We start from the raw sequence: 57,425 nt of genomic DNA on the forward strand, positions 1-57,425 counted from the left end.
GTCTTCTTCTTGCTCTCGGCTCGCCGGAAACTGGATCGCTATCCGCTGCTGCTGAGGATCGCGGTCTTCGCCATTCCGCTGCCCTGGGTCGCCATCGAGCTTGGCTGGGTCGTTGCGGAATTCGGCCGTCAGCCATGGATCATCGAAGGCGTGCTGCCGACGGCGGCGGCCGTCTCCAATCTTGGCGCCGGCACCGTGCTTCTCACCATCCTCGGTTTTGCCGCGCTCTACACCATCCTCATCGTCATCGAGATGATGCTGATGATCAAGGCGATCCGCAATGGCCCCGAAGCGGATGACGAGCCGGAGGCCAAGCTGATTTCCGAAAACCTCGTTCCGGCTGCGGAGTGACCTGCCATGATCCTGCATGAATTGATCGATTATGAGACCCTGCGCATCATCTGGTGGCTGCTTCTCGGCGTGCTTTTGATCGGTTTTGCCGTCACCGACGGCTTCGACCTCGGCGTCGGCACGCTCCTTCCCTTCGTCGCAAAGACGGATACGGAGCGACGCATCGCCATCAATTCGATCGGCGCGACTTGGGAGGGAAATCAGGTCTGGCTGATCCTTGGCGGCGGCGCCATCTTCGCCGCCTGGCCACCGCTCTATGCCGTGTCCTTCTCCGGCTTCTACCTCGCCATGTTCGCCATCCTGTTGGCGCTGATCCTGCGGCCGGTTGCGTTCAAATACCGTTCCAAGCGCGATAGCGCCGGCTGGAAGGCGGGCTGGGACTGGGCCTTGTTCGTTGGCGGTTTCGTTCCATCGCTGATCTTCGGCGTAGCGGTCGGTAACGTGCTGCAGGGCGTGCCGTTCCGGTTCGACGACGATATGCGCATCTTCTACGAAGGCTCCTTCTTCGCGCTTCTGAATCCATATGCACTCCTCTGTGGTCTGCTGTCGGTTGCCATGCTCGTCATGCACGGCGCCGCCTGGCTTCTCGTCAAGACAGATGGAGTTGTCGCCGAACGCGCGCGTCGGTTCGGCACGGTGGCGGCTCTGGTTGTGATCGTGCTCTTCGCGCTCGGCGGCCTGTTCCTTTGGATCGGCATAGACGGCTATCGCATCGCCAGTGCAATCGATGTCGAAGGCCCATCCAATCCGCTTCTGAAGACGGTCGAACACAGCGCGGGCGCATGGCTTGCCAATTATGGCAGCCATCCATGGATGATGATCGCGCCGGCTCTCGGTTTCCTGGGTGCGGCAGTGGCCTTGCTTGCCATGCTCGGGCGGCGTGAAGTGACCGTGCTGCTGTTCAGCAAGCTTGCCATCTTCGGCATCATCTCAACCGTCGGCGTCTCGATGTTTCCCTTCATCTTGCCGTCCTCACTTGATCCGCGCTCCAGCCTCACGGTCTGGGACGCTTCGTCCAGTCATCTGACGCTCTTCATCATGCTCGTCGTCGCCGTCATCTTTCTGCCGAGCGTGCTTGCCTACACCGCATGGGTTTATCGCGTGCTGTGGGGCAAGGTTGACGAGGCGACGGTGAACGATAAGGGCGGCCACGCCTACTGATCTGCAAGGAGATTTCGCATGTGGTATTTTGCCTGGCTTCTCGGCTTCCCTCTGGCCGCAGCATTCGCTGTCCTCAACGCCATGTGGTACGAACTGGTGGATGATCAAGCGAAAGCGAAAGCCGCGCTCACTCAGGAAAAATGAGCGAGCGTCCCATCCTTGATGGAACTTTGCCATATGATCGGCACGCCGGACCAAAACCGGCGTGCCGCGCTCGCAAGAGCGAATGGCGATAACCGGGATATAGGTTCCTGGGTTTATGACTGCCGAGTTGGTCAAACAGCTTTGTCATGCCGTCAATTACGGGAGTATCGGCTGGTTCAAGGCATTCATGGCTCGAAAATATTGGGATATTTGGTTTTCTTAGAGATGAAAAATGCGGTAGATAGCTCCACATAGCGGGAATTGTATGCAATGATATGCCATCAATGCCGGCCGGAGTTTCAGCTCAGGTCTGGTCTCGTGCGGAGCATGAAATGAAAGACTGGCATCCCGATCTCAGCCGCTCCTCCAGCCCCCGCTACATTGCCATAGCCGACTTGATCGAGATGGATTTGCGCAGCGGCGTTCTTGCCGCCGGGGACAGGTTGCCGCCGCAACGCGCGCTTGCCAAGCGTCTCAGCATCGATTTTACGACCGTTGCGCGCGGCTATGTCGAGGCGCAGAAGCGTGGGCTTGTGGATTCCCATGTCGGACGCGGGACGTTCGTGACTGGCAGGCAGGAGAGGGAGCGCCGAAGTTTTGCTCTCGACGCCGCTTCCGATCCGCGTCGTGCCTCCGCGATCGATTTTTCGATGAATCTCCCGCCGGAACCGAGCGATCCGGATCTTCTGGCCCGCATGCAGGAGGGCATGTCGGCCGTAGCGGTCGATCTTATTCCCTTGCTGCGGTATCAGGGATTTGGCGGCCTGGCTGTGGACAAGGAGGCCGCCGCAATCTGGCTCAGCCGCCGGGGCCTCACCCCGACACAGGAGCGCATCTTCATAACACCCGGCGCGCACCCGGCCTTGCTGGCGATCTTTGGCCTCTTGGCCAAGCCAGGCGAAACCGTTCTCTCGGAAAATATTACCTATCCCGGCATGCGTTCGATTGCGGCGCAGCTCCGGCTCAATCTCTCGGGCCTGGCGATGGATGAGGAAGGTGTCTTGCCGGAAGCTTTTGAAGACAGCTGCGAGCGCCTGCGACCGAAGGCGCTTTACCTCAACCCGACACTGCAAAATCCGACGACGCTGACGATTCCGCAGGCGCGGCGCGAAGCGATTGCCGCAATTGCCCGCAAATATCGTGTGCCGATCATCGAGGACGATGCCTATGGCTTCATTCCGCTGGATGCGCCAGCGCCAATGGCTGCAATCGCCCCGGATCTGACCTGGCATATCGGTGGATTGGCAAAGTGCATCGGTGCGGGGTTGCGTTTGGCCTTCGTCGTGGCGCCGGATACCCGGTCGATATGGCCCTTCGTGAGTGCGATGCGAAGCAACAATGTCATGGCGTCGCCGCTCAACATGGCGCTTGCGACGCGCTGGATCGAAGATGGCACTGCCGATGGTATTCTGCGTTTCATTCGTACGGAGGCCGCCGCCCGCCAGGAGATGGTCGCTGACACATTGCCATCAGGCAGCTATCGGGCTGACCCCATCAGCTTTAACATCTGGCTGCCGCTGGGTAACGGCTGGACGCGTGCCACCTTCGGCAGCCATATGCGCAATGCAGGTATCGGCGTTGTTGCAAGCGACGCATTCACGGTAGACGGCGTGGCACCTGAGGCCGTGCGCGTTTGTCTCGGTGGCCCAATAGGCCGCGAGGCCTTGAAGGGTGCCTTGAGTTTCATGGCGCATGCGCTGCAGGGGCCGCCGGAATTGGCCGCCTCCTTTTTCTAGTCTTCTGGCGCAACATCGCTATTGATGGGAGCGGCGCAGGCTCCTTACCGCGCCTATTCTCTTCATTTGCCGAAATTGCCACTGCGTCATTCTGCCGAATGGACGTATAGAATGCATTCATTATATTTAGAATGAATGCATGCAATATGATTATTGATTGCCTTCCCTTGGAAGATTGATTCAGGAGTGATGCTGTCATGGATGCCGATTATCCCCCGCTGAGCCCGCTGCAGGCCGGCCTTCGTTGTCGTTGCCCGCGTTGCGGGCAAGGGCGTTTGTTCGATGGATTCTTGACCCTTCGCAAGCAATGCGAAGCGTGTGGTCTCGACTATTCCTTCGCAGATCCCGCCGATGGGCCGGCTTTCTTTGTCATCTGCTTTGCCTGCATCCCGAGCGTCCTTCTCGGTGTCTGGCTGGAGGTGGCGTTCTCGGCGCCAGTGTGGGTGCAGTTTCTGGTGACTGGCCCCTTCATGCTGGCGACCTGCATTCCGCCATTGCGACCGTTGAAGGGATGGCTGATTGCGAGTCAGTACTTCTACAAGGCCGAGGAAGGCAAGCTTGTTCGTCTGCCGCAGGCGGACGGGCCTCACGCAACAAATTGAGGCCTGCTGTCGCTAGAGAACCAGAGCAAAGTTTGCAACGGATGGCTACGAGGCGATCAGAAGAAGATCGCCAAACCGACTTTCTCGGACTGATTTTCTCGGCATGGCATGGCTCGACCCTTTTCGTCGCCTGCGTTTCCGAAGCCTCCGGATATCAAATTGGACGACGATGGATGTTGCTTGATTTCAATTTTCCTGTCCACTTGACGGATATCCTACAAGTCAATAAGTTGCACGCCATGTCCCGAGGAGCTTGGGTGTCATGGTGGGAAAAGTCATTCAGCCTTTGACGCGCGCACCCTTGCTGCATGTCTCCGTGCAGGAGAGTTTGCGCAGCTATATTGCCGATAACGGTCTCGAGGCGGGCACGATGCTGCCGGCGGAGGGCGAGCTCGCGGCGCAATTGGGTGTCAGCCGCAACTCTCTACGCGAAGGCATAAAGGCGCTGGAATCTCTCGGTGTATTGGAAACGCGCCGCGGCATCGGCATATTCGTCAAGGCATTCTCCTTCGCGCCGCTGCTCGACAATCTCGCCTACGGGCTCGGCGATGCGCTGCGGCATATGGAGGAAGTGCTGGAAATCCGCCGCACGCTCGAAGTGGGCCTGATCGGCAAGACGCTCGACATGATCGGGCCGGAGGACCTGGTGGAACTGCGTGCCACGACCGACCGCATGCGCGCTCACGCCGAACGCGGCGAACCTTTTGCCGAAGACGATCAGCTCTTTCATCGCCTGCTGTTTCGCTGCCAGGGCAACGAGACCTTCGTTCGGCTGATCGATGTCTTCTGGCTTGCCTTCTACAAAGCGTCCCGCTTCTTCGATCTGGACGATGTCGATCCCATGGCCACCTGGCGTGACCATGAGGCAATCGTCGATGCGCTGGAATCCAGAAATCTCAAGGAGGTGCGCATGCGCCTCGACCGTCATTACGAGGGAATTTCGCAGGTGATCGCCAACAACAAGAAGAAGTAGCGATCGCAACCACGAGAGGAGGATCATCATGAGGAAAGCTTTTCATCTGCCTGCAATCGCGTTGGCAGCTTTGCTATCGGCCACTGCGATGCCCGTCTTGGGTGGCCTAGCAGTACCTGCCGCCGCCGCTACCATGTCCGGGGGCTTCGATGTCGGCCCAGGCGGCTTCCAGGGCAACTTCAATCCGCTGGCGGCAACCGCCGGTCTCACCTGGCTCAGCACCTACTTTGAGCCGCTGGTCAGCTACGATGAAAAGCTGCAGAAGATCGTCGGTGTGCTTGCGTCCTCCTATGAGGTGAGCCCGGATCAGTTGACCTATACGTTCAAGCTTGCCGATACCAAGTGGCATGACGGCAAGCCTTTTACGGCCAAGGACGCCAAATTCACCGTCGATCTTGCGGCCAATGCCAAGACCGGCTCGATCTTTGCCGCCCGTTTTAAACTCCTGTCATTCGTCGAGACGCCGGACGACCATACGCTTGTCATCAAGCTTTTCGCGCCTTCCGCGAGCCTGCTTGATACGCTGGCCAAGATCATGGTGCTGCCTGAGCATGCGCTTGCCGCCGTGCCCGTCGATCAGCTTGCGAAGAGCACTTGGTGGTCGACCTCGCCGATTGGGACGGGGCCGTTCAAGTTCGTCAAATATGTGCAGGATCAATATGTCGAGCTGACAGCCAATCCCGACTATCGCGGCGGCAAACCCGTTCTCGATCGGCTGATCAACCGCTATTTCGCCAATCCGGCGGCAGCGATCTCGGCGCTGCGGGCAGGCGAGATCCAGTTCACCTATGTCGATTCCAACGATGTGCCGACCTTCAAGGACGACAAGTCCTTCAAGATCATCGAGGGCGATTCCTTCGTCGTCAATTATCTTGGTTTCAACCAGGATTCGCCACTGTGGAAGGATCTTCGCGTCCGGCAGGCCGTCATGTACGCCATCAATCGCGATGCGATCATCAAGAGCCTCTATGACGGAGCGGCAAAGCCCGCCAATTGCGCTTATGTCGCCAATCAGTTGGTTCCGGACGGCATCGAAGCCTATCCCTACGATCCGGCCAAAGCCAAACAATTGCTCGACGAGGCCGGCTGGGACAAGATCAACGGCAGCAAACCGATCACCTTGCTGACCTATTATAACACGCCGCTTGCAACGAACGTATTGGCGGCCATGCAGGCCATGCTGGCGCAGGTCGGCATCAATGTCGTGCCGCGCGCCGTCGACGCGCCGACGTATAATGGCATCGTGCTGAACCCAAATGCCGACGCATCGCAATTCCAGCTTGTCTATGCGGGCCTTCAGAACGGACCCGATCCGAGCAACATCAACACCGGGCTCAACGAAAAGCAGATCCCGCCGGCGGGCGCCAATGTGGTGCGCGCACGCATGCCCGATCTGACCAAGGCGCTAGATGCGGCGATTGCCGAGACGGACGCCGGCAAGCGTGATCAGCGCTACCAGGATGTCTGCAAGGTCATGAACAAGGATCTGCCCTGGGCGACCATGTGGGTGGCGAACCGCTATGGCGTGGTTTCGTCCAAGGTGAAGGATTTCATCTGGACACCGGCGCCGGGCGGCGGGCCATACATCGCGCATCCGGAAGCGTGGAAGCTCTCAAACTAGGTTTTGAGCCGGCTGCAGGCTCGGTGGCTGGCGCATTCCGCGAAACGCAGGTTCGATATGCTGCACTATGGTCTCAGGCGTCTTGTAATCGGCATCGGCATGCTCGTCGCCTTGAGCATACTGGTCTTTGTGTTGCTGCGGTTGACGCCGGGCGATCCGATCGATGCCTATATCGACCCGAGCACGCCTTTATCTCCCGCTGCGATGGCCGATTTGCGTGAGCGCCTCGGGCTGGATCGGCCGCTGCCGCTGCAATATGTCGGCTGGTTGCAGCAGGCTCTGCAAGGCAATCTCGGCTATTCCGTCAAGCGGCTGGATCAGCCTGTTCTGACGCTGGTTCTGTCTCGCATCGGTCCGACGGTGCTGCTGATGGGCTCGGCCCTGATCATGGCGATCGTCGCCGGCATTGCTGCAGGCGTCATCGGTGCCGTCAGGCGCAATTCAGTCACGGATATCTCGCTCTCCGTGCTGGCGCTTGCCGGCATATCGAGCCCTGCCTTTCTGAGCGCGCTTCTTGGTCTTTATATTTTTGCGGTGCGTCTCGGCTGGCTGCCCTCGGGCGGCATGCTGACGCCCGGCGAGGACTTTTCCATCGGCGACCTGCTTTGGCATCTTATCCTGCCGGCTTCGCTTCTGGCGATCGCGCAAGCCGCGCTCATCATGCGCTATATGCGCGCTTCGCTGCTGGAGGTCCTCAATCAGGATTATGTGCGCACCGCGCGGGCCAAGGGCGTGTTCGAATTCTGGGTTATCGTCAAGCATGCCCTGCGCAATGCGCTCCTGCCTGTCGTAACCGTCATCGGCTCGACCATAGGTCTTGCCATCGGCGGTGCGATCTTCGTCGAAAGTGTCTTCAACTGGCCGGGCATGGGCCTGCTTCTCGTCGATGCGGTCACGTCGCGCGATTATCCCGTCATCATGGGGGCGACGCTCGTCATCGGCGCCTGCGTCATCATCGTCAACCTGCTGACCGATCTCGCCTACGCAGTGATCGATCCCCGCATCAAGGTGGGCTGAGCGATGCTGGCGCGAACCGAACGACCAAGCCATGGGCCACTTGCCCGAGCATTCGATCGCTTCCGGCTGAACGGGGCGGCCCTTTTCGGCGTCTGCGTTGCCGTACCGCTGCTGCTGCTGATCGTCACCTATCCGCTATGGTGGCGATTCCAGCCCAACGACATCGATCTCCTGGCCATGAACGCGCCGCCCAGTGCGACGCACTGGTTTGGAACGGACGGCGTCGGGCGCGATGTCTTTGCCAGAGCGCTCGAAGGCGGCCGTATATCGCTGATGGTCGCGGCAGGTTCCACCGTCATTTCGGCCATCATCGGTTTTCTGTTCGGCTTCGTGTCTGCCTTTGCCGGCCGCTGGGCGGATGCGCTCAGCATGCGCTTCGTCGATCTGGTCATGACCTTGCCGCCGGTGATCTTCCTGCTGGTGCTGGCCTCCATCACCGGCACGGGCATCTTGCCGACGATAGCAGTCATATCGCTGCTCTCCTGGCCGCTGCTGGCCCGTATGGTGCGTTCCAGGCTGCTGGAACTGCGCGAACGCGATTTCGTCACCGCTGCGCGCGGCATGGGGGCAGGGCTGCCGCACCTGCTGCTGCGCCACGGCATGCCGAACTGCATCGATATTCTGGTTGTCTACGCCACGACGCAGGTCGCCAATGCAATCCTCTTGGAGGCTGGGCTTTCCTTTCTCGGTCTCGGCATTGCGCCGCCCGCGGCGAGCTGGGGCAATATGCTGAATGCGGCCCGCTCCACAGCCGTTCTCGAACAATATCCGTGGCAATGGCTGTTTCCCGGCGCAGCTCTGGTGCTTGCCGTCCTTGCCATCAATTTCATCGGCGACGGGCTGAGGGATGCCTTCGATCCGCGCGCCGAGCTTCATTGAACCCAGGAAAGAAAGAGACGATGAGTAAATTCAAGGGTGTGGTGCCTCCCGTTGTAACGCCGCTGAACGACGATTTCACTGTGGATTACGCATCCTATACTAGGGTGCTGGAGCATCTGATCGATGGCGGCTGCCACGGCGTCTTCGTGCTGGGCTCCACCAGCGAGGTCGTCTTCCACGACGAAAAGACACGGCGGGAGATCATCGAGCATTCCGCCAAGGTCGTGAACGGGCGGGTGCCGCTGCTGGTCGGTGTCATCGACCCCACGACAGACCGCGTGATCGCTCATTCGAAAATCGCCAAGGCGGCCGGCGCCGACGCCGTCGTCGTCACCGCTCCGTTCTATACGGTGACCAGCCAGTCAGAGATATTGGATCACTTCCGCTGCATAAGAGATTCTGTCGATGTACCGCTCGTCGCCTATGACATCCCGGTCTGCGTGCATGTGAAGCTGCAGCGCCAGACGGTGGTGACACTCGCCAAGGAAGGGACCATCATCGGGCTAAAGGATTCCAGCGGCGACGACGGCAATTTCCGCTATGCGCTGCTCGATCTTGCCGATCACAAGGATATCTTCCTGATGACCGGCTCCGAAATCGTCGTCGACAATGCGCTTCTGATGGGCGCGCATGGCGTGGTGCCCGGTATCGCCAATGTCGATCCACATGGCTATGTGCGGCTATGGGATGCCGCGCAGCGCGGCGACTGGGCCGCGGCGCGGCGCGAGCAGGAAAGGCTTTGCCGCCTGTTCGAGATCGTCTGGGTCGCGCAGGGCCGCGTCAGCGGCGGTGCCGCCGGCATCGGGGCCTTCAAGGCAGCGATGAAAAGCCTCGGCATCATCGATACCGCTGTCATGCCCCGCCCGCGCGCGGCACTGAATGCGGAGGAAACGGCCAGGATCGATGCGATCCTGAAGAATACGGGGCTGCTGTAGGTATGATAGCGCCGGCTGCCCAACCCGTTCTCGATATCAGAGGGCTCAGGACCGTCTTCCGCACCCGCGGCGGCGAGTTGACCGCTGTCAGAGATATCGACCTGACCATCGACGCGGGCGAGACGCTGGCGCTGGTCGGCGAGTCCGGTTCGGGCAAGTCGGTGACGAGCCTTTCCGTGATGCGGCTTCTGACGCGCAATGTCGGGAAGGTCGCAGCTGGCAGCATTCGGTTGCGGGACAGGCAAGGCGTCGTCAGCGATCTCGCCACGCTGGACGACAGCCATATGCGTGAGATCCGCGGCGGCGCTATCGGCATGGTATTCCAGGAGCCGATGTCGAGCCTCAATCCAGTGCTGACAATCGGCGATCAGATTGCCGAGCCGATCCGCATTCATCGGCGGGCAGATCGTGCTACCGCGATGCGTGAGGCGATCGCGCTGTTGGAAAGCGTCGGAATTCCCGATGCGCAACGCCGCGTCAGGCAATATCCGCATGAACTATCCGGCGGCATGCGGCAGCGCGCGACCATTGCCATGGCGCTTGCCTGCGATCCGGTGCTGCTGATCGCTGACGAGCCGACGACGGCGCTCGACGTCACAATACAGGCGCAGATCCTCGATCTCCTGCAGCGGCTGCAGCGGGAGCGCGGCATGGCGATCCTCTTCGTCACGCATAATCTCGGCGTGGTGGCAGAGATCGCCGATCGCGTCGCCGTCATGTATGCCGGCCGGATTGTCGAGGAAGGGCCGACGGAAACAGTGTTCCGCAATCCGAGGCATCCCTATACGCGCGGCCTTTTGGCCTCCATGCCGCGGCTCGGCGAGGCGACACGGATGCGGCAGGCAGGCGAGCCGCTATACGCTATTCCCGGTGTCGTGCCGAGCCTGACGCGAATGCCATCCGGCTGCGCTTTCGCGCCGCGTTGCGCCCACGCGATCCAGGCTTGCGGCGCGGCGGTGCCGCCTCTCGATGCTGTCGATGCAAGCCATGCGAGCCGCTGCATCCGCTGGCGGGAGATTTAGATGACCGAAGCGCTTGTCTCCGTTCGCGATCTTGCCAAGAATTATGTGTCCCGCGGCGCAAGGCTTTCCATACTTCGCGATATCTCCTTCGATATCGGAAAAGGCGAAGTGGTGGGGCTCGTGGGAGAGTCCGGCAGCGGCAAGACGACGATCGGCAGGTCCATCCTGCGATTGATCGAGCCATCGGCCGGCAGCGTGCGCTTCGACGGCACGGAAATGACCATGCTCGGCGCCGGCGATCTGAGGCGCATGCGACCGCGCATGCAGTATATTTTTCAGGATCCCTTCGCCAGCCTGTCGCCGCGCATGACCATCGGCGAGATCCTGATCGAGGGGCTGAAGATCCAGCGTATCGGCAGCCGTATGGATCGGCTGGATCGGGCACGCGCGGCGCTCGAACAGGTGGATTTGCCGGCGGACGCGATCAATCGCTATGCCCATGAATTCTCAGGCGGCCAGCGCCAGCGGATCGGTATTGCGCGCGCACTTGCGCTCGGGCCGGAATTTCTGGTCGCCGACGAACCCGTTTCGGCACTGGATGTCTCCATTCAGGCGCAGGTCATCAATCTGCTGCGCGGCCTACAGCAGCGTCTCGCGCTTACCATGCTGTTCATCTCTCATGATCTTGCGGTGGTCGAATATCTCTGTGATCGCGTCATTGTGCTTTATCTCGGGCGGATCATGGAGATTGCTGCAAGCGCTGATCTGTATGCCCGGCCACGCCACCCCTATACCCGCGCGCTGCTCTCGGCCATTCCCTCACCGGACCCGGACAGTAGACGCGACCGGCAAATCCTGAAGGGCGATATTCCGAGCCCGGCAAATCCGCCGAGTGGCTGCGTCTTCCGCACGCGCTGTCCCTTCGTGCTCGAGGCCTGCGCGACGACGGTTCCGCAATTGCGGGAGATTGCGCCGGGGCAGTTCAAGGCATGTATTCGCGACGATCTCGATTGATCCCGCTTTCAGGCTGATACGGATCTCGCGACGCGGCTTGCTATGTCGCACTGCACATTTGACCAAACGGGCCACCCTTGATGTCAAAAAAGTATCGGTTGGGCGTACAAGGCGTAGTAGCGGCAGGCGCCTATGAGAGGTAGATTTACCACATAGAAGACGCGATGGCCTCTGGGAGGAGGCGCCGTAGCCGTAACGAATGCGGACGGACGAAAGGAGGTTTGCCGATGAATCCCGATTTGGAAGTGGTCGCGATCGGCAGCGGAGAATCCTTCAAAGCGTGGGAGCACGGCTATCCCTACCGCACGGTGCGTTGGCATTTCCATCCCGAATACGAAATCCATCATGTCGTCGCGACAACGGGTCAATATTTTATCGGCGACTTTATCGGCGAGTTCGAGCCCGGCAATCTAGTGCTGACAGGACCGAACCTCCCGCATAATTGGGTGAGCGACGTGCCTGCCGGTGTCACCCTGCCGCTGCGCTGCCGCGTCCTGCAATTTTCCGAATCCTTCTTCGCCGATGCCAGCAAGGTTTTTCCGGAACTGTCGGCCTGCGCCGGTATTCTTGAGACGAGCCGCCGCGGTGCGCTCTTTACGCCTGAAACGGCGGCCATCGTCGGTCCGATCCTCGGCGAACTGGTGGAAGCAACCGGTATCCGCCGCATCGAACTCTTCATGAATATTCTCGATGCGATGAGCTGTGCCGAGGGCACGCGTACGCTCGCCAGCGCCGGCTATCAGCCGGACCCATCCGGCTTCATGTCGGCGGGCGTCAATCAGGCGCTGGCTTACATCAATGCGCACCTCACCGAGCCGTTCAGCGAGTGTGATCTGGCCGAATTGACCGGCCAGAGCCCGAGCGCCTTTTCGCGCAGCTTTCGCCGCCATACCGGCATGGCGCTGGTTCAGTACGTCAATCGTCTGCGTATCAACTTCGCCTGCCATCTGCTCATGAGCAAGGCCGAGATGACGATCACCGATATCTGCTTTGCGGCAGGCTTCAACAATATCTCGAACTTCAATCGGCGTTTTCTGGATCAGAAGGGCATGGCGCCCTCCCGGTTCAGGTCGCTCTTGGCACAGCACGCACGCGCGGTGGAGGCCGCCTAACACAAGGGAGGACAGGGAGGAGAGACAAATTCAGGGCGAGCGAACGGGTTGGCATCTCTGCCGTCTGAAGGAGAAGGCTTGTCCAAAATTACCGCCGCGTCGGTCTGAGATCGCCTTCGGCGACGCATCAACAAGAGCATCGCGTGCGGACAGCCGCGATGATCGAGGGAAACCATTACCATTTGGAACGGAGAAATTCCAATGAACCATTTCGCACTGAAAATCGCCGGCATAACCGCGCTTGCGGTCGGTCTTCTGGCCGGCACTTCCGCCTTCGCGCAGTCGGCCAAAGTCACGGACGCGACCGTCGCCTTCCTGATGCCCGACCAGAGCTCGACGCGCTATGAAGAGCATGATTTCCCTGGTTTCCAGGCCGAGATGAAGAAGCTCTGCGCCGGCTGCAAGGTCATCTACCAGAACGCCAATGGCGATGCCTCGCGTCAGCAGCAGCAGTTCAATTCGGCGATCTCGCAGGGTGCGAAGGCTATCGTGCTCGACCCGGTGGACTCGACGGCCGCCGCCTCATTGGTGAAGCTCGCGCAGAGCCAGGGCGTGCGCGTCATCGCCTATGACCGGCCCATCCCGTCGGCGGCCGCCGACTACTACGTGTCCTTCAACAACGAAGAGATCGGCAAGATGATCGCCAAATCGCTGGTCGATCATCTGAAGGCGAAGGGCGTGAAGGCGGGCGATGGCGGCCTTCTCGAGATCAACGGCTCGCCGACCGATGCTGCTGCCGGCCTGATCAAGAAGGGCATCCATGCCGGTCTGGCCGACGGCGGCTATCCGGTGCTGGCCGAATTCGACACGCCGGAATGGGCACCGCCGAAGGCGCAGCAATGGGCAAGTGGCCAAATCACCCGCTTCGGCAAGAAGATCCTCGGTGTCGTCGCCGCCAATGACGGCACCGGTGGCGCAGCCGTCGCTGCCTTCAAGGCCGCCGGCTACGATCCAGTGCCGCCGGTCACAGGCAATGATGCGACCATCGCTGGCCTGCAGCTCATCATTTCGGGCGATCAGTATAATACGATCTCCAAGCCGAGCGAGATCGTGGCGGCTGCTGCCGCCAATGTTGCGATCGAGCTGCTCTCCGGCGAGACGCCGAAGGCCGACACGAAGCTCTTCGACACACCGACCAAGCTCTTCACGCCGGCCCTGGTCACGTCCGAAAATCTGAAGGCCGAGATCATCGACAAGACGGTCAACGGCAAGCCGATCCAGACGCCGGAACAGCTCTGCAACGACCGCTATGCCGATGGCTGCAAGAAGCTCGGTATCGGCAGCTGAGATCTGCTCCTCCCAGTCTCCGGCTGCTTCGGCGGCCGGAGGCAAAACGCATCCGATAGCATTTCAACCCGAGAAGGTGGCGAGTCATGAGTGACGCTTCCGATCATAGAGCCCCGGACGGCGAGCTGGTGCTCAGCCTCAAAGGGATCTCCAAACACTTCGGCGCCGTCTCGGCACTGACGGATATCAACCTCGATGTGCATGCCGGCGAAGTCGTGGCGCTGGTCGGCGACAACGGCGCGGGCAAATCGACGCTCGTTAAGGTTCTGGCCGGCGTCCATCAGCCGAGTTCAGGCACGATTACATTCCGCGGCAAGCAGGTCACGCTCAGTGACCCCGCAACCGCGCTCGATCTCGGCATCGCCACGGTCTTTCAGGATCTCGCCCTTTGCGAAAACCTCGATGTCGTCGCCAACATCTTTCTCGGCCGGGAACTGAGCCCGATGAAGCTCGACGAAACCGCCATGGAGGTTCGCGCCTGGACGCTGCTGAATGAGCTCGCGGCGCGCATCCCGAGCGTGCGCATCCCCATCGCCTCGCTTTCCGGCGGTCAGCGGCAGACGGTGGCGATCGCCCGTTCGCTGCTGCTTGAGCCGAAACTCATCATGCTCGACGAGCCCACCGCAGCACTCGGCGTCGCACAAACCGCCGAAGTGCTGAACCTCATCGAACGCGTCCGCGACAAGGGGCTCGGCGTCATCATGATCAGTCACAATATGGAGGATGTGCGCGCCGTTGCCGACCGAATCGTCGTGCTACGCCTCGGGCGCAACAACGGCATCTTCTATCCAGATGCCTCGAACCAGGAACTCGTCAGCGCCATCACCGGAGCCACGGAAAACGCCGTGTCGCGACGCGCAGGGCGGCGTCAGGCCCAGCAGGAATTGAGGGAAGGGGGCCAGCCATGAGCCAGGACAGCAAGCAATCGACCATGCTGCTCGACCGCAGCGATGTCCGCGTCAACCATGATACCGGGCTTGGCGCGACTATTCGCTCCTCCATCGACAAGGTGCGCTCCGGCGACTTGGGCTCGTTGCCCGTCGTCGTCGGCCTCGTCATCATCTGGACGGTGTTCGGCACGCTCAACCCGACCTTCCTTTCCAGCAACAACCTCGCCAATTTGCTGTTCGATGCTTCGACCGTCGGCATCATTTCGCTGGGCATCGTCTGTGTGCTGATGGTTGGCGAGATCGACCTTTCGGTCGGCTCGATCAGCGGCTTCGCCTCGGCCATGGTCGGCATGCTCTGGGTCAATGAGGGCTGGCCGGTGGCGTTGGCGATCCTGGCGGCGCTGGTCGTCGGCGGTGTGATTGGCGTGATCTATGCCGTACTGTTCAACCGCTTGGGCATGCCGAGCTTCGTTGCCACATTGGCAGGTCTTCTCGCCGTACTCGGCATGCAGCTCTATCTGCTTGGCGCCACCGGCTCGATCAATCTGCCCTATGGCTCGGCGATCGTAAATTTCGGCCAGCTCCTCGTCATTCCTCGACCGCTTGCGTATCTCTTCGCGCTTATTCCGGGTGTGGTTCTGCTGGCGACCGGCTTGGGCACTGTGCGGCGACGCAGGCAGGCGAACCTCTCCGCGCCCTCCGTCGGCGGCCTGCTGGCGAAGGCGGCTGTCATCACCGTGGCCCTAGAGTTCGTCGCCTTCTACCTCAATCAGGATCGTGGCGTTCCCTGGATGTTTGCCTTGTTCGTGGTGCTTGTTATCGTCATGGACTACGCGTTGACGCGCACGCAATGGGGCCGGTCGATGTCCGCCGTCGGCGGCAATCGCGAGGCAGCGCGCCGCGCCGGTATCAACGTACGCAGGATCTATACCAGCGCCTTCGTGCTTTGCGCCATGTTTGCGGCGCTTGGCGGCGTGCTAGCGGCGGCACGTCTCGCCTCGGCCAGCCAGCAGGCGGGTACAGGCGACGTCAATCTGAATGCGATTGCGGCGGCCGTCATCGGCGGCACCAGCCTCTTCGGCGGCCGCGGCAGCGCCTATTCGGCCCTGCTCGGCATCATCGTCATCCAGTCGATCGCCAGCGGCCTCACCATGCTCGATCTGTCGTCGGCGCTTCGCTACATGATCACAGGCGCAGTTCTTGCCATTGCCGTCATCGTCGACTCGCTCGCCCGTCGTTCCCGCGCCTCGCATGGGCGCGGCTGATTTCTTCAAGAAGGTAAGGATTGTTATGAGACAGGATTTTGCCGGCAAGGTCGCCGCCATCACCGGGGCTGCCTCTGGAATTGGCCTGGAATGCGCCAAATCGCTATTGAAAGAGGGCGCCAGCGTCGCCCTCGTCGACCGGGCCGAAGACAGCCTGAAAAGCCTTTGCGCCGAATTGGGGCCGAACGCCTTTCCCGTCGTCGTCGATCTTCTGAACCCCGAGAGCGTAGCGGCGATGATGCCGCAGATTCTTGGCAAGTTCGGTAAGCTTGATATCTTCCATGCCAATGCCGGCGCCTATATCGGCGGCGAGGTGGCGGAAGGCGATCCCGATTCCTGGGACCGGATGCTGGATCTGAATATCAACGCGGCGTTCCGCTCGGTTCGCATGGTGTTGCCGCATATGATCGAGCGCAAGACCGGCGATATCATGATGACGAGCTCGATCGCCGGTCTGGTGCCGGTGGTCTGGGAGCCGATCTACACTGCCTCCAAACATGCCATCCAGGCTTTCACCCACACGGTTCGGCGCCAGGTCGCCAAGCATGGTATCCGCGTCGGCGCCGTGGCGCCGGGGCCGGTGGTAACGGCGCTGATCAGCGATTGGCCACAGGCAAAGCTTGACGAAGCGATTGCCGCGGGCGGCCTCATGGAGGCGACGGAAGTGGCGGAAGCGGTGCTCTTCATGCTATCGAGGCCGCGGAACATCGTAATCCGGGATCTGGTGATCCTGCCTTTGAGTACGGATCTCTGATGACAGCACCCTATTTCATCGGCATCGATGTCGGCACCGGCAGCGCCCGGGCCGGGGTTTTCGATGCGCATGGCCATCTGCTCGCCGCCGCCAAGCGGCCGATTACCATCTGGCACGAGGCCGGCAGCATCGTCGAGCAGTCGAGCGAGCAGATATGGAGAGCCGTCTGCGACAGCGTCAAAGAGGCTGTTGCAACGGCAAAGATAGCGGCCGGTGACGTTTCGGGCATCGGCTTCGATGCAACCTGTTCACTGGTCGCCGTCAAGGCGGATGGCCAACCCGTGGCTGTCGGACCATCGGGCTATGCCAATCGCAATATCATCGTCTGGATGGATCATCGTGCGGCCGGCGAGGCGGCGGAGATCAATTCAGGCAATCATGCCGTGCTGCGTTATGTCGGCGGCCGGATCTCGCCCGAGATGGAGACGCCGAAGCTCCTGTGGCTGAAGCGAAACCTGCCGCAATCCTTCGCGGCAACGGATCATTTCTTCGATCTTGCCGACTATCTGACCTGGCGCGCGACCGGCTCGCTGCAGAGATCCGTGTGCACGGTGACATGCAAATGGACCTATCTCGCCCACGAGAAGCGCTGGGATGCGCAATATTTCAAGGATATCGGCCTTGGTGAGTTGGCCGACGAAGGCTTTGTGCGGATCGGCACCGAGATCGTCGAGCCGGGTACGGCACTCGGTGGCGGCTTGAACGACGCTGCCGCCGGCGATCTTGGCCTCATCGTTGGTACGCCGGTCGGCGCGTCGCTGATCGATGCCCATGCGGGCGGCGTCGGGACGCTCGGCGGGCAGGGAGCGGACGGCAAAGCCAATGTCCGGCACAGGCTCGCCTATATCTTCGGCACCTCCGCCTGTTCGATGGCGTCGAGTGATGACGCTGTCTTCGTCGATGGCGTTTGGGGACCTTATTATTCTGCCATGGTGCCTGGCCTCTGGTTGACCGAAGGCGGGCAATCTGCGGCAGGGGCGGCGATCGATCATCTCGTTACCATGCATCCGGCAAGTGGTGAGGCGCGTGCCAGGGCCGAAGCGGAAGACTTGTCGCTCGTCGCCTGGCTTGACCGGCAGGCCATGAAGGCGGTCAAGAATGCGTCCGACGCCGTGAAGCTCGCGCTGTCCATTCAAGTCGTGCCGGAATTCCTCGGCAATCGTTCGCCCTATGCCGATCCCGACGCTCGCGCCGTCATCTCCGGCCTCGGACTGGAAACCGGTATCGATGATCTTGTCGCGCTCTATGTCGCCGGCCTTTGCGGCATCGGCTATGGCCTCAAGCAGCTGCTCGAAAAGCTGGCTCAGGACGGCATTGCCTGCGATCTCATCATCGCCAGCGGCGGGGCTGCCCAGAGCGGATTGGTACGTCAGCTTTTGGCGGATACGACCGGCAGGCCGGTCGCTGTCGCCGATACGGAGGAGCCTGTTCTTCTCGGTGCGGCCATGCTCGGCGCCACGGCCGGCGGGCATTGCGGTTCGCTCGTGGACGCGATGGCTGCCATGTCACGGCTGGCGAAGAGGTTCGAGCCGGCGGATGGCACCATCAGGGCGTTGCATGAACGGCGTTACGAAGCTTTCGCGCTGCTGCAATCGGCAGATCGCAGCATCCGCACCTTGATGGCGTCGTAAGTCTGGCGGGAACGACATTTATCGCTCCAATTCATAAGTCTATACGACGATGGCCCTCTACCGCTTTGTCAATTGCAGGCTAGATTGCCCTCATGCAGCGGAGCCGTCACGGCTCATCGCAGGAAAGGATGGTCATCATGGATATCACGAGGAACGGTGCGCAGCCCTCCGGCAAAGGCCCTTCGGATTGGTTCACCGGTACTGTCCGGATAGACCCGGTCTTTGTGGCTAATGATGCGCGGCGCGCCGCAGCGAGCAGCGTCACGTTTGAACCTGGTGCGAGGACGGCATGGCATACCCATCCGCGCGGCCAGACCTTGATCGTCACCGTCGGCCTGGGTCTCGTTCAGCGCGAAGGGGGGCCGGTCGAAGAGATCCGGCCCGGAGATGTCGTCTGGTTCGAACCGAATGAGAAGCACTGGCACGGTGCTTCGCCGACGACAGCCATGACCCATATCGCCATCCAGGAACACCTTGACGGCAAGGTGGTGGACTGGCTGGAGCATGTGACGGACGAGCAATATCACGCGAGGTGAAGGTCCAACCCGTGGTCGGCCAGCACCGAGCGGATCGCTTGCAGGCAATCAACTCTTGCCATAAGTCAGCCTCACGAGGTCAATATAGATGGAACCCTGTCGCTTCCACGGCACGTCCTAACGATCGAATGCCCCGCGACGTAACTGGCCTCGCGATGGCAGCAATATGGATGGGGAAATATCATGCTTCGGCTTGTGATTGGCGCGGCTCTTGCGCTTGCAGCGCTCACCTGGTCCAACGCGCAATGTATGTAAATGCCGACGGGTTTTCCCCTACTGTCGGGCAGCGTATTTGCCGCCGATTGAACTCGGCGTAATCAGGCAGATGTCGCCATAGCGGCGGTGCTGGCCGTAGGCAGATAAGTGTTCGGTTGCATCGCCGCGTAGTGTCGATGCACTGGCACGAATCGAGGATATCCGATGACCTCTGTTGAGCGTCCCATGCCGAGCGAAGCCGGCATCCTGCAGTTCATGGAGATTTGCGATTCCTTCTATCCGCCGGATGCGGTAACGGCCTCCATCGCGCAACAGCGCCAATGGTATGACGCACTATGCGCTCGTTTCGATCGCCCTTTACCGGAGGGCATGCAGACCGCGGATGATCTTGTATCCGGAACGATTCCCGTCAGGCGTTACAAGCCCGCCAATATCCGTACGACAACGAAGCTTCTCTATCTCCATGGTGGCGGCTTCGTTGTCGGTTCGCTCGAGAGCCATCATGCGATCTGCGCCGAGATTGCCGATCATGCCGGCGCCGAACTGGTCTCGGTCGATTACCGGCTGGCGCCGGAATATCGCTGGCCCGCCCAGACGGATGATTGTTTCAACGTTCTCAAGCAGCTGCTCGCCGAGAAGAGGCCGGTCGTGCTGATCGGCGATAGCGCCGGCGGCAATCTCGCGGCAGGGCTGGCGGTGCGCGCGCAGGCCGAGGGGCTTTCGGGCATTGTTGGCCAGATCCTGATCTATCCCGCACTCGGCGGCGATCTCGTCTCCGGCTCCTATGAGGAGATGGCCGAGGCGCCGGGCCTGACGACGGCTGATGTCGCCTATTACCGCACCGTTCTGCAGGCGCCAGAAGGCGATCCGGTCGCAGGACCGCTTGCCTTAGCCACCATGGCCGGCCTTCCGCCAACCTTCATTACCGTTGCGCATTACGATCCGCTGCGCGACGATGGCCGCAACTATGCGGCGCGTCTCGCACAGGCGGGCGTCGAAGTCTGGTTCCGCGAGGAGCCGCAGATGGTGCATGCCTGGCTGCGGGCACGGCATATGAGCGAAGGTGCGCGGGCCGGCTTTGCCGCCATCTGCGCAGCGGCAAGCCGGTTTGCGGGGTCGCGCTGAACTACATCAGGTCGCGGGCGATACGTTTCTCCTCGAAGGTCTTCCGGAAGATTTCGGTCTCGCCCTCATAGGCAACGACGGAGGCGCTGATGATCCAGTCCTTTGCCGCGCAGGATATGGACGATGTCGCCACCGTGCGAACGAACCAGCTGGGGCGGCTCATGTCACAGGTCCATGTCGAGATGCCTGTCATCGATAGCGGATCGTCCGGCGCGATCGACCAGACCTCTTCGCGCAGCTGCCGTGTGGAAAGTCCGGTGCCGGGATGTTCGGAGAGGCCGGTGTCCTCATGAATTTCATAGCGGGTGACGCCGGCCGAGAGATCGCGCATCACCTGCCGCTTCGTCGAGCCTGGTGCGTGTTCGATATATTTCGGCAGCGGATCGGGATTGTCAGGCTGCTTGATGTCGATGATCTCATGCGCACCGAGCTTCGGCAAAGCAAGGCCGATGGAGGCGATGTCGATCGCCAGGCCCGGATCTTCCGGTGGCGGCAGGACCATCGGCCAATAGGCTGTCGACAGCGACAAGCGGATGCGGTGCCCCTTGCGGAAACGATAGCCGCAGGCATCGAGCGTCACAGTCACTCTGACCTGCTGACCCTTGATCAGCGGCTCCGGCGCGGCATCGCCGTTGCGGTGGGCGAGGTTGAGCACGCCGAAGGAAACGCGCGTTGCCGTGCCGTCCGGATGGATATCGACGAGCCTTGCGCAGAGATTGGCGGTTTCGGCGTCGCATCTGAGCGTCAAGGTGACGACGGGGCGGCCGAGATAGTCGTGATCCTCGATCAGCGGCGCGGTTTGGAAGGTCAGCGAGCCGGCATCGTCGACGCGTTGATCGATCGCCATTTCCGCATCCGGCTTCAGGGTGAACCATTCGCCCGAGGCCGTACCCGTGTCGAGCGGCGAGCGCAGATAGACGGGATGTTCCGGTGCGTGCGGGATTGGCATGCCTTCCATCAGCGTGCCGAATTGCTCGACATAGAAACACTGCATCTCTGGCTGCTGCCATTCTTGCTTCGCGATCCAGAAACCGGGGTCGAAGTCGCGGCGTTTGGCGGGCTTTATGGCGTCAAGAATATAGGCACGCACCGATGGCATGGCCTCCGCGCCGTTACGTTCGCCACGCAGCCAGTGGTTCCACCAGGCGATGGCTTCTCCGTGGAAATCGACCCGCGGCTTCGGCCAGGCGAAATGCGGATATTTGTGAACCCACGGGCCGATCAGCGCCTTCGCCTTATCCCCGAGGCCTTCGACCGCCAACAGCGGCGTATTGCGGTAACCGTCAGCCCAGCCGGCGATGACGATGGCGGGGATATCGAAGCCTGCAAAATCTTCGCAGATCGAGCCATGCCGCCAGAAATCGTCACGACGCTGGTGCTGGAGCCATTCTTCCATGAAGAAGGGTTCCTTTTCCAGGCGCTCCAGCCACATATCGCGCCAGTCGTCGCCAACGATGGCCGGGTCGGGTGAGCGCGATTGATAGCCGAGCATGGTCGCCGCCCAGGAGAGTTGGGCGGAGAGATGGCAGCCGTTCTTGTAGTGGATATCGTCGTTATATCGATCGACCGTGGAGGCGATCGAAATCACCGCTTTCAACGCGGGCGGCTTCAGCGCTGCGACCTGCAGGCAGTTGAAACCGCCCCAGGAAATGCCCATCATGCCGACCGACCCATTCGACCACGGCTGTGCTGCGATCCAGGCAATCAGCTCGCAGGCATTCGCAAGCTCGAGCTCTGTATATTCGCCATCGATGACGCCGCTGGATTCGCCGGAGCCTCTGATATCGACACGAACGCCGGCAATGCCTGCTGCAGCGAAGACCGGGTAGGTGGATTCGTCACGCGGACTTGTCCCGTCGCGCTTGCGGTACGGCAGGAACTCGAAAACGGCAGGCACGGGATCGCTCTCCGCCCCTTCCGGCATCCATATGCGCGCGGCAAGCCGCGTTCCGTCCTTCAGGGTGATCCATTGATTTTCGATGGTGGTGAAGCTGCGCTCGGCCATGATCATATATCCAGAAGAGGTTTAGGCATTAAACCATACACGGCTGCCGATGTAGCCATTCGACATATCGTTGCCGATATCGTCCACGTATCCCTTCAGCGTCTTCGAAGAGGCCATGATGTAGTCGTTGAAGACGGGCAAAATCAGGCCACCATCGTCTCGCACCATCACTGCCAGCTGTCGATAAAGCACCTTGCGTTTGGCTTCATCGAGCTCGGATCGCGCCTGCAACACCAACTTGTCGAAGTCGGGGCGCTTGAAGCGCGTATCGTTCCACTCGGCGGTTGACAGGTAGGAGGTGGAGTAGCGCGAATCCTGCGTAGGACGGCCGCCCCAGAAGGATGCGCAGAAAGGCTGCTTGTTCCAGACATTGGTCCAGTAGCCGTCTTCCGGTTCGCGCTTCACGTCGATCGCAATGCCGGCCTTGCGTGCGCTTTGCTGGAACAGGATCGCCGCATCCACCGCGCCTGGAAACGCTGCGTCTGACGTCAGCAGCTGAACGGGGCGATCGAGACCCGATTTCTTGAAGTGGAAGGCGGCCTTGTCTGGATCATAGGGGCGCTGTTCGATATCGGTCGGCGCGAGCGCGTAGTTGGAATTGACCGGATAGTCATTGCCGATCGTCCCGTAGCCGCCCAGAACCTTGTCGAGGATCGACTGGCGATCGATCGCATATTTCAGCGCGAGCCGAAGATCGGCGTTGTCGAAGGGCGCCGTGTCGCAATGCATCAGGAAGCAGTAGAAGCCCTTGCCGGCATTGCGGACGATCTCGACGGTCGGTGCCCGCTGCAGCATCGGCACGGTTTTCGGGTCGACATTGTTGACGAAATGAACCTGACCGGAGGCGAGCGCTGCAATGCGGGCGGTGTTGTCGTTGATGACGAGGATTTCGACGCTGTCGACGAAGCCCCGGTCAGAGCGCCAATCCCTAGGGTTCTTCTCGAAGGTGGCACGAACACCCGGCTCGAAGCTCTTCAGAATGTAAGGGCCGGTGCCGATAGCTGCCGCCGGCTTGTCGACGCCGCCCTTCGGCTGGATGATCAGGTGGTAATCGGTCAAAAGCAGAGGCAGATCCGCATTGCCCTCGGAAAGCGTGAGGACGAGATCGCCCGCCTTTTCTTCGATGCCGGTGATCGAGGCCATAAGCCCAAGAGCACCCGACTGCGAATTCTTGTCCGCATGCCGCTTCAATGTCGCGACAATGTCGGCGACCGTCATCTTGCTGCCGTCGTGAAACTGCACATCGTTGCGGATCTTGAAGGTCCAGACGGAAGCGCCAGCCGAGGGCGTCCAGGAGGATGCTAGCGACGGCAAGGGAGCGCCGGTCTTCGGATCGGATTCGAGGAGCGTATCGCCCCAGAGGCGGCCAATGACGAACAAGACGGAGGCACTATAGGTTGCCGGGTCGAGCGCATCGCTGGTGGCGCCGCCCTTGAGGCCGAGTTTCAGATGACCACCGCGCTTCGCTTCCTGTGCTTGAGCATCGCGGGGCATTAGGAGGCCGGAGGTGAGTGCCGGCAGTGCACCCAGCGCGGCTGCCCCGCCGAGGAAGTGGCGGCGGCCCATATTCAGCTGAGAAGATTGATCTTTTTGTTGCGTCATGACAGTTCCCTCGTTTCCATTTTGTAGGTGAGAACGTAGAGGCCGGCTCAGCCCACGCAATTTCGCGACTTGACGCATCTTTAAGCAAGTTTACGCTAGTCGTCGTCAATGCGGAGCTACCGATGCCTCACTTGGTCGAGAACCTCAAAATTGCCTGCGCAACGCAACGCTCCATTTCGCATCTGTGCCGCGCAATCGATATCAACCGGCAACAATTCAACCGGTACATCAACGGCCAGACGAGACCGTCTGCCCACAATCTGGCGCGCATCGCCAACTATTTCGATCTTGATGCAGCCGACTTTAGCCTCGCTCCGAAGCTGTTTCGTGAACGTCTTCGAAAACCTGCCCTCGGCGTCAATGAAGGTTCCGATCTCCTCAAAGCGTTTCCCGGAAACCTGATCGCGCTCAGGCGTCACATCGGCTATTTCCAGACCTATCATCGTTCGCCGTCCTGGCCCGGAATGGTTGTGTGTTCGTGCAGTCGTCTGATCGAGCAGGGTGGGTTGGTGCACGTCAAGTCGATGGAACGTCTGCGCGATCCTGGAAACGGCATTCAGCAATTCTCGAAATATGTGGGTTTGGCGGCGTTTTATCGAAACCGCATCTTCATCACGGAGCGTGTGGTAGGCCCGAATTCCATGTTGTCGCAGACGATCCTCCTGCCCTTCGACGAGCACCAGCGCGTCTATCTGCGCGGGACGACAATGGGCGTCTCCTGGCGAAGGGAAAACCTCCCCTACGCCTCGCGGATGATCTGGCGGCATGTGGGTGCCGAGCCTGATCTGCGAGAACTTCTGTCGCGCTGCGGACCGCTGCCGCTGTCATCGCGGCAACTGCCGCCGACGGTACGCTCGTTTCTTGCGGATCCCTCGGCCGAAGTGTATGCGGTGCCAGCCGAGTATTGACGACACCGATTGCCGAAGGGCTTTGTTAGTCTTCGCGGGGGCTCAACAGCGAAAAACCCAAAATGCAAGAAAAAGTTGTGCTTCTACGGAATATATTAAGGATCGCTTTATAAGAATGGCGGTCATCATATCGTTTAGTGACGCATACTTCGACATTTTGGGGATGCCTAGATGCTTTTCTCTGCGAGAATGGATGCAGATCCCAGTGCGTGTGCCTATATCAACGATCTGCTTCGCCAAGAAGCAAAGGTTAATTTGGACCGCGACGCCGACATTCCCGATGCCGTTTCAGTCAACCGGATCTTGAATTTCATCAAGCGCTTGTGGAGCGAAACCGGGGAGGAGCTGGATGTCAATGTCTTCTATCGCCATCGCACCCTCGATGTCCTCGGCCTTGCAATTTCCAATCACGAAGACCTCTCAGTCTCTCCGAAAATCATAGAGCTCCGTGGCGGGGAGGGCGCGGCGCCGTTGCTGCTATTTGCCGGCGGAGCAAGCTGCTTCCTGGAAATGCAGCAATTGATCAAGGAAATTCGCTTTCCAGGACCGATCCTTGGCGTTGCATTGACGGCCTTCAATCGCGATCGTCGACATCCGGCCACGGTGGAAGACGAGATCCAAAGCACGCTGAGAGCGCTGCAGGCCGCAGGGATCAGCGAGCCATATCGATTGCTCGGTTATTCGTTTGGTGGTGTTTTTGCCTTGGAGCTTGCCCGCGTCCTGAGAGCGCAGGGGCAAAAGATTGCATTCCTTGGCATGCTTGATACCCCGTTTGGCGAGCAGGAGTGGCCGCTGACGACGTGGGGCAGGTTCATGTGGCAACGCTGGAGGCGCGCCCGAACCAGAAAGAAGAACCTACGGAAAACCGATTCTCAGCCACGCCGTCAAGTATCGGCTCAGGCCAGCAGGTCGGTTATCGAGCGACGAGAACTCCTCGCAAAAAAACTGAAGCCCCTTTCTTTCCGTTACGCCGATCCGCATTCGGCCTATTATCCGGAGCTGGCGCCGCAATGGATGGGCGATTATCCGCCGCTCTATGATGCAGCTGCCAGACAACTCCTGCGTATGAAGGGTCTTTATAAACCGAGCTGTTATGACGGCGAGCTGACCTTCTACCGCAGCCTGCAAGGCTCACCGGTCGATTGCGATCCCAAGACCATATGGAGGCGTTTTCTTGCGCATGCGGATTGGGTCGATGTTGCCGGCAACCACCAGAGCATGATTGTCGGTCGCAATGCCGGCACGCTTGCTCGCGAACTCAGCGCGCGCCTGCTGCGCTGAGCTTTCAATTTCCGGCGCTCTCCATCTTTCGGGTCGTCAGTACGCGCTCCAGCCAGCCGATCTCCATTTCGGGAACGGATTTCAGCAGCAAGTCGGTGTAATCGTCGAAGGGCGGCGACAGTGCTTGCGATTTCGGGCCGAAGCGAACGAGCTTGCCGCGATGCATCACCGCGACGCTATCGGCGATGGCGCGCACGATAGCGATGTCATGCGTGATGAAGACGTAGGAGAGATGCGACTCTTCCTGCAGCTTCAGGAGCAGTTTCAGAATGCCTTCGGCAACCAGCGGATCGAGCGCCGAGGTCGGCTCGTCGCACAGTATGAGTTCCGGCTTGGCTGCGAGCGCGCGCGCGATGGCGACACGCTGTTTCTGGCCGCCCGATAGCTCGGCCGGATAGCGGTCGATGAAACCGTTGCTCATCTCGATCTGATCGAGCAGTTCTTTCACACGTGCGGTCTTTGCTGCACCATGCAGGCCATCATAAAAGGTCAGTGGACGGCCGATGATATCGCGCACGGTCTGACGCGGGTTCATGGCGGTATCCGCCATCTGGTAGATCAGCTGGATACGTCGCAGTTCCTGCCGCGAGCGGTCTTTCAAGGCAGGCGTCAGCGGCTTGCCGTCGAAAGAAATCCGCCCGTCGCTCGGCGGCAGCAGGCCGGTGATGACGCGGGCAAGCGTCGATTTTCCGGAACCGGACTCGCCGACCACTGCCAAAGTCTGGCCTTTAGGAACGTGTAGAGAAACATCATGTAATACTCTGAAACCATTGGAGTATTGCGCGCTGATATTTTCGATTTTCAAAAGCGCGCTCGTCTGATCGGCGGCTTCTGCACGTATCTCCTGGCGGACGTTGACGAGAGCGTGGGTATAGTCCTGTTGCGGCTCCTCGATGATCTGCTGGACGCTGCCATATTCCACCGTCTTGCCGTGCCTCAGCACCATGATGTCGTCGGAAATCTGGGCAACGACGGCAAGGTCATGGGTGATGTAGAGCGCAGCGGTATGCGTCTCCTCAATGGCGTGCTTGATCGCTGCAAGCACATCGATCTGCGTGGTGACATCGAGCGCGGTCGTCGGTTCGTCGAAGACGATCAGTTCCGGATTGGAGCAGAGCGCCATGGCGGTCATGGCGCGCTGCAGCTGGCCGCCGGAAACCTGATGCGGATAGCGGTCCCCGAAAGTTTCCGGATTGGGAAGGCCAAGCACGCGGAAGAGATAGAGCGCCCGCTTCCTTGCCTCCTCCTTCGTCATCAGGCCATGCTTCACCGTTGCTTCGATGACCTGATCGCCCAGCCGATGCGCCGGATTGAAGGCGGCCGCTGCCGATTGCGCGACGTAGCAGACCCGTGCCCCGCGGATCCGGCGGATGCCGGACTTGCCGAGCGGCAGGATGTCGGTGCCGTCGAGCAGCACCTGGCCGCCGGTAATCTCGGCGCCGCCACGGCCGTAGGCGAGGGCGGAAAGGCCGATGGTGGACTTGCCGGCGCCGGACTCGCCGATCAGCCCGAGCACCTTGCCTTTCTGCAAGTCGAAGGAAACGCCATCGACGATGGTGACGCGTTTCGGCGGCTCGCCCGGCGGATAGCTGGTTGCCTCTATCTTGAGATTACGGACGGAAAGAAGCTCAGGCATCGCCACGCCCTCCCTTGAGGCTGGAGGTGCGCCTTAGGAGCCAGTCGACCACCAGATTGACACAGATTGCGAGTGCCGCAATGGCGGAGCCCGGCACGAGCGCGGCTGAAATCCCGAAGATGATGCCGTCCTTATTGTCCTTGACCATGCCGCCCCAGTCGGCTGCCGGCGGCTGGATGCCCAAGCCGAGGAAGGACAGGGTGGAGAGAAACAGGATCGAGAAGGCAAAGCGCAGTCCGAATTCCGCTAGCAGCGGCGACAGCGTATTCGGCAGGATCTCGCGGAAGATGATCCAGATCTTGCCTTCGCCGCGCAGCTTAGCGGCTTCGACGAATTCCATGACCGCGACATCCAGCGCTACGGCGCGGCCGAGGCGATAGACGCGGGTGGAATCGAGAATGGCCATGACGAGGATCAGCACGATCAGGTTCTGCGGCAGGACTGCGAGCACCACGAGCGCGAAGATCAGCGTCGGGATCGACATCATCAAGTCGTTAAAGCGCGAAAAGACCGTGTCGATCCATCCGCGCGAGACGGCGGCGGTAAAGCTGAGGATGATGCCGAGCGAGAAGGAGATGATCGTTGCCGCCAGTGCGACGAAGAGCGTCGTGCGGGTGCCATAGATCAGACGCGAGAGGATATCGCGGCCGAGATTGTCGAGACCGAAAAAATATTGCGCATCGGCCGGCTGCCAGACGTTGCCGACGACTTCCGTCTCGCCGAAAGGGGCGATCCAGGGCGCGAAGATCGCGCAGATAAAGGCGATCAGAATACCTGTCATGCCGACCCAGGCGGTGATGGGAATGTCTCTCAATCTCATCGCGGATGCCTCAGACGCGGGTTGGCGATGATGGCGAGAATATCGGCCGTCATGTTGAGGAAGATGTAGACGGCGGCAAAGATCAGGCCGCAGGCCTGGACGACAGGCATATCCCGCACCGTCACCGCATCGACCATGTACTGGCCCATGCCCGGATAGACGAAGACAACTTCGACGACGACGACGCCGACGATGAGATAGGCGAGGTTCAGCGCGATGACGTTGATGATCGGCGCCAGCGCATTGGGGGCGGCGTGCTTGACGATGGCGCGGAAGGCGGAGAGCCCCTTCAGTTCCGCCGTTTCCATATAGGCCGAAGACATGACGGAGAGAATGGCCGCCCGCGTCATGCGCATCATGTGAGCGAGTACGACAAGGACCAGAGTTGCGGTCGGAAGCGCGATTGCCTTCAGCCGATCGACGAAGCCCATGCCGTCGAAAACTGTGGCCGGAAAAGTCGCGATACCGAATTTGACCGAGAAGAACATGATGAGGAGATAGCCGATGAAGAATTCCGGCAGAGAGATTGCCGCCAGCGAGATGACATTGATGATCTTATCAGGCATTCGGTTCCTGAAATGGACGGCGAGCATGCCTAGGCAAACCGCCAGCGGCACCGAAATCAACGCCGCAAAGCCGGCTAGAAACAGCGAATTGCCGAGCCGCTTGCCTATTTGCTCGCCAACTGAATTCTTGCTGGCCCAGGAGGTGCCGAAATCGCCCTTGACGGCATTGCCGAGCCATTCGACATAGCGGGTGACAACCGGCCGATTGAGGCCAAGCTCTTCGCGGATATTCGCGACCGCCTGTGGCGTTGCCGACTGGCCGAGATAAGTGGTGGCGAAATCGCCGGGCAGGGCTTCGAGCCCGCCGAAGATCAGGACCGAGACGGCAAACAGCAAAATGATGCTGAGCACGCAACGCTCGATAATGAGGGATAGCAGCGGAAAACGCTGCTTGAACCTCAGCCCGGGCAGAACGGTGCCGGGAGGTGAATTGGACATGGCCGATGCCTCGCACTGAGAGCGGTTCCATGTTTTACAGGAATCGCTGTGCCGCTCTCTCTTGTTGTTTTACGCAATTCCGAATGGAAAACAGCTGCGCATTTTCCTGAAATTGCCTGAAACGTCGGGAGGACCGCGAAAGGCTTTCGCGGTCCCGGCTGCGTTGGAGATCAGGGCGTTCTCGCCCGCTTCAGGCATCAAGCGTCCAGCCAGACGCGGGTCGCGACATAGCCGTTCGACATGTCATTGCCGATATCGTGGACATAGCCCTTCACCTGCTTGGTGGAGGCATTCACGAAATCGTTGAACATCGGCAGGATGACGCCGCCTTCGTCGCGCACCATCATTGCCATGGCGCGATAGAGCTCCTTGCGCTTGGCTTCGTCCAGTTCGGAGCGGGCCTGAAGCAGGAGTTTGTCGAAGTCGGGGCGCTTGAAGCGCGTGTCGTTCCAGTCCGCCGTCGAGAGATAGGCGGTGGAATACATCTGGTCCTGCGTCGGCCGCCCGCCCCAGTAGGAGGTGGAGAAGGGCTGGACGTTCCAGACGTTCGTCCAGTATCCGTCGCCCGGCTCGCGCTTGACCTCGATATTGATCCCCGCCTTCTTGCAGCTTTCCTGATAGAGAACTGCGGCATCGACGGCGCCGGGGAAGGCGACTTCGGAGGTGCGCAGCAAGACCGAACCGCTATGGCCAGACTTTTTGTAGTGGAAGGCGGCCTTGTCGGGATCATATTTGCGCTGCTCGATGCCTTCGGGGAAGAGCGCATAGGTGCCGTTGATCGGGAAGTCGTTGCCGACCTTGCCGTAGCCGCCAAGAATCTTTTTGACCATCGTCTCGCGGTCCATGGCGTATTTCAGTGCCAGGCGCAGGTCGTTGTTGTCGAAGGGCGCCTTGTCGCAATGCATGATGAAGACGTAATGGCCGCGGCCGGCGGTGGCCAGGATTTCGACGTTCGGCGCACGCTTGAGAAGATCCACGGTCTTCGGATCGACACGGTTGATGTAATGGACTTGGCCGGATGAGAGCGCGGCGATGCGAGCCGTCGCATCGTTCATGCAGATGATTTCGACACTGTCGACGAAGCCGCGGTCGGTACGCCAGTCGTCCTTGTTGCGCTCGAAGGTGGCGCGTACGCCGGGCTCGAAGCTGACCTGCTTGTAAGGGCCGGTACCGATCGAGGCGAGGGGATCGTCATAACCGCCATTCGGCTGGATAACGAGGTGATAGTCGGTCAGAAGCAACGGCATGTCGGCGTTGCCTTCGGTCAGCGTCAGGATGAGATTGTCGCCATCGGCCTTGATCTCCTTGATCGACTTCATGACGCCCAGCGCGCCGGATTCCGATTTCGCATCCGTATGGCGCTTGAGCGTGGCGACGACGTCGTCGATCGTCAGGTCCTTGCCGTTGTGGAATTTCACGCCCTTGCGGATCTTGAAGGTCCAGGTGGCGGCATCCTTCGACGGCTCCCAGGATTCAGCGAGCGAGGGAACGGCGGCGCCTGTCAGCGGGTGAGATTCCACCAGCATGTCGCCCCAGCAGCGGCCGATGCAGAACATGACCTGTGACAGGAATTTTGCCGGATCCTTGGAATCGGTTGCAGCACCGCCTTCAAGGCCAAGCTTCAGATGGCCGCCGCGCTTCGGTTCGGCTGCCATTGCACTTTCGGTAAAGAGCTTGTCGGCGAGCGTCAAAGTCACGCCCGCGGCCATTGCGCGTCCCATGAATTCGCGGCGGCTAAGCCCGCCGGCGGTAACGCGGCTGGTCAGATATTTCGTATAATCGTTCATTCCCCTGTTCCTTCTTCTTGCCGTGTTGACAAAGCTCCCGAGCAAGCCACTTCAGGTCACGGTTCCTCTTCCGCCTGAAGCCTGTTGCCCGCGAGCATGCGGGAAATTCAGCGGTTGCTGCCGCCTCCTACCTTCCTTTCCAGATGGGGGCTCGCTTCTCTGCGAAAGCCCGTGCGCCTTCCAATTGATCTTCGCTCGAATAGAGGATGTCGACGGTTGAAAACTGCCGTTTGGTGATCTTGTTCATGGCAGTCTGAAACGTCGAACCCTCCGCTTCACGAACGATTTCCTTGATCGCTGCGTAGACGAGCGGCGGACCGCTTGCGAGCAGGCGGGCGAGCTCCCAGGCCCTGTCCATCAGCTTGTCGGCCATGACGATCTCGTTGACGAAGCCCCAGCGATGCGCCTCTTCGACGTTGAGCCAGCGGCCGGTCAGCAGCATGTCCATGGCGATATGATAGGGGATGCGCTTCGGAAGCTTGATCGACGCCGCATCGGCGACGGTGCCGGAGCGGATCTCGGGCAACGCGAAGGTCGCGTGCGGCGCGGCTATGATGAGATCGGTCGACAGAGCGATTTCCAGCCCGCCGCCGCAACAGATGCCGTTGACGGCGCAGATGATCGGCTTGTTGAGGTCGCGCAGTTCCTGCATCCCCCCGAAACCGCCAACGCCATAGTCGCCATCGACGGCGTCGCCATCAGCGGCGGCCTTCAAATCCCAGCCCGCGGAAAAGAATTTCTCGCCGGCGCCGGTCACGATGGCGACGCGCAGATCTGGGTCGTCGCGGAAGTCACGAAAGATCAAACCCATCTTGCGGCTGGTCGCCAGGTCGATGGAGTTCGCCTTGGGCCGATCGATGATGACCTCGAGGATGCCGTCTTCGGAGCGGGTTCGAATGGGGTCTTGCAACTTCCGCTACCTCCTTCGCCGGATGAGGGCATCCGCCGCAATGGCGCCCCGAGATTCTGCTAGAACCATCAATGGATTAATGTCTAGTTCTTCAAGATGTGCGGCGTTCGTTACGACATATTCTGCCGCTGATAGGACGGCGTCAGCAACGATTTCAAGGCTGCTGCCGGTATCGCCGCGATAGCCCTCAATCAGTTTCCGGACCTTCAGCCGCGAAATCCGCTCGAGAACCTCGGCTTTCGTCACGGGGAGTGGCAAAACGACGGAATCCTCAAGCAATTCCACGAGAATTCCGCCCGCGCCAACGGTTAGTGTCAAGCCGACGACCGGATCGCGGACCGCGCCAACGATCAGCTCCGCGATAGGGCGATCGATCATCCGCTCGACAAGGAATCCGTGTGAGAAACCGGCCATGCCTTCGGCCGCGTCTCTGACAGCATTCCTATCCCATAGGTTGAGCTTAACCGCGCCGACATCGGACTTGTGCTCGACACCGAGCGCCTTGAGCGCCACCGGAAAACCGAGTTGTTCCGCGCAATCGGCCGCTTCGCTTGCCGTGGCGGCGGTCCTGCCTAGTGGGACGGCGAGGCCCGCAGCGGCAAGTTCCGCCTTGGCGGCAGCTTCGCTCAGGGTCTCGACCTCGCCTTCGGCGGTGGAAGCGCTGAGAAGCGGCAATGGTTGCGGCCTATTCCATGCCCTGGCAATGTCGCTGGCCATATCCGCTGCGGTCAACGCCTCGCTGATACCGCAGAGCGGCACGATGCCGCTTTCGATCAGCCGTTGTGCGATCGCCTCCGGCATGTTTTCGGGCAAGGTCGCCAGAATGCCGGCGCGGGCACCCGTCCGCTTCGCGGCCGCGGCAACCGCTGCAACAGTAATCATCCAGTCGGCGCCATCACAACGATCCGCGCGCGGGAAGTCGAGAACGAGCAGATTGAGGGCATAGCCGCCGGCGAACATGGCGCTGAAAGCCTCCGTCTGCCGGCCCAGATCGCCCCAGACGAAGGTGTGATAGTCGAGCGGATTGGAAAGCGTCACCATCGGGCCGAGAGTTGCGCGCAGGGCAGGAAGCTGTTCGGCTTTCAACGCACGAAACTCGATAGTCCGGCCCACGGCAGCATCGGCCATCAGCGACGCCTCGCCGCCCGAACAGCTCATCGACGAGATCGCATTGCTCTCGAGCGGGCCAGCGACATGCAGGAGTTTCAACGTCTCGATCAGCTCCGGCAGCGTCGAAACGCGGCCGATGCCGAGGCGGTCGAGAACGGCGTCGGCCACTGCATCGCTGCCAGCAAGTGAGGCGGTGTGCGAAACGGTGGCGCGTTGAGCCTGTTCGGATTTGCCGACCTTCAGTGCGACGACGGGCTTCTTCAGCTCTCGGGCGCGCATGGCGAGCCCTTCCAGCGCCCTTATATCGCCGAAGCCTTCGATATGCAGACCGACGGCCGTCACACGCGGATCTTCAAGGACGGCTCGGGCAAGGTCCGACAGGCCTGTCTGCGCCTGGTTGCCCGCCGTCATCAGATAGCTGATGGGCAGGCCGCGCCTCTGCATGCTGAGATTGATGGCGATATTGGAGGACTGCGTAAGGATCGCAACGCCGCGCTCGGTTCTGACAATGCCATGCTGATCGGGCCAGAGCAGGGCGCCGTCCAACCCGTTGATCATGCCGTAGCAATTCGGCCCAACGATCGGCATGCTACCTGCCCCTTCGACGAGCGCGCGCTGCAAGTTCGCGCCATCAGCCAGTTCGGCCACAGCCTCACTGAAGCCTGAGGCATAGCAGACGGCGCCGCCGGCGCCTCTGGAGGAGAGCTCCCTCACGATATCGACGGTAAGCGCCCTGTTAACGCCAACGAAGGCGGCGTCCGGCGCGTCAGGCAGGTCGGCGACCGAGCGATAGCAGCGGCGGCCAAGCACGCTTTCCTGTGTCGGATGCACCGGCCAGATTTCGCCGGCAAATCCCATGCGGTCGCATTGCTCGATGACGCGCCGTGCCTCTCTGCCGCCGAAGACGGCGATCGTTTTGGGTCGGATCAGGCGGTCGAGCGAACGCTGGGTCATGGGCTCATGCTCCGAACGGCCGAAGCAGGTCGCGGCTGATAATGTGCCGCTGGATTTCCGAAGTCCCGTCCCAGATACGCTCGACGCGGGCGTCGCGCCAGAAGCGGGCAAGCGGCAGATCGTCCATCAATCCCATGCCGCCGAAGATCTGGATCGCCTCGTCGGTGACGCGGGCAAGCATTTCCGACGCATAGAGCTTGGCCGATGCGATTTCGCGATTGGCCGGGATGCGGGCATCGAGCTTCCAGGCGGCCGACAGCGTGAGCAGATCGGCCGCGTCGATCTCGGTAATCATGTCGGCAAGCTTGAAGGACACGCCCTGATTGGCGCCGATCGGCTTGCCGAATTGCTTGCGCTCGGCCGCATAGGGCAGGGCAAGATCAAAAGTGCGGCGTGCCCGGCCTACACAGGTGGCGGCAACCGTCAGGCGGGTCCCGTAGAGCCACTGATTGGCAAGATCGAAGCCCCGATGCACCTCGCCGAGCACCTGAGACCTCGGCAGGCGGCAATCAGTGAAATTCAAGATGCAGTTGTGATAGCCGCGATGGGAGACCGAGTCATAGCCTTTGACGATCTCGAAGCCCGGCGTGCCGCGATCGACCAGGAAGGCCGTAATCTTCTTCTTGACGCCTCGATGGGTATCCTCCTCGCCGGTGGCAGCAAAAACGATGACGAAATCGGCGACATCGGCATGCGAGATGAAATGCTTCGTGCCGTTGAGCACGAAATCGTCACCATCCTGCCTTGCCGCGCATTTCATGCCGCGCATGTCGGAGCCGGCGTCCGGCTCGGTGATGGCAAGTGCATCGACCCTTTCCCCGCGCACCGCCGGCAAGAGGTAACGCTCGCGCTGCTCGCCCTCGCAGGCCATCAGGATGCCGGATGGGCGGCCGAAGAAGACCGTAAGTCCCATCGAGCCGCGGCCGAGCTCACGTTCAACAAGCGTGAAGGTGACGTGATCGAGCCCGGCGCCGCCGATCTCCTCCGGGAAATTGCAGGCATAGAAGCCGAGCTCGATGCATTTGCGCTTGATTTCCAGCCCAAGATCGGGCGGCACGAAGCCGGTGCGCTCGACCTCGTTTTCGTGCGGATAGATCTCCGTCTCGACGAAGTCCCTGACCGTCTTGACGATCATCTCCTGTTCTTCGCTGAGCCCGAAATTCACGATCGCTTCCTCCTAGCGTTTTTGTCCCACATGACGGCCGGCTCCCTCCGGCATGGCCAAGGCTGCATGCGCGGCAGTAATAGGCATCAGCTTCGCCAACACCTCCTCCGGTGCGGCAACGGCTTTGCCTGCTTTCGCATCGACATGAAGCAGCATCTGTTCGGCGGTGGCGATTATTTCGCCGCTGGCGCTGTTATGCAGTGCATGGAAAACATGCAGCCGCTTTTCGTCAGATGCGAGGATCTGCGCCGTCGAATGGATGGCCTGTCCGAGCTTGGCTTCGCCGAGATGGCGGATATGTGTCTCCACCGTGTAGTAGCTATGGCCGCGCTCAACATAGGCGAGATCGACGCCGATCAGCCGCAACAGCGCATCCGACGTGTCGCCGAACACCTGCAGATAGCGATGCTCGGTCATATGGCCGTTATAGTCGACCCATGCGGGGCTGACCTTGGTATCGATCAGGCGCAGCGGCTTTGTAACATCCAGCCCCTGCTTCTCTCCGCCACCTGCGGCCCAAAGCTGCTGTTCGAAATCCTTCAGCAGTTTGCCGGCGCCCCAGCCTTTGCCGCCATGGCTTCCCTTTAAGCTCTGAAGGATGCCGACGAGGTTCTCGTCGCGGATGCGCTCGAGTTCGCGGATCGACAGGCCATCGGCCTGATCGTCCGACTGCTGGCCGATCTTTTCGACAAGCGCATCGTCGAGATCGACGACATCCATCAGCTTCGTCCAGTTCCATTGTAGGGCAGGGCCGAATTGCGCGAGGAAATGCCGCATGCCCGCTTCCCCGCCGGCGATGCGATAGGTCTGGAACAGACCCATCTGCGCCCAGCGCAGACCGAAGGAATAGCGGATCACATCGTCCAACGTCTCGACGGTGCAGATATCGTCCTTGATCAGCCACAAGGCCTCGCGCCAGAGCGCTTCCAGCAGGCGGTCGCCGACGAAAGCTTCGATCTCCTTGGCGATATACACACCCTTCATGCCGATGGGCGGCAGGCGGTCCATCGCCGCCTTGATCGTGGCAGCACTGGTCTTTTCGCCGCCGACGATTTCGACGAGCGGCAGCAGATAGACGGGATTATAGGGGTGAGCGACGAACAGGCGCTCAGGATGACGCATGTCGCGTTGCAGGTCGGTCGGTAGCAGCCCCGAAGTGGATGAGCCGATCAGCGCATCGGGCTTTGCGGCCGCATCGATCTGCGTCAGCACGTTGCGCTTGAGATCCAGCCGCTCGGGCACGCTTTCCTGGATCCAGTCAGCGCCGGCGACGGCTGCTTCCAGCGTCTCCTTGAACGTAAGCTTGCCGCGCGGCGGAAGCGGCGCGCCGGTCAGCATCGCATAGGCTTTTTCGGCGTTATCAAGAACTTCGCCGACGATGCGGGTTGCCTCAGGATGCGGGTCGTAGACATCCACATCGATGCCTGCCAGCAGGAAGCGGGCGATCCATCCGCCGCCGATGACGCCGCCGCCGATGCAGGCCGCCTTGTTGATCTTGGTCATCGGGGCCTCAGCGCTTCGTCAGTTTCAGCTTCTTGCGGACATCTTCAGGGCCGATGATGCGCGCACCCATGCCTTCCACCACCTGCACCGCTTTTTCGACGAGCTGCGCGTTGGTCGCGAGCATGCCCTTGCCGGCATAGAGATTGTCTTCCAGCCCGACACGGACATTGCCGCCGGCAAGGATGGCGGCCGCTGGATAGGCCATGGCGTTGCGACCAATAGAAAAGGCCGAGAAGGTCCAGCTTTTGGGAACGTTATTGACCATCGCCATAAAGGTGTTGAGGTCATCGGGCGCCCCCCAGGGGATGCCCATGCAGAGCTGGATGAGGACCGGATCCTCGATCAAGCCCTCCTCGGCAAGCTGTTTGGCAAACCAGAGATGACCGGTGTCGAAGGCTTCGATCTCCGGGCGGACGCCGAGATCGGTCATCTTCTTTGCCATGGCCCGTAGCATCGAAGGCGTATTGGTCATGACGTAGTCGCCAAGATTGAAGTTCATCGTGCCGCAATCGAGCGTGCAGATCTCCGGCAGGCACTCGGCGACGTGGCTGACGCGCTCGGTGGCGCCTGCCATATCGGTGCCCTTGGCATTCAGGGGCAGGGGGCTCTCGACATCGCCGAAAATCAGGTCGCCGCCCATGCCGGCCGTCAGGTTCAGCACGACATCGATGTCGGCCGAACGGATACGGTCCGTGACTTCCCTATAAAGTTCGTTGCGGCGGCTGGCAGCGCCCGTTTCGGGATCGCGGACATGGCAGTGAACCACTGCCGCTCCAGCCTTGGCGGCGTCGATCGCGGAGTCGGCGATCTGCTTGGGAGTGATCGGAACATGGCTGGATTTCGAAACCGTGTCGCCGGCACCGGTCACGGCACAGGTGATGAAGACATCGCGATTCATCGCAAGAGGCATTTTTGTTCTCCCTCGTATTGAGGACATTACGAGCCATGAGACGCTTTCGTGCTTTGCATTATCGGAAGCATTCGATACAGTTTCGGAACGCTTGGAGGAATGCGTGATGCTGGCATCGGCAAACGAGACACTCGACATCGATCTCCTCATCCTTCCGGAGACGAACTTGATTCTGATCGCGTCGGTGATCGAACCCTTGCGCGGGGCCAATCGCATTTCCGGAGCCGAGCTTTATCGCTGGCGCCTTTTCACGCCGGACGGCTCTCCCGCGGAGACGACGAGCCTTATCCCGGTGCCAGCTTGCGCAAGCTTTCGGCCGACATCGGATGCGACGCCACTTTTTGTGCTCGCCAGTTACAATTGGCGGCGCAACGCCACGCAGGCGCTGAAAATGCAATTGTCGCAGACCGCACGCCATCGCTCGATGATTGCCGGCATCGAGTCCGGGACGTGGCTGCTTGCCGAGGCGAGCCTGCTCGATAATGTTTCCGCTGCCGTCCACTGGGAGGATTACGACGATTTCGCGCTCGCCTATCCGCAGGTGCGCGCGGTCAAGGACCGCTTCGTCATCGACGGCAAGCGGATCACCACGGCCGGCTCTCTGCCGACCGTCGATCTCATGCTCGAGATCATTCGGCGGCGGCAAGGCTATTCGTTGGCCCTCGAAGTTAGCCGCCTGTTCATTTACGAGCCGGCGAGCACGCAGAGTGTGGCAGAACTTTCGCCATCGACGGCCGGCTTGCGCATGCGCGATCCGCGCGTGGCGCAGGCAATCCGCCTGATGGAGGACCATATCGAACAGCCGCTGGTGCTCACGCGTCTCGCCCGCCGTGTTGGTGTCAGTGCACGCCATCTTCAGGCGCTTTTTCAGGAGAGCATCGGCGCGCCGCCGCATGTGCATTATCTGGCGTTGAGGCTCAATGCAGCGCGGCGCAAGGTCATCGAGACGAAAGCCTCCTTCGCCGAGATTGCAGCCATGACAGGTTTCAATTCGGCATCGGCCTTTTCGCGTAGCTATCGTGCCAGCTTTTCCGAAAGTCCCTCCGGCACGCGCCGCAGGCTGCGCCGTCGCATTACGGCTGCAGCAGAGCCGACATAGGCTGGAACGCCTCGCGCACCATTTCGGCCAGTTCCCGGATCGCCTCGCTCGAATGATAGGGGTTGCGGCGAAGCACGACGCGCGATGAATCCACAGGCGGAAAACCGTCGTCACTCGTCAGTTCGCGGCAACCGTTCGGAATGTTGCTGCGCGATAGCGTGGTCACGGCTAGCCCGGCGGAGACGGCGTTCTTCAAGCCCGAGCTCGTGTCGGCGATGAAGGCGATACGATAACGCCGCCCAATTTGCTCCAACGATTTCAGAGCGAAGTCGCGACACCATGTCGAATCCCGATAAACGGCGATTGGCATTGGGGTCGCCTCATGCACACGGTGCACCAACGATGTCACCCAGACCGTCGGGTCGATGCAGAGAACCTCGCCTTTGCTCTGGTTGTTCCAGTCAAAGACGACGGCCAGATCCAGTTCATCCTTTTCCAGCGCGGCCAGGTTATGTGCCGTGTAATCGCAGGAGACGGTCACTTCGACGGCTGGATGCCTGACTGCGAAAGCGGCTAAGGCGGCGGGAAGAATGGTCTGGCTATATTCCTCCGGAATCCCGATCCGGACCGGGCCGTCGAGCGGTTTGGTGCGAATATTTGCCGCCGCCTCGTTTAGAAGCTCGATCACGCGCTGCGCGTAGGGAAGCAATTGAGTGCCGGCTCGGGTGAGGACGGCCCCCCGGGCACTTCGTTCGAAGAGCGTTTCGCCGATCGTATCCTCGAGCCGCTTGATCTGGGCGCTGACGGCCGATTGCGTGCGGCCGATCCTTTGAGCGGCGGTGGAAAAATTGGACGTCTCGCTGATGACGAGGAAGGTCCGCAGAAGGTCGCTCTCAATGGGTTCACGCATTGGGGTCACAAATATTTCTGATAGCTACTATCTCTACTATTCGTTTGCCTGATGTCAAATATCGGCGCACACAGGAGCGTTCCTTCGTTCCTCCGAGTCCATACATGACATTCCAGTTTCCGGCCCGCTCCGCTTTTGCCAGCGAATATGAGAGGGGCGTTATACTTGTGGCGACAGCAATGCTTGCGTGGAGCTGCAGCGGCATCTATGCGCGCCTGCTGACCACGGACATATGGACGGCGATCGCCTGGCGTTCGCTGTTCGGTGGCTTGTTTCTGTTGATTCCCAGCTTTTTCCTCGAAGGTGGGTTTTCCAGGCGGCAATGGGCATCGATCTTTCACCCTGCCGGACTGGCGATGCTGGCCTGCCAGACCATCAGCCAGGCCTGCTTCATCGGCGCGCTTTACACGACCACGGTTGCGAACGTGACCATGATCTATGCGACGGCGCCGTTCATTGCCGCCTTCCTCAGCTGGACTATGCTGAAGGAGCGGGTCGCGAAGCGCACATTGGTGGCCGGCGGTATCTGCCTTATCGGCGTTGCTGTTATCGTTGCCTCGTCGATCGGCGGTGGTACAGGTGTCGGCGATCTGCTGGCGCTCGGCATGACTGTTACCTTCGCCCTCATCATCGTCATCCCGCGCATGGACCCGAGCATCCCGATCCTGCCGTCGAGCGTCGTCAGCGGGCTTTTGACCTTCGTGGTCTTCGTGCCCTTTGCCTCGACAAGCTCGGTGGACGTTCACAACTGGCTTCTGCTCGCCGCATTCGGGGCGACGAATTTCGCGCTTGCCTTCGTTCTTTTCCTGTTCGGATCAAGAAAGATGCCCGCCGCCGACGCCGCTCTCATCAGTTCGATGGAAATCGTGCTGACGCCGTTCTGGGTGTGGCTCTTCTTCTCGGAGATGCCGCCGGTTGCCACTTTTGTCGGCGGAGCGATCATCTTCGCGACGATCGTCTGGCATACCGCGATCGATCTGCGGCATAGCCGCCGCCGTCGCGCACCCGTCAATGGGCTATAGCCATAACCTCTCGTCTCAGCAAAGATAGCGGATCGAGCCTCGACTTCATAAAGCGATGAAAGTGACATGACCTCCAACGATCCCTTGCTCCAGCCCTATCAGCTCAAGCACCTGACACTGAAGAACCGCATCATGTCGACAGCGCATGAGCCGGCCTATTCGGAAGGCGGCATGCCGACGGATCGTTACAGGCTCTATCATCGCGAGAAGGCAAAGGGCGGCATCGCGCTGACGATGACGGCGGGCTCGGCGATTGTATCGGCCGATTCGCCGCCGGCCTTCGGCAATCTCCATGCCTATCGCGATGAAATCGTGCCCTGGCTGAAGAAGCTTGCCGACGACTGTCACGAGTTCGGGGCTGCTGTCATGATCCAGCTGACCCACCTCGGCCGCCGCACCGGCTGGAACAAGGGCGACTGGCTGCCGGTGCTGGCGCCATCGCCGATCCGCGAGCCGGCGCATCGCGCCTTTCCGAAGACGGCTGAGGATTGGGATATCGAGCGGATCATTGGGGACTTTGCCGCGGCGGCGCAACGCATGCAAGCCGCCGGCCTGGACGGTATCGAGATCGAAGCCTATGGCCATCTGACCGACGGCTTCTGGTCACCTGCAACGAACCGGCGTGAGGACGAATTCGGCGGCTCGCTTGAAAACCGCATGCGTTTCTCGGTGATGGTGACGCAGGCCATCCGCAAGGCTGTCGGCCCGGATTTCATCGTCGGCATGCGCATGGTGGCTGACGAGGACTGGGAAAAGGGGCTCTCGCGGGAGGAAGGCGTCGAGATTGCCAGGCGGCTGGTGGCCTCCGGCAATATCGATTTCCTCAATATCATTCGCGGCCATATCGATAGCGACGCGGCTCTCAACAATGTCATTCCCATCCAGGGCATGGCATCGGCACCGCATCTCGATTTTGCCGGCGAGGTGAGGGCAGCGACGAAGTTCCCTGTCTTCCATGCCGCCCGCATCGGCGATGTCGCCACCGCGCGTCACGCGATTGCGGAAGGCAAGCTCGATATGGTCGGCATGACGCGCGCGCATATCGCCGATCCGCATATCGTCAGCAAGATCATGACGGGCCAGGAGGCCAATATACGCCCCTGCGTCGGCGCAACCTACTGTCTCGACCGCATCTATGAGGGTGGCGAGGCGCTCTGTATTCATAATGCGGCAACCGGCCGCGAGGCCGAGATGCCGCATCGGATCGAGCGCGCGGCGGCGTTGCGCAAGGCTGTCGTCATCGGCGCCGGGCCTGCGGGCCTGGAAGCGGCGCGTGTGCTGGCTGAGCGCGGCCATAAGGTCGACGTGCTGGAGGCGAGCAGCAAGGCTGGCGGACAGGTGAATCTGCTCACGCGCAACCCGCGCCGCAAGGAGATGATCGGCATCATCGATTGGCGGCTGGCGGAGCTGGAGCGGTTGGGCGTCACGATCCACTACGACGTCTATGCGGGAGCTGATGAAGTCCTGGCGTTCGAGCCCGATCTCGTCGTCGTGGCGACGGGCGGTATCGCGCAATCTCCGGAGCTGGAGAGCGGCGACAGCCTTTTGACCTCCTCCTGGGACATTTTGGCCGGCGCGGTGAAGGCCGAGGGTCAGGTCCTGCTTTATGACGACAATGGCGGACATCCGGGCATGTCGGCGGCCGAAGTCATCGCCAATGGCGGCGCCGAACTGGAGCTTGTCTCGCCGGAGCGCTTCTTTGCGCCGGAGATGGGCGGCATGAACCATGTGCCCTATGCCAAGACCTTCGCCGAGAAGAATGTCCGTGTCACCATCAATACGAGGCTGAAATCGGTGCGGCGCGATGGCAATGCGCTCGTCGCTGTCCTCGGATCGGATTTCTCGGAAGAGACGCAATGGGAACGCAGAGTATCCCAGGTGGTCGTCGAGCACGGTACCATCGCGAATGATGAACTTTACCTGGAGCTGAAGCCCTTATCGCGTAACTTGGGCGCGGTCGATTATCCGGCATTGATCGCCCGCCGCTCGCCGCTGCCCGTCAAGAACGAAGCCGCTTCCTTCGATTTGATCCGCATCGGTGACGCGATCGCTAGCCGTAATATCCACGCGGCAATTTACGACGCGCTGCGCTATTGCTCGCTTCTGTGAGCCGAGCGGACGGTCAGGCTGCGCTCGAATTTTCACCAAGAATATTATTTATATCAATGCGATGTAATAAATACCTTGGGTGATAAATGAAGTTCTGGCGCCGCAGTGAGGCTACCAGACCGCCTTAATTTTGAAACAAAATGTAACAAGTTATAACACCCTGTTACCGGCCGAATCGTTATATTCGGGCATGTGAGTGAACGAGAGGTGTTTGATGCTGGCTACCCATGCGCCGTCCCCTTCGCGGACCGATGTCCTGATCTGTCTGGATAATCAACAAATTGCCTCGCGCATCAGTTCGCTTCTATCACAACAGGGATTGACGGTCGCAGCCATACCGACGGCCGGCCTTCAGGAGTGGTTCGATCCAACCGGTTGTCACCTGGTGGTGACGCATACCGCGATGATCGGAGACGTGCGGAGGCGGCTGAACTTGCCGGTCGTCAATATCGAGACTTTCATATTCGAGCGCCCTGATCATGTGACCGAGGGGGCTGCGCGGCAGTTCGACGGCAACGCCTTCGTCAAGCGCATTTTTTCCGTTATGAACGGTACGCAAAGGCGCGCGGCTGAGTGATTTAAGTCAGCGGTTGCTGTCTCCTATAATCGCTGCTGGCTGGCCTTGTCGAAGAAATGCAGGTTCGGTGTCTTGAGCGAGATCTGAATTGTCTGGCCCGGCACGAGTTCGGCTCGCTCTCTCATTACCCAGGTTAATTCCTTGCCCTCAAGATCGAGCGCGACATGCGTTTCGGAGCCGGTAGGTTCGACGACGGTCACGGTTGCGCTAACGCCGGCCTCCGTGGCAAACGAGATATCTTCTGGACGTATGCCGAGAATGACCTCCCGACCCTCCGATTGAGCCGGAGCGCTGGCGAGTTGGATGCGTGTGCCGGTTGGCAATATCAATTCCGGCGATGCACCGCCGGTAAGCTTGCCTTCAAGAAAATTCATGGCTGGAGAACCGAGGAAACCGGCCACGAAGACATTTTTCGGCCGGTCGTAAAGTTCGAGCGGCGAGCCGACCTGTTCGACCTTCCCGCCCTGCAGCACCACGATCTTGTCGGCCATAGTCATGGCCTCGATCTGATCATGCGTCACGTAGACGATCGTGGTTTTCAGGCGCTGATGCAGCGCTTTGATCTCGGCCCGCATCTTGACGCGCAGCTTGGCGTCGAGATTGGAAAGCGGTTCATCGAACAGGAAGACCTTGGGATCGCGCACGATGGCGCGGCCCATGGCGACGCGCTGGCGCTGGCCGCCGGAAAGCTGGGCGGGCTTGCGATCCAATAATGGTTGCAGGCCAAGTATCTTGGCGGCCTCGCCGACCTTCTGATCGATTTCGGCACGCTTTGCGCCGGCAAGCTGCAGCGCGAAGCCCATGTTCTGCGCCACCGTCATCTGCGGATAGAGTGCGTAATTCTGGAATACCATGGCGATGTCGCGATCTTTCGGCGGCAGGTCGTTGACGATCCGGCCGCCGATGGAGATTTCACCGCCGGTGATGTCTTCCAGCCCGGCGATCATGCGCAGCAATGTTGACTTGCCGCAGCCCGAGGGACCGACGAGAATGACGAATTCGCCGTCCGAGATTTCGACATCGACGCCATGGATAATGTTTACAGCGCCATAGGACTTCCTGACGTTCTTGATGGTCAATCCGGACATAACTTTTTCCTTGGATCAATGCTTCTTGCGGATGCGGAGCGCCTGGTATGGCTTGCCCGGCAGTTCCACGCCGAAGGCGGCGTCCGCCTTGCCGCCGCGCACGATCGCGCCGTGGCGCGTCGGATGCGGGATCGGCGCTTCCACCTTTTTTGCCGGCGTGACCGTCATTTCCCATGTGTCGATGATATCGACGTCATAGTCGGTTCCGTCCTTCGGCAGACCGGTGGACCAGATAACCGGTTGATGTTCGCCGAGATAGATGTAGCTGACATCACCATCCCTGGCGCCGGAAACGCGCGTCCACGGCCATTCGCCATAGGAGGACATGGGCTCAAGGCCGTTGACGACATCCTGCTCCAGCAGATCGCGCAGGAAGCCGATGCGCTTCCAGGCTTCCCCGCGCAGCTCGCCGCCTTTTGCCCACCAGATGAGATCCTCCGGATGCGAATAGGTTTCACCATGGCCGGCATAGCCGCCGCGCGTCACCGTAATCCAGAAGCGATGCACCAGCTCCTGTGCCGTCAGATTGCCCCAGGACTGAATGATATTGCCTTCATATTCCGGCTCGTCGTTGACGACGGGCTTGCCATAGGCTTCGCGCCATTCCTGTGTGCGCTTCACATCCCAGTTCTGGATGCAGGTATGGGTGACCCACGGCTTGCGATGATCGAAGTTCATTGTCGGCTCGCCGTTGTGGATCGACTTCAGATGGCCATAGGGATCGTTCTCTTCGAGAATGTGGAAGTAACGGTCCCACTGCTGCAGCGGCTTGGTGTCGAGAAGGAAGTCGTACTCGTTGGCAAGCGCCCACCAGACATTGCGATAGGCAGAAAGGCGCGCCGCGAGATAAGCGACGTAGCGGAAATCCTGCTCAGCCGACATATCGGCATAACCCCAGCGATCGTAGGGGTGGAACATGATGATATCGGCCTCGATGCCGAGATCGCAGAGGGCCGCGACCTGGCTCTCGAAATGGCGAAAAAGAACGGGGTTCGGCCGATCGAAGTCCTCCTTGCCGTCCGCGCCCTTTTCAAAGCAGGCATAAAGCGGCTCGTTGACGTTGTAGGGGTAGTCCTTGGGGAAGACACCCATGCGGATCTTGTTGAAGCGTGATTTCTTCAGCGTTTCGAGCGTCTGGGCCTGCATCTCAAGCGGCTGGTGCGTCCAGGCATAGCAGGTCGTGCCGAAGGAGAGGAAAGGCTTGCCATCGGCATAGGCGAAATGGAACTTGTTGCGGACGTGCACGGGGCCGTGGTTGCCTTCCGACGGCTTGGTGGCAACGAAAGAGCCAGTCTTGCCGTCCAGTTCCGATGTCTTCGAGCGCGTGCGGAACGACCAATCGCCTTCGTTGTCGGGCATGAAACGAACGCGATAGACACCGTCGCCGTCATAGAAGCCGGGTACGCGGACCTCGCGGCTGTGCTGGCTGAAAACGGCATCGAATGCCACATCGCGATAGGGATTACCGCTCGAAGGGCCGTTGAAGGCAGCTTCGAACACTCCCCATTTTTCGACGGACGCGTTGGACATGATATTCTCCTTGGAAGATGGATGAATGGCCCGACCGCTCAGCCCTTGACCGCACCGGAGGTGAGGCCGGAGACGAAGTAGCGCTGGAAGATCAGATAAACGATGGTGGCCGGTAGCACAGTCATGACGATCGCCGCGTTCAACTGCCCGTAATCATTGGAAAACTGACCCTGGAAGGACATGAGCCCAAGCGGCAGCGTCCACATATGCTGATCCTGCAGCAGCACGAGCGCCATGGCGAACTCATTCCACGTGGAAACGAAATCCAGGATCAGCAGCGCCGCGAGCACCGGCAGGCAGACGGGCAGGAATATCCGGCGAAAGATGGTGAAATGGCTTGCACCGTCGATCAGGGCCGCTTCCGACAATTCCTTTGGAATGCCTTTGAAGAAGCCGTGCAGAATGAAGACCTGATAGGGCACGCCGAAGGCGATGTAGGGCAGGATCACGCCGGGATAGGTATCGATTAAGCCCAGCGAATTGACCAGCGTGAACAGTGGCGCCAGCATGACCTGAAACGGGATCATCGTGCCGAAGACGACAAGGAGCAGCAGGATCTTGCTGAACCGCAGGCGTATCTTGGCAAGCGCATAGGCCGCCATCGCCGAGAGGACCAGGCCGAGCGGCACTTTGATGACGGTAATGATGGTGCTGTTCAGGAAGGCGCTGGCGAAATTGCCGCGGCCCCAGGCGCTCGAATAATTCTCGAAAGCCGGGTCGAGCGGCGGCATGAAGGCGCCAGTCGACGTCACATCAGCCTGCGTTTTCAGCGAAGTGAAGACGATGAAAACGAAAGGCGCGAGCCAGATCGCGGCGACCACCAGCAATGCTATCCATAGGCCGATCAGACCGGGATCGCGCTTGCGCTTTGCCGGTGCAATCGTTTCGAAGTCGTCCGACATGGATGTGGCCGATGCTGCCGTCATTGTTCGGCCTCCTCATGCTTTTGCGTCCAGCGCAGGTAGGGAATGACGACGATGATGGTGATGAGCAGCAGGACGACCGAGATCGCGGCACCGCGGCCGAAATCGAAGATCTGCATGGCTTGTGTGAAGGCCCAGAGCGCCAGCATCTGCGTCGATTGCGCCGGCCCGCCGCCCGTCAGGCCATAGACGATGTCGAAGGCCTTCAGCGACGAAATGACCGAGAGTACAAGCACAATCGTCAGCGTCGTGCGCAATGCAGGCAGGGTGACGTAGCGGAAGATGTTCCAACGCCCGGCGCCGTCGATGCGGGCGGCTTCGACCAGCGTCTGCGAGACGTTCTGCAGGCCAGCGAGAAACAGGACCATGGAAAAGCCGACGGATTGCCAGAGATAGGCAATGAAGACGGAATAGAGCGCGATATCCTTGTCGCCGAGCCAGTCCTGGATCCAGTCCTGCAGGCCTATGGAAGTCAGGATTTCGGTGAAGAGACCGAAGAAGGGATCGTACATCCATTTCCACATGGTCGCGACCGCGATCGGCGCGATAATGACAGGCAGATAGAAGATGGCGCGGAAGGTATTGCGGGCAAAGAGCTTCTGGTTGAGGCTCAGCGCCAGCAGCAGCCCGACCATGGGCGGAAAAATCACGCACATGATCGTCCAGATCACCGTGTTGCGGAAGGCAACCCAGAAGACGGGGTCCTGCGTGAAGATATATTGATAGTTCGCCAGGCCGACGAAGGGGCGTTGCGGATCGAGGCCGTTCCATTTCTGGAAGCTCAGCACCACCACGTTCAGCATCGGGTAAAGCGCGAAAATCGCGTAGATCAGCATGGCCGGCGCAAGCAGGATCGCTGCCTGGACGCTGGGATCATGTGTTCGGTTGCGGAATGACATTTCTGATTGCTCCCGGCGGCAGCTGACGCGTGGGCATAAGGGTGAGGGAGGCCGTTCGCCGCGATGACGATCGGCCTCCCTCGATTGATCAGGTGCGACCGGCGATGAAGGTCTGCAGCTGCTTGGCGGCATCGACCGGCTGGATGTTGCCGGAGGCGACGTCGTTGATGACCCGGAAATATTCGGTGGTGACGTCGAGCGGGAAGGCCTGGTCGCCGTTCATGTATACCTTGCTGTAGGTTTTGAAGATCTCAAGCCACTTCGCCTCGAGCGGCTTCTGATCAGTGTACTGGACATTCTTGTTGACCGAGATCGAGCTGATCTGGCCGACGAGATCCTGCTGCACCTTCGTCGACAGGAAGTAGTCGAGGAACTTTGCCGCAAGATCCGGGCTCTTGCTCTTGGTGCTGATGTAATTGTACTCGGCAAAGCCATAGAGGCGATTGGTGTTCGTCGGGAACGGCACGACGCCGTAATCGTCGAGATTGACCTTGCTGCCGCTCAGCTGGCTGACCAGCCAGTCGCCTTCGAGCATCATCGCAGCACGGCCGGCGACGAACAGGGTATAGGATTGCTGGTTGCTGATGCCCATGAAAGGCTTCAGCGTATAATCCTTCGTCCACTTGGCGAATTCGGTGAAGGCATCGGTTGCGCAGGGCTCCTTGGTCCAGTCGGCTTTCATGGCCATCAGCGCGTCATGCTTATCGGCGCCGCATTTGGTTTCGAGCAGCACGTCCATCAGGCGCATGACGTGCCAGTTGACCGAGCCGCCGAAGGTGAAGGCCGGAATGCCTGCGGCCTTGAGCTTGTCTGCTGCGGCCAGCAGCTCTTCATAGGTTTTCGGCTCCCCGGTGATACCAGCCTTCTGGAAGAGCTTCTTGTTGTAGTAGATCGCTTCGCCCTTGAAGGTGAAGGGAACGCCATGCTTGCCGCCCGGATAGAGATCGGCAAAGGCGGCGGCGGACGGAAGCAGTTCGTCGTTCCATTTGTACTGGGTGTAGTATTTGTCGAGCGGCAGCGAGAGTCCCGCCTTCACATATTCGCCGCCGAGGCCAAGGCCGGCCCAGCTGAAATAGATGTCCGGGCCTTTGCTGGAGCCTGCGGCCACGCGAAGGGCGGTCTTGTGTTCATCGACGCCGCGCTGGACGATTTCGACATGGGTGCCGGGATTGGCGGCCTCGAAATCCTTCGCCACCTTCTTCAGCGCGCCGTTTGCCGCGCCATTGTCGAAGTTCAGCGTCCACAGCGTCAGGTCTTCCGCGGCAACATTGGTTGCCGAAAAGGCCGCCGCTGCCATAGCAGCAGCGCCGAACCAACGCGCATATTTGAAGTTGCCAGCCATCTCCCGTCCTCCTCTGAGCAAAGCTGAGGGCGGTTTTGACAAATCGTTGTCAACATGTCAACTGGTATGATGAGCTTATCAGCGGTATCGCATGAAGTGATCGTGAAAACAGACCATGACGACGACGGCCGACGCCGCGCCGGGGTCCATATGTCCCAAGGCTCGATCGCCCAGGCGCGACGACCGGCCTTTTGCCGCGACCATATCCTTGGTTGCTTCTGCGCCCGCTTCGCCCGCTTCAAGGGCGGCGGCCAAGCAATCGGCGAGTGAAAGCCCTCGATCCATGGCCGCGCGGCAGGCTGCGGCAGCGGGTGCCCAAGCATCCACCATGGTCTTTTCGCCGACCTCCGCCTTGCCCCGATCCTGAATGCCCTTGGCAAAAGCTGCGAATATTTCGACCATATCGTCGTCGCTCAATGACGCCTTTCCCTTGGCGACCGCGCCTGCGCGCATCAAGGCGGTCGCATAGAGCGGTCCGGACGAGGCGCCCACCGCATTGAGGAAGGACTTTGCAGCCGTGTTGAAGACCAGCGTCGGGTTGGATGTCGATGATTCCAGCTCCGAAACCGCCTTGGCTGCGGCAGCGAAGCCGAGCTCCATGGCGATGCCGTGGTCGGCGTCGCCGATCACGCCGTCGAGTTCGCAGAGACGGTCCTTCTCGCGGGCCATTGCTTCGGCGATCCGCACGAAAAGCGATTTCAGCTCTTCTGTTCCGATTATGGTCATGACAGCGCCTCGCCGGAGCGGAACATGGCGCAATCGCAGGGGTGATCGATGAGCCGCTGCAATTCGTCATCGAGATGCATGAGGGTGATCGAGGCGCCGGTCATTTCGAGCGACGTGCAGTAATTGCCGACCAGCGACAGGTGAATGACGACGCCGGCATCGTCGAGCATGGCCTTGACCTTGCGCATCATGATGTAGAGCTCCATCAGCGGCGTCGAGCCTAGCGAATTGACGAGCACGGCGACCCGGTCGCCGCGCGCCGGCTTCATCTCATCGAGAATTTTGCCGACGAGTTCGCTCGTCACCTCGTCCGCCGATCGCATCGGCCCGCGGGCGACGCCGGGCTCGCCATGGATGCCCATGCCGATTTCCATTTCGTCGGCGCCGATCTCGAAATTCGGCTTGCGGGTTTGTGGCAGAGAGCAGGGCGAGAGCGCCACCCCCATCGTATAGGTGCGTTCGTTAGCCCACCGCGCCACCCGTTCCACGTCGTCGAAACCGTACATCAGGTCGCAGGCTGCACCCGCGGCCTTGAAGATGAAGACATTGCCGGCAACCCCGCGACGGCGCTCCTTCTGATCGACCGGCGCAGAAGCGATGTCGTCCGTCGTCAGGACTGTACGCACCTCGATATCGTCCATGGCAAGCATTTCCGCCGCCATGTCGAAATTCATGACATCGCCGGCATAATTACCATACATGAACAGCACGCCGGCGCCGCCGTCGACGGCCTTGGCACATTCGATGATCGGATCGGGCGGCGGCGAGGCAAAGACATTCCCGATAGCGGCGGCATCGGCCAGCCCTTTGCCGACGAAGCCGAGAAACGTCGGCTCGTGCCCGGATCCGCCGCCGATGACCAGGCCGACCTTGCCGGCCCGTGGGCCATGCTTTGCCACGATCGAGCGCGGCGATCCCTCGACAGCGCGCAGATGGCGTGGATGAGCCGCCAAGATGCCGGCCAGCATCTCATCGACGGCGGCGGCACCCTCGTTGATCAATTTCTTCGTCTTCACGCCGAGACTCCCAAATCATTGTGATTGTTGGGACTAACTTGCGCGTCTGCGAATGAAGGTCAATCCATCAAAGTCGTGGAAGCGGTGCTATAGGCATCAAGCGTAAGCCTCGTATTTCCGGGCTGCTCCAGCAGCCGGAACCTTCCCAGCTGAATCTGTTGCGAGGCGGGTGTGATGTTGACCAAATGGAGTTGTCGAGCCGCTCCAGGCTGCGCCGTGATGAAGGCGAGCACGGAGGTCTGATCGGACGACAGGCACTCCTGCCACTGGCTGCCTGCGAGGCGAGACAAGGTGGAGACGACGTTAAAAAGCGGTCGTGTGGTTCCCCGCGCCGACGGCTCTTTTTCTCCGGCGATCAGGCCAAAAGGCCCGGTCAGCGCCGAAAGCGTCAGGCATTCCAATCCGGCATCGAGGACGCGGACGGCATAGCCGAGTGCAAAGGCCTTGCCGAAGCGGGCATTGTGCCGTGGATCGGTGTTGGCCATGGCGATGCGGCCGCCGCGGGGATTCTCTATCGTCCGGCTGCCATAGGGGTTCTGCCGCATCGGTATGGTCGATGGTCCGATACGGTAAGGCTTGTCGCCGTAGATGGCGCGTACGGAACGCGTGATGAAGGGCAATGATTCCAGCGTCTGCATGACGCTCAGATCGTCAGCCGCATGGACGATCGGATTGGTGCAATGGGTGATGAAGCCGAGCGTATCGGCGGGCACCCGTTTGCGATTGAGTTCCGTGAAATAGCTCAGCATGCCGCCGCCAAGACGGATGTTGGGGAAGGCGGCGTGAGCTGCGGCATAGACCTCTTCGAGAGGCGGGCATTCGGGCCATTTGCTGCCCGGCGGCGTCGATTGTCGATCGACCGAAGGCGACACGACGATAGCATCGGGTTTGAAACCGGCGTCGTGCATCAAGGTCGCGATCTGCTGTGCTTCGGCAAGCGGAGCCTTCCGGCAGGGCAACGCGATTTCGAGAGTCGATCGCCCGGCGTGAAGCGCTGCGATGCCCGTAAAGGATTTGAGAGCATCAATGCCATGGTCGGCGTCGGGGTCGAAGTGGAAGAGCAATTCCTGCGGCGCGATTTCGGCAAGCCGACCACGAGCAGCGAGCGTTGCTTCGGCTTCTTCGGGCGTGATGACGAGCCCTATCGCAGGCATGATGCCGGATGTTTCTCCCAGGCTCAACTCGATCGGGCGCCGATCGGCGATCATTGCCGGTGCGGCGGTCGCACGCCGCTTATCCCCGATGGTCAGAACGATACGCTGCCGCATCGGCTCGCTGGCCGGAATGCGATAGGGCCAAGGCAGGGCAAGCGGGCGAACGTAGGTCTTATAGGAAGCATCGGACCAGTTGCGCTGATCTTCCATCTCGAAGGTGTCGCCTTCCACCCGGCACTCAGCGGTTACGTTCGCCATCACGCCATGCGTAATCGCCCGCATATCCTTGAAGGGCTGCCAGGGTTCGATAAGATCGGGGAAATGCGTGCTCTCGCGGCTGCCATCGACATGCTCGACCGATACCGGTGTACCGGCAACACCCACGATCGGGTGCAGGATACAGAAGCCGCAGCGGTTGGTTTCGAAGCCGGTCGTCGAGAGCGCTATTGCCTCGAAGGTCAGGGCTTCATCGGCCTCAGCTGTTATCCGCACGTCAATCGCAAGTTCGGTATTCTCAGGGCCTCTGCAACGCGCAACATAGCTGACCAAAAAGCCATCCTGCTGCTGATTAATCCGCAGATCGTCGATATCGGGCGCATAGGTGCCCCAATCACGATCGCGAACCAGATAGGAAACGGCTCGCAAGACTTCGATGCCGTCGTAACGAATGGCTCGGAGATTGCCGTCCTTAAAATCGACCTCAAGCCTGCCCGCTGTCAGTCGCACCGGCGGCGTTTCGAGCTCGCGCGTGCCGTAAAGCTGGAACGGATCGATCTCGCTCTTCATTGCAGCATCGCTCCGATATCGACGGATTTCCCGTTGGCGGCACTCTCATAGGCGGCTTCGACAAGCGCCAGGGTCTTGAGATTGTCAGCGCCTGACGTGGAGGTTTCGCCACCACTGGCAAGGCGGTCCGTCCAATGCTGCTGGATCGCCAGGACGCTCTCCTGAATATTGTGCCAGGGACGCGAGGCCCAGGACAGAAGCTGGGGTGATGCATCCGATAGGGTCACGCCATCGGCACCGCTGACCTCAAGCCGATATCCCTGCGAGAGGCGAATGCTACCCTTCGTGCCGTCGAGCTCGATCAGCGTTTCAGGGAATGGCTCGGTCGCAAGCTTGGAGGCATAGCTGACATCGACGATCGACGTCGCGCCGTTTTCATGATCAAGTAGGATGGTGGCGACATCCTCGCCCTTGATCTTCGGATTGACCCGTTTGGTGCGGGCCGTCAGTGAAGAAACGTCGCCGAGGATGAAGCGGGCGATGTCGAGCGTATGAATGCCGAGATCCTCGATGATGAACCGTTCGCCTTCGGCCAAATAGGGCTGCCCCGAAAACACATCATAGCCGGAGCGGAAGGAGAAGCGCCCCCAGAAGGGCTCGCCGATCGCGCCGGACTGGAGGGCACGCTTGACCGCCTGAATGGGCGTTTGCCAGCGGAAGTTCTCATGCACCATCAGCGGCACGCCGGCTCGCGCACAGGCCTCGACCATTGCCTTGGCGTCACTCAACGTCTTTGCGAAAGGCTTCTGGCAGATCGCCGGGATCTTATGCGAGGCAGCCATCTCCACCAGGGCGCGATGGCTTTGCACCGTCGTTGCTATATCGACGAAATCAAAGCCGCCATCGGCGAACAGGGTGGCTGCGTCCGTGTAGCGGCGTTCGATACCGAACTGGTCGCCGACGAGTTTCAGCCGCTCCGGATCGCGGTCGCAGATCGCGACGATGCTGGCGCCTTCGACGTCTTGCCACGCATGCATCTGATTGATCGCGAAGAAGCCGCAACCGATCAATGCGCCCTTGAGTTCTGCCATTTCAGCCTGCCTTTGCCATTTGCATGAGAGTTACGCGCTGCTGGAGGCGCCGTTGCGCCTGATCCACGACAACAGCGATGATGATGACCAATCCTTTGATGACCATCTGCCAGAAGGATGAGACGCCCATCATCACGAGACCATCCGAAAGGATGCCGATGACGAAGGCGCCGATGATCGTGCCGCCTATGGTGCCGCGGCCGCCTGACATAGAGGTGCCGCCGAGCACCGCTGCCGCGATCGCGTTCAGCTCGAAGCTTTCGCCGGTTGCCGGATGCGCCGCCATCAGCTCCGACGATATGACAATGCCGACGATGGCAGCGCAGAGCCCCGAAAACATGTAGACGAAAATCTTGACTACATCGACGCGGATGCCGGACATGCGCGCAGCGCGCTCGTTTCCTCCGACGGCAAAGATGTGCCGGCCGATCGGCGTCGAGCGGGCGACATAGGCGGCGAGTAGCGCCAGTATGATCAGGATCCAGATGGAAACGGGCAGACCAAGCATGCGGCCGGCGCCGAAGACATCGAAGCCTGTCGTATCGTATTCCGGTCGGCCCACCAGGTTCGGAAAGGTCTGACCGTCGGACGACAAGAGCGCGAGGCCGCGGGCGATATAGAGCGTTCCGAGCGTGGCGATGAAGGGTGCGACGTTGAGCTTGGTGATGAGCAGGCCGTTGATGAGCCCGATCAGCAGCCCGACGGCCAGCGTGATGAGAATGATCTCGTAGATGTTGAAGTAAACGGTATAGCCGATCGGCAGTTCGACGCCGTTGAGGATAAGGGCGCCTGCCACCATGCCGCAGAGGCCGACAATTGAGCCTACCGATAGATCGATCCCGCCGGTGACGATCACGAAGGTCATGCCCATGGCGAGAAAGGCGTTGAGCGCGACATGCTTCGACATCAGGATGATGTTGGCGGTCGAGGTGAAGTTCGGTGCAAAGATCGCAAAGAAGATGACGACGGCAAACAGCGCGATGAAGGTCCTGAGCTTCATCAGCGTCAAGAGAACGGAGCCGTTCGAGCGATTGGTCGCAAAGGCGGAGGACGTGTCTGCGGTCATGACGCGAGTTTCCCTGTATGTCCGTGTCCCTTGGCGGATGCCGCGATGATGGCCTCTTCCGTCGCTTCGCTTCGGTCGAGAACGGTCACGAGCTTGCCGTTGCTGAGCACTGCGATGCGGTCCGAAAGTGCCATGACCTCTTCAAGGTCCGATGTTGAAAACAAGATTGCCAGACCCTTGCCGGCGAGCCTGCGCATGGTGCGGAAGACGTCGGCCTTGGCGCCGACATCGATGCCGCGGCTCGGCTCATCCATCAAAAGCACCTTCGGGTCGGTCATGAGCGCCTTGCCGATGACGACCTTCTGCTGGTTGCCGCCGGACATGGAGGTGACCTCGAAATCTGGATTGGGCGCCTTGATCGAGAGATCGCGGATCATGTCGCGAATGGCGTTCTTTTCGGCACCCGGATCGATATGGAAAAACAGCCGGGCGAAGCGGCCGAGGCTCGCAAGCGTCAAATTGCTGGCGATAGACAGGACCTGCACCAGTCCCTCGCGCTGACGGTCCTCGGGGATCAACGCCAGGCCTTGCCGGATGCGCCTAGTGGTGTCGCGTGCGCGAACCTCGACCCCATCGATGTAGATCCGCCCGGTCGAATGCATATGCCGGCCCATCACGCATTCGAAGAATTCGCTGCGTCCGGCACCCATCAGGCCGTAGATGCCGAGGATTTCGCCGGCGCGCACCGACAACGAGACATGATCGACGGCAAGGCCGCCCGTACGCCGCGGCAGGCTGATCTCCTCGGCACGGAAGGCTTCTTTGCCGATCGCATGGCCGCCGTCTCTGGCGAAGTCCTTGGCATCCGATCCTATCATCGAGCGGACGATCCATTTCGTATCGATATCGCGAACCATGGCCTGGCCGGTAATCTGCCCGTCGCGCAGCACGGTGATGTAGTCGCCGATGCGCATCAGCTCTTCCAGCCGGTGCGAGATATAGACGATCGCAACTCCTTGAGCTTTCAGTTCCGCAATGACCTTGAACAGAATGTCGACTTCTGCCGCTGATAGCGCCGATGTCGGCTCGTCCATGATGAGGATACGGGCGTCAAGCGATATGGCCTTGGCGATCTCGACGAGCTGCTGCTGCCCGATCGGTAGATCCTCCACCATGGTTTCGGCGCCTATGCCGGCATCGAGCCGATCCAGAAACGCGTTGGCCCTTGCGATCTGCGCCTTGTGATCGATACCGAAAATGCCGCCGGTGATTTCGCGCGTGGCAAAGATGTTCTCGGCCACCGTCATGTTGGCAAAGAGATTGAGCTCCTGGAAGATCATGCCGATTCCGCGGGCCTGTGCGTCGGCCGGGCTGCTGAAGGAGACTTCCTCGCCCGCGAGCAGGATGCGGCCCGAAGTCGGCCGTTCGACGCCGGCGATGATTTTCATCAAGGTAGACTTGCCGGCACCGTTTTCGCCGACGAGCACGTTGACCGCGCCGCGGTGCAGCTCGAGGTTGGCGTGCCTGACGGCGACGATGCCGGAATAGACCTTGGAAACGTCCTCCAGGCGCAGGATGATGTCGTTGCTTGGGGTTCCGCTCATGGTCATTGCCCCAATGTCAAGGCTGAAGGCGTGATCAGGGGAAGCTGGCCGGATAGGGGCAGCGGAAACGCGCCCGTTACGGTGATCGTCTTTCCGATCAGCTGGTTGCGAGGCAGAGCTGCCAGAAAGGACGAGTTTGCCTTCTCATTGAAGGCTTTGCCGAATTGAGCCCACTCGATCTGGTTTCTGAATTCGTTGAAGTCCAGAAAATCAAGCGCGTCGCGTAGCGCCGTGCCTCGGATCGCAGGGCCGATCTGCACCTTCGCGTCCGGCTTGCCATCGCCATCCACATCGACGTCGAGGGTTCCGGCGCGAGAGGCTGTGTCGGCAGCCACGATCTTGCCGCTCAGTTTGACGGCATAAGTCCACGGCGATGAAGCCTGTTTTCGCGGGTTTCCGTATTTTGCGCCGGCATCGTCCGGATTGGCGGCTATGGCTTGCAGCACCGTCTTAATGTCACCCGCGCGCTTCTCAATAGCGGGCAGTGCCTGGGGTTGCCAGATCGCCTCCGCCTTGGCTGCGGGGTCGAAGGCACTCTTTGCCGCCGCTGCCGCCTTCTCCTCGGGCGTCGGCGTTTTGATAATCTTGCAGCCGGGCAATGCCGCCGCCAAAATAAGGGCCACGAGCGCGCCTCTGGTCCTCAACATGCAATGCACCTCGATCTTGCAGGAAAGACATCGGGAGAGCGCGGTTCCGCGCCCTCCCACTTAGTGGTCCGCCATCAGTTCTTCAGTGCGAAGGTTTCGAGCTTGTCGGCGTTGTCGGCATTGATGAGGACGCAATCCATCAATTGCTTCTCATCCTTCGGCGCCGTCTTGTTCTTGATATAGGCGTCGGCCTGTTCGACCGCCTTCTGG

51 protein-coding genes (2 of these 51 cut by a window edge) are annotated in these 57,425 nt (G+C 60.5%); 26 read left to right on the forward strand and 25 right to left on the reverse strand.

Annotation, left to right across the window (positions count from 1 at the left end; translation table 11 throughout):
* The 20 genes from AC13QY_RS04210 to AC13QY_RS04305 form a co-directional block, all read left to right on the forward strand.
* Positions 1-351, forward strand: partial view of a cytochrome ubiquinol oxidase subunit I gene (locus AC13QY_RS04210; RefSeq protein ID WP_145634118.1) — the 3' portion only. Its footprint begins 1,245 nt before the window's first position; the window shows 351 of its 1,596 coding nt (coding positions 1,246-1,596); its start codon lies beyond the left edge, outside the window; it ends in the stop codon at positions 349-351.
* A gap of 6 nt (positions 352-357) precedes the next feature.
* Positions 358-1,512, forward strand: a complete 1,155-nt coding sequence (cydB, locus tag AC13QY_RS04215; protein WP_269245581.1) for a cytochrome d ubiquinol oxidase subunit II — start codon at positions 358-360, stop codon at positions 1,510-1,512.
* A gap of 18 nt (positions 1,513-1,530) precedes the next feature.
* Positions 1,531-1,656, forward strand: a complete 126-nt coding sequence (gene cydX / locus AC13QY_RS04220) for a cytochrome bd-I oxidase subunit CydX (RefSeq protein WP_113390170.1) — start codon at positions 1,531-1,533, stop codon at positions 1,654-1,656.
* 332 nt (positions 1,657-1,988) lie between these two features.
* Positions 1,989-3,392, forward strand: a complete 1,404-nt coding sequence (locus AC13QY_RS04225; protein WP_113351086.1) for an aminotransferase-like domain-containing protein — start codon at positions 1,989-1,991, stop codon at positions 3,390-3,392.
* A gap of 197 nt (positions 3,393-3,589) precedes the next feature.
* Positions 3,590-3,994: a DUF983 domain-containing protein gene (locus AC13QY_RS04230; RefSeq protein ID WP_145634122.1), complete on the forward strand. Its 405-nt coding sequence runs from the start codon at positions 3,590-3,592 to the stop codon at positions 3,992-3,994.
* Between the two features lie 262 nt (positions 3,995-4,256).
* Complete coding sequence (locus AC13QY_RS04235; RefSeq protein WP_113351088.1) at positions 4,257-4,967, forward strand: FadR/GntR family transcriptional regulator; 711 nt, start codon at positions 4,257-4,259, stop codon at positions 4,965-4,967.
* 88 nt (positions 4,968-5,055) lie between these two features.
* A complete protein-coding gene (locus tag AC13QY_RS04240; RefSeq protein WP_371864946.1) occupies positions 5,056-6,588 on the forward strand; it encodes an ABC transporter substrate-binding protein in 1,533 nt (510 codons plus the stop codon).
* A 57-nt stretch (positions 6,589-6,645) separates the two neighbouring features.
* On the forward strand, positions 6,646-7,605 hold the full coding sequence (locus tag AC13QY_RS04245; protein WP_113351194.1) for an ABC transporter permease: 960 nt from the start codon (positions 6,646-6,648) through the stop codon (positions 7,603-7,605).
* Positions 7,606-7,608: 3 nt separating this feature from the next.
* Positions 7,609-8,484: an ABC transporter permease gene (locus tag AC13QY_RS04250; protein WP_113351090.1), complete on the forward strand. Its 876-nt coding sequence runs from the start codon at positions 7,609-7,611 to the stop codon at positions 8,482-8,484.
* 20 nt (positions 8,485-8,504) lie between these two features.
* Positions 8,505-9,419: a dihydrodipicolinate synthase family protein gene (locus tag AC13QY_RS04255; protein WP_113351091.1), complete on the forward strand. Its 915-nt coding sequence runs from the start codon at positions 8,505-8,507 to the stop codon at positions 9,417-9,419.
* Positions 9,420-9,421: 2 nt separating this feature from the next.
* Complete coding sequence (locus tag AC13QY_RS04260; RefSeq protein WP_371864936.1) at positions 9,422-10,441, forward strand: ABC transporter ATP-binding protein; 1,020 nt, start codon at positions 9,422-9,424, stop codon at positions 10,439-10,441.
* Complete coding sequence (locus tag AC13QY_RS04265) at positions 10,442-11,395, forward strand: ABC transporter ATP-binding protein (protein WP_113351092.1); 954 nt, start codon at positions 10,442-10,444, stop codon at positions 11,393-11,395.
* A gap of 227 nt (positions 11,396-11,622) precedes the next feature.
* Positions 11,623-12,507, forward strand: coding sequence for an AraC family transcriptional regulator (locus tag AC13QY_RS04270; RefSeq protein WP_113332739.1), 885 nt, complete (start codon positions 11,623-11,625; stop codon positions 12,505-12,507).
* A 201-nt stretch (positions 12,508-12,708) separates the two neighbouring features.
* Positions 12,709-13,794: an ABC transporter substrate-binding protein gene (locus AC13QY_RS04275; protein WP_112344940.1), complete on the forward strand. Its 1,086-nt coding sequence runs from the start codon at positions 12,709-12,711 to the stop codon at positions 13,792-13,794.
* Positions 13,795-13,880: 86 nt separating this feature from the next.
* Positions 13,881-14,702: an ATP-binding cassette domain-containing protein gene (locus tag AC13QY_RS04280; RefSeq protein ID WP_145634124.1), complete on the forward strand. Its 822-nt coding sequence runs from the start codon at positions 13,881-13,883 to the stop codon at positions 14,700-14,702.
* Complete coding sequence (locus AC13QY_RS04285) at positions 14,699-15,949, forward strand: sugar ABC transporter permease (RefSeq protein WP_113332737.1); 1,251 nt, start codon at positions 14,699-14,701, stop codon at positions 15,947-15,949. The genes AC13QY_RS04280 and AC13QY_RS04285 overlap by 4 nt, the downstream gene beginning before the upstream one ends.
* 25 nt (positions 15,950-15,974) lie before the next feature.
* On the forward strand, positions 15,975-16,703 hold the full coding sequence (locus tag AC13QY_RS04290) for an SDR family oxidoreductase (protein WP_113351196.1): 729 nt from the start codon (positions 15,975-15,977) through the stop codon (positions 16,701-16,703).
* The gene (locus tag AC13QY_RS04295) at positions 16,703-18,334 is read left to right on the forward strand and encodes an FGGY-family carbohydrate kinase (protein ID WP_145634128.1); all 1,632 of its coding nucleotides are present in this window, start codon (positions 16,703-16,705) and stop codon (positions 18,332-18,334) included. The genes AC13QY_RS04290 and AC13QY_RS04295 overlap by 1 nt, the downstream gene beginning before the upstream one ends.
* 134 nt (positions 18,335-18,468) lie before the next feature.
* A complete protein-coding gene (locus AC13QY_RS04300) occupies positions 18,469-18,870 on the forward strand; it encodes a (R)-mandelonitrile lyase (protein ID WP_145634180.1) in 402 nt (133 codons plus the stop codon).
* A 420-nt stretch (positions 18,871-19,290) separates the two neighbouring features.
* On the forward strand, positions 19,291-20,211 hold the full coding sequence (locus AC13QY_RS04305; RefSeq protein ID WP_145634131.1) for an alpha/beta hydrolase: 921 nt from the start codon (positions 19,291-19,293) through the stop codon (positions 20,209-20,211).
* A gap of 1 nt (position 20,212) precedes the next feature.
* Here AC13QY_RS04305 and AC13QY_RS04310 read toward each other — a convergent pair whose 3' ends face one another.
* The gene (locus AC13QY_RS04310; RefSeq protein WP_145634134.1) at positions 20,213-22,216 is read right to left on the reverse strand and encodes a CocE/NonD family hydrolase; all 2,004 of its coding nucleotides are present in this window, start codon (positions 22,214-22,216) and stop codon (positions 20,213-20,215) included.
* A gap of 21 nt (positions 22,217-22,237) precedes the next feature.
* Positions 22,238-23,818, reverse strand: coding sequence for an ABC transporter substrate-binding protein (locus tag AC13QY_RS04315; protein WP_145634136.1), 1,581 nt, complete (start codon positions 23,816-23,818; stop codon positions 22,238-22,240).
* A 122-nt stretch (positions 23,819-23,940) separates the two neighbouring features.
* Here AC13QY_RS04315 and AC13QY_RS04320 point away from each other — a divergent pair, with 122 nt between their 5' ends.
* A complete protein-coding gene (locus AC13QY_RS04320; protein ID WP_113351097.1) occupies positions 23,941-24,726 on the forward strand; it encodes a helix-turn-helix domain-containing protein in 786 nt (261 codons plus the stop codon).
* Positions 24,727-24,915: 189 nt separating this feature from the next.
* Positions 24,916-26,007 (forward strand): thioesterase domain-containing protein, encoded by a 1,092-nt coding sequence (locus AC13QY_RS04325; RefSeq protein ID WP_233788762.1) that lies wholly within the window; start codon positions 24,916-24,918, stop codon positions 26,005-26,007.
* Between the two features lie 4 nt (positions 26,008-26,011).
* Here the strand turns inward: AC13QY_RS04325 and AC13QY_RS04330 are convergent, their stop codons facing one another.
* The 9 genes from AC13QY_RS04330 to bcoG form a co-directional block, all read right to left on the reverse strand.
* Positions 26,012-27,643 (reverse strand): ABC transporter ATP-binding protein, encoded by a 1,632-nt coding sequence (locus tag AC13QY_RS04330; RefSeq protein ID WP_113351099.1) that lies wholly within the window; start codon positions 27,641-27,643, stop codon positions 26,012-26,014.
* Complete coding sequence (locus tag AC13QY_RS04335) at positions 27,636-28,463, reverse strand: ABC transporter permease (protein ID WP_113351100.1); 828 nt, start codon at positions 28,461-28,463, stop codon at positions 27,636-27,638. The genes AC13QY_RS04330 and AC13QY_RS04335 overlap by 8 nt, the downstream gene beginning before the upstream one ends.
* Entirely contained in the window at positions 28,460-29,467 is a 1,008-nt protein-coding gene (locus AC13QY_RS04340; protein ID WP_113351101.1) for an ABC transporter permease, read from the reverse strand. The genes AC13QY_RS04335 and AC13QY_RS04340 overlap by 4 nt, the downstream gene beginning before the upstream one ends.
* Positions 29,468-29,664: 197 nt before the next feature.
* Positions 29,665-31,254 (reverse strand): ABC transporter substrate-binding protein, encoded by a 1,590-nt coding sequence (locus AC13QY_RS04345; RefSeq protein ID WP_113351102.1) that lies wholly within the window; start codon positions 31,252-31,254, stop codon positions 29,665-29,667.
* A 127-nt stretch (positions 31,255-31,381) separates the two neighbouring features.
* Positions 31,382-32,164 (reverse strand): carnitinyl-CoA dehydratase, encoded by a 783-nt coding sequence (locus tag AC13QY_RS04350; RefSeq protein ID WP_113351103.1) that lies wholly within the window; start codon positions 32,162-32,164, stop codon positions 31,382-31,384.
* 6 nt (positions 32,165-32,170) lie between these two features.
* Complete coding sequence (locus AC13QY_RS04355) at positions 32,171-34,228, reverse strand: acetate--CoA ligase family protein (protein ID WP_113351104.1); 2,058 nt, start codon at positions 34,226-34,228, stop codon at positions 32,171-32,173.
* Positions 34,229-34,232: 4 nt separating this feature from the next.
* On the reverse strand, positions 34,233-35,393 hold the full coding sequence (locus AC13QY_RS04360; protein ID WP_113351105.1) for an acyl-CoA dehydrogenase family protein: 1,161 nt from the start codon (positions 35,391-35,393) through the stop codon (positions 34,233-34,235).
* 12 nt (positions 35,394-35,405) lie between these two features.
* The gene (locus AC13QY_RS04365) at positions 35,406-36,896 is read right to left on the reverse strand and encodes a carnitine 3-dehydrogenase (RefSeq protein ID WP_113351106.1); all 1,491 of its coding nucleotides are present in this window, start codon (positions 36,894-36,896) and stop codon (positions 35,406-35,408) included.
* 7 nt (positions 36,897-36,903) lie between these two features.
* Entirely contained in the window at positions 36,904-37,806 is a 903-nt protein-coding gene (bcoG, locus tag AC13QY_RS04370) for a 3-dehydrocarnitine:acetyl-CoA trimethylamine transferase BcoG (RefSeq protein WP_015342966.1), read from the reverse strand.
* A 106-nt stretch (positions 37,807-37,912) separates the two neighbouring features.
* On the opposite strand from bcoG, the gene AC13QY_RS04375 reads away from it, so the two are divergent.
* A complete protein-coding gene (locus AC13QY_RS04375) occupies positions 37,913-38,905 on the forward strand; it encodes a GlxA family transcriptional regulator (RefSeq protein ID WP_113351107.1) in 993 nt (330 codons plus the stop codon).
* On the opposite strand, the gene AC13QY_RS04380 is transcribed toward AC13QY_RS04375, so the two are convergent.
* On the reverse strand, positions 38,880-39,755 hold the full coding sequence (locus tag AC13QY_RS04380) for a LysR substrate-binding domain-containing protein (RefSeq protein WP_113351108.1): 876 nt from the start codon (positions 39,753-39,755) through the stop codon (positions 38,880-38,882). The genes AC13QY_RS04375 and AC13QY_RS04380 overlap by 26 nt on opposite strands.
* A 104-nt stretch (positions 39,756-39,859) precedes the next feature.
* Here AC13QY_RS04380 and AC13QY_RS04385 point away from each other — a divergent pair, with 104 nt between their 5' ends.
* The 3 genes from AC13QY_RS04385 to AC13QY_RS04395 all read left to right on the forward strand — a co-directional run bounded on the left by AC13QY_RS04385 (position 39,860) and on the right by AC13QY_RS04395 (position 43,463).
* Positions 39,860-40,777 carry a DMT family transporter gene (locus tag AC13QY_RS04385; protein WP_113351109.1) on the forward strand — a complete coding sequence of 306 codons (918 nt, stop codon included), beginning with the start codon at positions 39,860-39,862 and terminating at the stop codon, positions 40,775-40,777.
* Between the two features lie 66 nt (positions 40,778-40,843).
* Complete coding sequence (locus AC13QY_RS04390) at positions 40,844-42,886, forward strand: NADH:flavin oxidoreductase (protein WP_113351110.1); 2,043 nt, start codon at positions 40,844-40,846, stop codon at positions 42,884-42,886.
* 214 nt (positions 42,887-43,100) lie between these two features.
* Entirely contained in the window at positions 43,101-43,463 is a 363-nt protein-coding gene (locus AC13QY_RS04395; protein ID WP_113351111.1) for a hypothetical protein, read from the forward strand.
* Positions 43,464-43,486: 23 nt separating this feature from the next.
* Here the strand turns inward: AC13QY_RS04395 and AC13QY_RS04400 are convergent, their stop codons facing one another.
* The 13 genes from AC13QY_RS04400 to AC13QY_RS04460 all read right to left on the reverse strand — a co-directional run.
* A complete protein-coding gene (locus AC13QY_RS04400; RefSeq protein ID WP_113351112.1) occupies positions 43,487-44,551 on the reverse strand; it encodes an ABC transporter ATP-binding protein in 1,065 nt (354 codons plus the stop codon).
* A gap of 15 nt (positions 44,552-44,566) precedes the next feature.
* Complete coding sequence (locus tag AC13QY_RS04405) at positions 44,567-46,081, reverse strand: DUF5060 domain-containing protein (protein ID WP_113351113.1); 1,515 nt, start codon at positions 46,079-46,081, stop codon at positions 44,567-44,569.
* A 38-nt stretch (positions 46,082-46,119) separates the two neighbouring features.
* Positions 46,120-47,007 (reverse strand): carbohydrate ABC transporter permease, encoded by an 888-nt coding sequence (locus tag AC13QY_RS04410; protein ID WP_488492741.1) that lies wholly within the window; start codon positions 47,005-47,007, stop codon positions 46,120-46,122.
* Entirely contained in the window at positions 47,004-47,903 is a 900-nt protein-coding gene (locus AC13QY_RS04415) for a carbohydrate ABC transporter permease (protein ID WP_113351115.1), read from the reverse strand. The genes AC13QY_RS04410 and AC13QY_RS04415 overlap by 4 nt, the downstream gene beginning before the upstream one ends.
* An 88-nt stretch (positions 47,904-47,991) precedes the next feature.
* Positions 47,992-49,245 (reverse strand): ABC transporter substrate-binding protein, encoded by a 1,254-nt coding sequence (locus tag AC13QY_RS04420; RefSeq protein WP_113351116.1) that lies wholly within the window; start codon positions 49,243-49,245, stop codon positions 47,992-47,994.
* Between the two features lie 78 nt (positions 49,246-49,323).
* Complete coding sequence (gene dhaL / locus AC13QY_RS04425; protein ID WP_113351117.1) at positions 49,324-49,971, reverse strand: dihydroxyacetone kinase subunit DhaL; 648 nt, start codon at positions 49,969-49,971, stop codon at positions 49,324-49,326.
* Positions 49,968-50,987, reverse strand: a complete 1,020-nt coding sequence (locus tag AC13QY_RS04430) for a dihydroxyacetone kinase subunit DhaK (RefSeq protein ID WP_113351118.1) — start codon at positions 50,985-50,987, stop codon at positions 49,968-49,970. The genes dhaL and AC13QY_RS04430 overlap by 4 nt, the downstream gene beginning before the upstream one ends.
* A gap of 59 nt (positions 50,988-51,046) precedes the next feature.
* A complete protein-coding gene (gene apnL / locus AC13QY_RS04435; RefSeq protein WP_113351119.1) occupies positions 51,047-52,927 on the reverse strand; it encodes a D-apionate lactonase in 1,881 nt (626 codons plus the stop codon).
* On the reverse strand, positions 52,924-53,958 hold the full coding sequence (locus AC13QY_RS04440) for a Gfo/Idh/MocA family protein (protein WP_113351120.1): 1,035 nt from the start codon (positions 53,956-53,958) through the stop codon (positions 52,924-52,926). Before AC13QY_RS04440 ends, apnL begins: the two co-directional genes overlap by 4 nt.
* A gap of 1 nt (position 53,959) precedes the next feature.
* Positions 53,960-55,024, reverse strand: a complete 1,065-nt coding sequence (locus AC13QY_RS04445; protein WP_113351121.1) for an ABC transporter permease — start codon at positions 55,022-55,024, stop codon at positions 53,960-53,962.
* Positions 55,021-56,574, reverse strand: a complete 1,554-nt coding sequence (locus tag AC13QY_RS04450; RefSeq protein ID WP_113351122.1) for a sugar ABC transporter ATP-binding protein — start codon at positions 56,572-56,574, stop codon at positions 55,021-55,023. Before AC13QY_RS04450 ends, AC13QY_RS04445 begins: the two co-directional genes overlap by 4 nt.
* Positions 56,571-57,215: a DUF2291 family protein gene (locus tag AC13QY_RS04455; protein WP_113351123.1), complete on the reverse strand. Its 645-nt coding sequence runs from the start codon at positions 57,213-57,215 to the stop codon at positions 56,571-56,573. The genes AC13QY_RS04450 and AC13QY_RS04455 overlap by 4 nt, the downstream gene beginning before the upstream one ends.
* Before the next feature lie 74 nt (positions 57,216-57,289).
* Positions 57,290-57,425, reverse strand: the 3' end of a protein-coding gene (locus AC13QY_RS04460; RefSeq protein WP_113351124.1) for a D-ribose ABC transporter substrate-binding protein. 806 nt of this gene lie beyond the right edge of the window; the window shows 136 of its 942 coding nt (coding positions 807-942); its start codon lies off the right edge, out of view — the gene reads right to left on this strand; its stop codon occupies positions 57,290-57,292.

Source organism: Martinezella sp. CNPSo 3795 (assembly GCF_057784475.1).

Excerpts from the sequence above, each read along its gene's own strand:
- cydB (WP_269245581.1), top strand. The coding sequence starts at position 358 with ATGATCCTGCATGAATTGATCGATTATGAGACCCTGCGCATCATCTGG.
- cydX (WP_113390170.1), top strand. The coding sequence starts at position 1,531 with ATGTGGTATTTTGCCTGGCTTCTCGGCTTCCCTCTGGCCGCAGCATTC.
- AC13QY_RS04225 (WP_113351086.1), top strand. The coding sequence starts at position 1,989 with ATGAAAGACTGGCATCCCGATCTCAGCCGCTCCTCCAGCCCCCGCTAC.
- AC13QY_RS04230 (WP_145634122.1), top strand. The coding sequence starts at position 3,590 with ATGGATGCCGATTATCCCCCGCTGAGCCCGCTGCAGGCCGGCCTTCGT.
- AC13QY_RS04235 (WP_113351088.1), top strand. The coding sequence starts at position 4,257 with ATGGTGGGAAAAGTCATTCAGCCTTTGACGCGCGCACCCTTGCTGCAT.
- AC13QY_RS04240 (WP_371864946.1), top strand. The coding sequence starts at position 5,056 with ATGCCCGTCTTGGGTGGCCTAGCAGTACCTGCCGCCGCCGCTACCATG.
- AC13QY_RS04245 (WP_113351194.1), top strand. The coding sequence starts at position 6,646 with ATGCTGCACTATGGTCTCAGGCGTCTTGTAATCGGCATCGGCATGCTC.
- AC13QY_RS04250 (WP_113351090.1), top strand. The coding sequence starts at position 7,609 with ATGCTGGCGCGAACCGAACGACCAAGCCATGGGCCACTTGCCCGAGCA.
- AC13QY_RS04255 (WP_113351091.1), top strand. The coding sequence starts at position 8,505 with ATGAGTAAATTCAAGGGTGTGGTGCCTCCCGTTGTAACGCCGCTGAAC.
- AC13QY_RS04260 (WP_371864936.1), top strand. The coding sequence starts at position 9,422 with ATGATAGCGCCGGCTGCCCAACCCGTTCTCGATATCAGAGGGCTCAGG.
- AC13QY_RS04265 (WP_113351092.1), top strand. The coding sequence starts at position 10,442 with ATGACCGAAGCGCTTGTCTCCGTTCGCGATCTTGCCAAGAATTATGTG.
- AC13QY_RS04270 (WP_113332739.1), top strand. The coding sequence starts at position 11,623 with ATGAATCCCGATTTGGAAGTGGTCGCGATCGGCAGCGGAGAATCCTTC.
- AC13QY_RS04275 (WP_112344940.1), top strand. The coding sequence starts at position 12,709 with ATGAACCATTTCGCACTGAAAATCGCCGGCATAACCGCGCTTGCGGTC.
- AC13QY_RS04280 (WP_145634124.1), top strand. The coding sequence starts at position 13,881 with ATGAGTGACGCTTCCGATCATAGAGCCCCGGACGGCGAGCTGGTGCTC.
- AC13QY_RS04285 (WP_113332737.1), top strand. The coding sequence starts at position 14,699 with ATGAGCCAGGACAGCAAGCAATCGACCATGCTGCTCGACCGCAGCGAT.
- AC13QY_RS04290 (WP_113351196.1), top strand. The coding sequence starts at position 15,975 with ATGAGACAGGATTTTGCCGGCAAGGTCGCCGCCATCACCGGGGCTGCC.
- AC13QY_RS04295 (WP_145634128.1), top strand. The coding sequence starts at position 16,703 with ATGACAGCACCCTATTTCATCGGCATCGATGTCGGCACCGGCAGCGCC.
- AC13QY_RS04305 (WP_145634131.1), top strand. The coding sequence starts at position 19,291 with ATGACCTCTGTTGAGCGTCCCATGCCGAGCGAAGCCGGCATCCTGCAG.
- AC13QY_RS04310 (WP_145634134.1), bottom strand. The coding sequence starts at position 22,216 with ATGGCCGAGCGCAGCTTCACCACCATCGAAAATCAATGGATCACCCTG.
- AC13QY_RS04315 (WP_145634136.1), bottom strand. The coding sequence starts at position 23,818 with ATGACGCAACAAAAAGATCAATCTTCTCAGCTGAATATGGGCCGCCGC.
- AC13QY_RS04320 (WP_113351097.1), top strand. The coding sequence starts at position 23,941 with ATGCCTCACTTGGTCGAGAACCTCAAAATTGCCTGCGCAACGCAACGC.
- AC13QY_RS04325 (WP_233788762.1), top strand. The coding sequence starts at position 24,916 with ATGGATGCAGATCCCAGTGCGTGTGCCTATATCAACGATCTGCTTCGC.
- AC13QY_RS04330 (WP_113351099.1), bottom strand. The coding sequence starts at position 27,643 with ATGCCTGAGCTTCTTTCCGTCCGTAATCTCAAGATAGAGGCAACCAGC.
- AC13QY_RS04335 (WP_113351100.1), bottom strand. The coding sequence starts at position 28,463 with ATGAGATTGAGAGACATTCCCATCACCGCCTGGGTCGGCATGACAGGT.
- AC13QY_RS04340 (WP_113351101.1), bottom strand. The coding sequence starts at position 29,467 with ATGTCCAATTCACCTCCCGGCACCGTTCTGCCCGGGCTGAGGTTCAAG.
- AC13QY_RS04345 (WP_113351102.1), bottom strand. The coding sequence starts at position 31,254 with ATGAACGATTATACGAAATATCTGACCAGCCGCGTTACCGCCGGCGGG.
- AC13QY_RS04355 (WP_113351104.1), bottom strand. The coding sequence starts at position 34,228 with ATGACCCAGCGTTCGCTCGACCGCCTGATCCGACCCAAAACGATCGCC.
- AC13QY_RS04365 (WP_113351106.1), bottom strand. The coding sequence starts at position 36,896 with ATGACCAAGATCAACAAGGCGGCCTGCATCGGCGGCGGCGTCATCGGC.
- bcoG (WP_015342966.1), bottom strand. The coding sequence starts at position 37,806 with ATGCCTCTTGCGATGAATCGCGATGTCTTCATCACCTGTGCCGTGACC.
- AC13QY_RS04375 (WP_113351107.1), top strand. The coding sequence starts at position 37,913 with ATGCTGGCATCGGCAAACGAGACACTCGACATCGATCTCCTCATCCTT.
- AC13QY_RS04380 (WP_113351108.1), bottom strand. The coding sequence starts at position 39,755 with ATGCGTGAACCCATTGAGAGCGACCTTCTGCGGACCTTCCTCGTCATC.
- AC13QY_RS04385 (WP_113351109.1), top strand. The coding sequence starts at position 39,860 with ATGACATTCCAGTTTCCGGCCCGCTCCGCTTTTGCCAGCGAATATGAG.
- AC13QY_RS04390 (WP_113351110.1), top strand. The coding sequence starts at position 40,844 with ATGACCTCCAACGATCCCTTGCTCCAGCCCTATCAGCTCAAGCACCTG.
- AC13QY_RS04395 (WP_113351111.1), top strand. The coding sequence starts at position 43,101 with ATGCTGGCTACCCATGCGCCGTCCCCTTCGCGGACCGATGTCCTGATC.
- AC13QY_RS04400 (WP_113351112.1), bottom strand. The coding sequence starts at position 44,551 with ATGTCCGGATTGACCATCAAGAACGTCAGGAAGTCCTATGGCGCTGTA.
- AC13QY_RS04405 (WP_113351113.1), bottom strand. The coding sequence starts at position 46,081 with ATGTCCAACGCGTCCGTCGAAAAATGGGGAGTGTTCGAAGCTGCCTTC.
- AC13QY_RS04410 (WP_488492741.1), bottom strand. The coding sequence starts at position 47,007 with ATGACGGCAGCATCGGCCACATCCATGTCGGACGACTTCGAAACGATT.
- AC13QY_RS04415 (WP_113351115.1), bottom strand. The coding sequence starts at position 47,903 with ATGTCATTCCGCAACCGAACACATGATCCCAGCGTCCAGGCAGCGATC.
- AC13QY_RS04420 (WP_113351116.1), bottom strand. The coding sequence starts at position 49,245 with ATGGCTGGCAACTTCAAATATGCGCGTTGGTTCGGCGCTGCTGCTATG.
- dhaL (WP_113351117.1), bottom strand. The coding sequence starts at position 49,971 with ATGACCATAATCGGAACAGAAGAGCTGAAATCGCTTTTCGTGCGGATC.
- apnL (WP_113351119.1), bottom strand. The coding sequence starts at position 52,927 with ATGAAGAGCGAGATCGATCCGTTCCAGCTTTACGGCACGCGCGAGCTC.
- AC13QY_RS04440 (WP_113351120.1), bottom strand. The coding sequence starts at position 53,958 with ATGGCAGAACTCAAGGGCGCATTGATCGGTTGCGGCTTCTTCGCGATC.
- AC13QY_RS04445 (WP_113351121.1), bottom strand. The coding sequence starts at position 55,024 with ATGACCGCAGACACGTCCTCCGCCTTTGCGACCAATCGCTCGAACGGC.
- AC13QY_RS04450 (WP_113351122.1), bottom strand. The coding sequence starts at position 56,574 with ATGACCATGAGCGGAACCCCAAGCAACGACATCATCCTGCGCCTGGAG.
- AC13QY_RS04455 (WP_113351123.1), bottom strand. The coding sequence starts at position 57,215 with ATGTTGAGGACCAGAGGCGCGCTCGTGGCCCTTATTTTGGCGGCGGCA.